Genomic DNA, 53,648 nt, shown 5'->3' with positions numbered 1-53,648 from the left:
ATCTGGGCAACCAGATCGCCCTGCCGGTTCCCGCAACCCCGGCCCGCGCGCCTCCTGTCAGCGTTTGAAAACCACCCTTTTCAAACCTTTATACAGGAGAGGCACGATGTCCCTCAAAACCACTCTGCTTGCAACTCTGGCCGCCGTGTCGCTGGCCATCCCCGCCTTTGCCGAAGGCCCCATCAAGGTTGACGACGCCTATGCCCGGTCCTCGGGCAAGACCGCCATCGCCGGTGCCGCGTTCATGATGATCCACAATCAGGGCGACGCCGATGACCGGCTGATCGGTGCAACCTCGGACGCGGCAGCGCGTGTGGAATTGCACACCCACAAGGTCGATGAAAACGGCGTGGCCAAGATGGTGCATGTCGAAGAAGGCTTTGCAATTCCGGCCGGTGAAACCCACATGCTGAAACGCGGCGGCGACCATGTGATGTTCATGGGTCTGACGGCCCCGTTCGAACAGGACGCCATGGTGCCGGTCACGCTGATCTTTGAAAAGGCAGGCGAGGTCGAGATCGAGATCCCCGTCGATCTGGAGCGTCAGGACAAAGGCGGCCACGGATCACATTCGAACTAGGGCAGCGCCTGTCTTCGGGCCGCGCTGCGGCCCTCATCCATGCGTCAGGCCGGGCTCTGCCCGGCCTGTTTTCCACGCGGCTGCGGACAGTGCTATTTGTTGATGGTTTTCATACCGACGCGGTCGCCCGCCTGCCGGAATCGCGAAGCCAGCCAGAACATCACAGCGGCCATGGCCAGCGCCGAGAATGCGATACCCCATCCCAGCGCAACCAGCGCCACCGCCGGCCAGATCATCAGGACAAGCCCGACGACAAGCGCGACAAATCCCGAGACGCGCATGGAACCGCGTTGCGGGTCACTTGGATGCATCTGCCCGGCAGCCGCCAGGGATCCGATCCCGATGATCAGCGCCCATGCGCCCAACAGGAAAAACGCCAGTTTCACCGTGCCTTCCGGCCAGATCAGCAAGATAAGCCCGATCAGAAGCGCGCCGATCGCGGCACCACCCAGCACCCCGCGACGGCCAACACCCAAAAGCGTCAGCCCACCGTCGAGGATCAGCAAAACACCGACCAGCCGCAGCAGCAGCGCGATGCTGCCCGATGGCCAGAACAGCGCCGCGATGCCCACAAGCCCGGCCAGCACCCCGCGCAGCAGAAAAGTCCACCACAGGCTGGAAAGCTGTTCCCCCAGCATGTCGCGCCCGGCCATGCTGCCGTCATCCAGGATTTCACCGGTGCGGGGGTCTTGATCAGTCATGGCGCATCCTCCAGTCGCTATCGCAGATAGTGTACACAAATTAAGCCAGCGTTGTCTGTAGCTTAAGAATTTTCCGCAAGAAGCTGACCGACCCATCGCGGAACCGTTTCGGATGCCCTGCCGACAATGCGCTCATCAAAGCCCGAGGGCCCGGTCGTCGGTTCCAGATTGATCTCGACCGTCCGCGCACCCGCCGCCTGCGCCTCGTGGACAAAGGCCGCCGCCGGATAGACCTGACCCGAGGTGCCGATGGCGGCAAAGATCGATGCGCTGGCAAGGTGGTCGTAGATGTCGTCCATGTAATAAGGCATCTCACCGAACCAGACCACATCGGGCCGGGCGGTGGGCTGGCCGCAGGCGGGGCAGGGCTCGGCAACGGCCATCTCGGGCGGTGCCGGCCAGCGATGATCACACCCGGAACACAAGGCACCCGCCAATGTGCCATGCATGTGGATGACACCCGTCGCACCGCCCGCTTCATGCAGGCTGTCGACGTTCTGGGTCACGATCACGACCTCTGCGGGCCAGCCCTGCTGCAATCGGGCCAGCGCCATGTGGGCCGCGTTGGGCTGCACAGCGGCGGCCTGAACGCGGCGCGCATTGTAAAACCCCTGCACCAAGGCGGGATCGCGGGCAAAGCCCTCGGGCGTGGCCACATCCTCGATCCGGTGCTGCGCCCACAGCCCGCCTTCGTCGCGGAAGGTGCTCAGCCCGCTTTCAGCCGAAATCCCGGCCCCGGTCAGAATGACGATCTTTCCCATATCCCCTCCGCGCGTTACACCTTGGCCATGACACACCGTATCCTCTTTGTCTGCCTGGGCAATATCTGCCGCTCTCCCGCGGCCGAAGGCGTCTTTCGCGCCCGCGCGCCGCATCATGCAACCGACAGTGCCGGAACCATGGGCTGGCACGCGGGCAATCCGCCCTATGGCCCGATGCAGAAGGCCGCAAACCGCAGAGGCATCGACCTCGGCGACCTGCGCGCGCGCCAGTTCACCGTCGCGGATTTCAACCGGTTCGACCTGATCATCGGCATGGATGCCCAAAACATCGCTGATATCGAAGACCTGCGCCCACCGGGCAACAGCACACCGGTTCGCCTGTTAACGGATTTCGCCCCTCAGACCGGTGCCGATCACGTACCCGATCCGTATTACACGCGGGATTTCGACGGCGCGCTGGACCTGATCGAAGCCGCAGTTGACGGGCTTGCCGCCCATCTGGACACCTAGCCGCCGGTCACCCGCAACTGGCCGCTCAGCCAGGGCAGCTTGGCAACCGCCGGGTCCACGATCTGGTTCTGCATCAGACGCCGGGTCATGCCCGCAACCTCCTGCGGGACCTGATCGGACCACTCGGTACGCGCCAGCAGCGATATGTTGCGCGAGAACTCTCCGAACGGGGCAGGGTGCGCCTCCAGCCCCTCATGGAACCGCGCCGCGCGCATGAAGCCCAGCGGCGTGGTGATCGCCCAGCCCAGACCCCGCGCCACCATGGCCATCAGCGCCATGTGCGAGCCGATCTCGAACCGTTCCTCGAACACCTGCGAGCGGCGCGCCAGATGCGCCTCGATCTGGCGGCTGATCAGCTGCTCGCGGGCATAGCGCAGAAACGGCAGCCGCTCCTGCACAGCTTCGACCCCGCCCGATCCCTGTGGGGCCACCAGAATGAACGGATCGTGGACCAGCGGGTATTCGACCACCCCCTCCAGCACTTCGCCGCTATGGGCGGTGACCGCCATGTGCAGGCGCTGCTCGGCCAGCGCCTCGAACAGATCAAGGCTCGACAGGGTGATCAGCTTGAATTTCGACCGGGTCAGGCTGTCGGCCAGCAGGGTGGCCAGCCGTGGCGTCAGATCATTGTCGAAATCGTCGATCAGCCCGATCGACAGCGTGGTCAGATGCCCCAGATCCATGACCGACAGCTCGCTCTGGGCCATGTGCAGCTCGGCCAGAACCGCCTCGGCCCGCGCAAGGAAACTGCGCCCCGCTTGCGTCAGCCGCATCGGCCGCCGCCCGTGATCGACCAATTCGGTCCCCAGCGCGTTTTCCAGATTGCGCAATTGCTGCGAAACGGATGGCTGGCTGAGCCCCGTGATCTCGGCAGCCTGCGCCACCGATCCCGTCCGCGCCAATGCCTCGAACACTTCAAGGCCCCGCAGGGTCAGCCCTTTCATTACCATGCAATACACCTTTCGCTGCGCCTTTCTGGGACGCAGCGTGGATCAGGTCAAGCATTCTGAACGGGTTAGCTGCAGATCGCCTGCGCCATCTGGCCAAAGTTCTGGTACCGGTCCCACAGCGCATCATCGCGCGCGGTTTTCGACATCTTCAGCACCTGCGCCTGATGGGGGTCCTTGAACCATTTCGCCACGGTTTTCTGATCGCTGCGCGTCAACGCCTGATCCGCCACGCGCTGAATGCAGCTGCACCGGTCCCGCGTCGCCGCCGAGCGGTCCGACGCCATGCACGCCTGCCTGATCTGCGCCGCATCCGCGACCTGAGCCACCGCCGTCAGCGATGCCGCACAAATTGCGATAATGAGGAACTGTTTCATACTCGAGCCTCGTTTTTGCCTGCCCGGACGGGTCTTGCGCCCCTCTCGGTCTGCGGCGGAGTATGAATCAAACGGGCCCGCGGATCAATTGTTTTGACAGGCAAATCAAACGGTGTTGATTTGACGAGGACAAAAGCCGCGCATCGGGAAATGCCGGAAGCGAATTTGAGCGGCGAATACAAGGGGTAGGGCAGTGATTTCGATAAAAAAGCTGATTCTGTCAGCCGCAGTTTGGTTTTATCCAATGGTGGCTTTGTCGGAAGTGCCCTCTTTGCAAGGTCAAGACGCGCCGGAATTCAGAGAAGCGGTTCTAGCTTGGTTGGGTGGCGAAGATCTGGCTGCATTGCAAAGCCTTTCTGCTCAGGCCCAAAATGGAAACGCTGCAGCTCAAATATTGCTGGCGAACATCGCAAGTCGAAGTAGTTTTCATGCGCATGTGACGTCCGAAATGGATCGCAAGGATCGCATAGCTCTACTGCGAAAACCTGGTGGTCTGTCGGGCAAATCATGGCTAACGGAAGTGCAAAACTCCGAGCCTCTGGCCCTTGCCCTGCTACAAGTTGCCAAATTCGAGAATAAAGCTCCTGCGATTGCAGTGTTGGTCGAACTTGGTGAACCAATTACCGCGATGCTTGCAGCGCAATCTATGCTCTACGATGGTGAAGGGGCTGATTTGGTTGAGGTTTTGCAAGGCCTCGACCACAAACTACCCCAAGACGCCAGTGTCTTTTTGTTCTGGGCATTGTACCTGCAGAAACATAATTCGGAGGGTTCCAATCTGGGAGGTTCGGCATCGCTCGCTTGGCTGAATACTGGAGATGATCGCTTCTTATCTTCCGAACTAGCTTGGGGCCTATTTACTCCAAGAGAATTGATTAGTGACGCCGGCATCAGGGAAAAAGCAACGAAACTTAGCTCAGAGATAGTGGCCTGGACCCCCATTCGTAACTTTTGTAGCATTTACTGTGCGGATGAGGTCGCCGATTGTACGGTAACTGCTGCTGCGTTGCTCGCCTCACCTTATTCTCCAAGAAGCCCGCTACAGAGCTTGATCGCCAATGAAGACTATTGGTCGAGTGATCGCATTGAAGGCGACGTTGCGCGTTCAATTCTTGACATCCGGGATGTGGAGTTTGCTTCAGAGTATACGTACAATCAGTGCTTTACATCCAACATGCAGGCCCTTCAGCGAGCGCATTGGCCTTGAAACGGTGTTTCGCCGCAATGCAAGTTTATCTCCTGCATCAAGTTTGGTGCTAAGTACATTCCTTGAAGCGATTTGTATGCGATTGGCAATGAAGTTGTATTGGTCGCGGCAGATCATCTTGAACCATTGACCACAGCCCATTTCCGACGCATATCCCCACTCCATGACAGACCTCGCTCATATCCGCAATTTCTCCATCGTCGCGCATATCGACCATGGCAAATCCACCCTTGCTGACCGGCTCATCCAGGAGACCGGGACAGTGCAGGATCGTGACATGAAGGAACAGCTGCTCGACAGCATGGATATCGAGCGCGAGCGTGGCATTACCATCAAGGCCAACACCGTTCGCATCGACTATACCGCCGAGAATGGCGAGACATATGTGCTGAACCTGATCGACACCCCCGGCCACGTGGATTTCGCCTATGAGGTCAGCCGGTCGATGCGCGCCGTCGAAGGCTCGCTGCTGGTCGTGGACAGCACCCAGGGGGTCGAGGCGCAGACGCTGGCGAACGTGTATCAGGCCATCGACGCCGATCATGAGATCGTGCCGGTCCTCAACAAGATCGACTTGCCCGCGTCCGATTGTGACCGCGTGGCCGAACAGATCGAGGACGTGATCGGCATCGACGCAAGCGACGCCATCCGGGTCAGCGCCAAGACCGGGCAGGGCATCCACGAAACGCTGGAAGCGATCGTGCACAAACTGCCCGCGCCACAGGGCACTCTGGACGCGCCGCTCAAGGCGATGCTGGTGGATTCGTGGTACGACGCCTATCTGGGCGTCATCGTTCTGGTCCGCATCATGGACGGCACGCTGAAAAAGGGGATGCGGGTCAAGTTCATGTCGAACGGCACCCTGCACCATGTCGACCGCGTCGGCGTCTTCCGCCCGGAAATGCAGATGATCGACAGCCTCGGCCCGGGTGAGATCGGGTTTCTCACCGCCTCGATCAAGCAGGTCCGCGACACCCGCGTCGGCGACACCATCACCATTGACCGCAACGGCACCGAAGTCGCGCTGCCGGGCTTCAAACCCGCACAGCCGGTGGTGTTCTGTGGCCTCTTCCCGGTGGATTCCGCCGAATTCGAAGACCTGCGCGACGCGATCGAGAAGCTGGCGCTGAACGACGCCTCATTCTCGTATGAGATGGAAACCTCGGCCGCGCTTGGCTTTGGCTTCCGCTGCGGCTTCCTTGGCCTGCTGCACCTCGAGGTCATCCGCGACCGGATCGAGCGTGAATACGATATCGACCTCATCACCACCGCGCCCAGCGTGATCTATCACGTCTATATGAAAGACGGTGAGATGATCGAGCTGCACAACCCCGCCGACATGCCCGACCTGTCCAAGGTCGACCACCTTGAGGAACCGCGCATCAAGGCGACCATCCTTGTGCCCGACGAATATCTCGGCGACGTGCTGAAACTCTGCCAGGACCGCCGCGGCATCCAGATGGACCTGACCTATGCGGGCCAGCGCGCCATGGTCGTCTATGACCTGCCCCTGAACGAGGTCGTCTTTGACTTCTACGACCGCCTGAAATCGGTGACCAAGGGCTATGCCAGCTTCGACTACCAGATGACCGGCTACCGTCAGGACGCGCTGGTCAAGATGTCGATCCTTGTGAATGACGAACCGGTTGATGCGCTGTCGACCATGGTTCACCGCGACCGGGCCGAGATGCGGGGCCGCGCGATGTGCGAAAAGCTCAAGGACCTGATCCCGCGCCACATGTTCAAAATCCCGATCCAGGCCGCCATCGGAGGCAAGGTCATCGCCCGCGAGACCCTGTCCGCCCTGCGCAAGGACGTGACCGCCAAATGCTACGGCGGCGACGCCACCCGGAAACGCAAACTGCTGGACAAGCAGAAGGCGGGGAAAAAGAAGATGCGTCAGTTCGGGAAGGTCGATATCCCGCAGGAGGCGTTTATTTCAGCGTTGAAGATGGATTCTTAACTTGGTGATTTCGGGTGTAGGAGGGAACATCACTCAGTTTGCACCACATGCTCGTCCGGAAAATTATGTTTTTTGACTACAATCGGTGAAGGAGTTAACTCGACTATGTGAAGGTCCACGCGGGTTGAATTCGCGCTTATTATCTGTGAGATTTCTACCTTTGTTGGGAGGTAGATTATTGTGTTAAAATTAAACGAAGTTTCACGCTGGTCCAATATTTCACAGTTTGCAAGTACGCCGCTCGCCAAAACGACTATCGCCGCGCCATTCATCGCTTTTTTAGTTCTATTCAATGAAGGCATTCGTAACTACTTTTCATTAGAACAACCTGAATCAGCCTCCGGGATGTGGGGGCATATTCTTGATAGCCGACTTGAAATATTTTACATCGGCCTCGTTGCACTAGGTGCATCGATCGCACTCTTCAGCGTATTTGCTCCACAGAGTGCGACTAGGCAAAAAAATTACTCGGACTTCATCGCTTTTAAACTGGAGACCAAGACGCCGAATGCTGTGTCAGCCAGCTTGGTGCAATCTCTGAGGTATGTTGTTGAGCACACTGATTTTCCTAATGCGAGTATTTATGATGTCGTGTGCGAAGCAATTCCGCGGAAAACGATAGACGCAATTCATAGGCTTCTAGAAGCCGAGTTTGACAAAGAAATTTTCCAGGACGGCGAGATAACCGGTCAACGCCCTGATCTGAGCCGCTTCTACACAGCGATTGGCAGTCTCGACATCGATGCAGTATTAGATGTTGTAGTTAGCCAACGTCGCGCCGAATGGGTGCTTTGGAAGCCAATACTGGATGGGTCGCGCCTCACTGATATCGATGTTTTCCGCTTAGAATACCATGTGAATGACTATTCCAAACCAACAATACGTAAGATTGTTCTTGTGACCTTTGGTATCAGTATTTTTGTCGTTTTAATTCCAACGATCCTTACAGTTGTCACGGCCTTCGGACGCGTATTGGGTCTTGGGTGAGCTAAAATTCGAGGCAAAGGCCAATTGATTTTCTTGCTTGACCTGCCCGGCGGCACCGCCGGGCCGCGCCGACCCGCCCCCGTCAAACCAAAGGTTTGCCTCCGGCAAAACGGGCGGCGCGTTGCGCCACCCCTCGGGTCGGTCGCGTCCCTCTGTTCTGGTGATCAGCCGTCTGGCCAACACTGGGTTGCCGAGTTAGGTTCTCAAGATGAATTTTTCTTATCGAAATGTGCTGGAACGCAGACCCATCGTAACCATAGCACTGACATTTCTTTCGTTCTTCGTCGTTGGAAGTTTTTTGAACTCATACCATGTCGCGCGGTCTGATTGGGGTTTTAACCCCGTATGGTTGGCTGAGGCAGGTTTGGGTGTATGGATGATTTACACTGTCCTTCAGATCGGTGCCTATTTAGTCAGGACGTTTCGATAGGGTCGTAGGGCGGGCTTCAGCCCGCCAATCCGCCACTCCCCCATTTCCCCGACCCCAAACCAACGCACATGGATCAGCTGTGTCCGGTGGCGGGCTGAAGCCCGCCCTACGGGGTGGGGTTGGTTTGGCGGTTGTATCTGCGCTTGCGTCCTTGGGGCTTTGGCCATTTGGGGCCCTCGGGTCTGCGGGTCAACCGTCTGACCCGCACCTCACCCGCGCGGCACCAAATGCAACCATTGCATCGGAAAACCGCGCCCTTCGGACAGGATCGGCCATTTGAAATCATCCCCCAACCGGATAATCTCATCCATCTCGGACGTGTCGCGCACGCTTCCGTCCACATGGGCGATATCAAAATACCCGGCGCAGAACGCTTCGATCGCTTTCAGTTTCGCATCGCCATCCTCCACCATCTGGGGGTGCAGTTCGATCAGGAATTCCGATCTGCGGTAATGCGTCAGAAAATCTTCGGTCAACAGGCTGAATTCGACGCCCTCGATATCGATCAGAAAGAAGATGTCCGCCGGGTCGGGGGCCACGCTTGCGATGTTTTCAACCGTGTCCGTCAGCGCATCCCCAAACACCGTCACGCGGTCGCCCACGCCGTTATGTTCCGCCGTTTCGCGGATGACATCCCGGCCTTTTGCCGAAACCTCAAAGCACACGCTTTTTTCAAACTGCCCGGCGGCCACCAGCCCGACGCCCCAAAAGCCGTCCGCCGCGCCGATATCCACCAGCACCGGCTTGTCCGAGTTGCTCAGCACCTTCAGGTTCTGCTGCTCATACAGGCCAAAGATTTTCGTGGCCGTATCCGAGTGCCCACCCCAGAATGCGTTTTCGACAAAGCGAAACCCCTTCATCGGCCCGCACAGCACCTGTCCGCGGCTTTGTTCCAGCACGAACAGCGAAAACTCGTTGCGGAACCTGCGCACAATGCTCTTGAACTCTCGATGTTGTCGTTTTGGAAATCGCATGTTCTGTCTGGGGCTTTTCATGTTGGGTAGGACGCCCCCGGATGAGGGCAGTTGCCTGAAATCCCTGTTTAAGTTGAGGCGCGCGGTGTTGGAAGGAAAAACACAGTGCGCAATACCGGGCAGGGTGGGGTTTTCTTCTTGTCCACCTTTCCCGCGCATGAACCCTTGATGAAGTTTCCTTCAGACAAGTTGTAACCGCCGCGCACGTATCCAATCTCAGTCACAGGCCAGCACGGCCCGCATCCCAAAGGAGGGTGCCGATCATCAGATCAGAGATTTCCGTAGCCTGCGCACCGGGACTGTTTTCGACCCCGTTCCGGCCCGTCAGGTGAACCGAAGCGTTTCCGGCCCGGTCGGGTTGTTAAGGGGTATGAGCCGCCATTGCTCACGGATTGCGGCGGAGGGGGTGTTGGTAACACCGCCGGGCCGGAACGCTTCTCAGAAACGGAACCAGCGTCTCCATCGTGCGGAGGCAGGCCGGGCGGCCAGTTCACCGCCTGCGACAGGATCCAGACCGCCCCGCGCCAGAATGCGGCGTTCCTCGGCGCGGGTCATCTGGATCTCGCGGACCTTCAGCGCGGCCTCGCGCGCGGTGACATAGCGGCCGTCCGGTCCCGGTTCCATGCCGGGGATGTTGCGCCCCTTCGACCACATCCCGCGCAGCCCCGACAGCGGGTGCTTCCATCCGATCTCGTCGTCATCCTGCAACTGCCAGATCCGGTTGGCCTCGGTCATCGAGACCAGCGCGGCCAGCGGCTTGCCGTGTCGGGTCAGGATGATCACCTCACGCGGGTCCAGGGCGCGGGTGATCAGCGGCCCCAGATGGGCGCGGGCATAGGAAATGGTGCAGCGCATCGGCGAATCTCCGTCTGTACGATTCGTAAGATTGGGGGTCCGAGCGTTGTACAAATCGGACAATTTCGGCCTAACGGGCCGCGCGGAGCGTTTTGCACCTGCAGCATCGCAGGAATTTCGGGCGCCGGGGTCATGTCCGGTTTTTTCCGCCCTCAACCCTTCGCGGGATCGGGGATTCTCGGGTTATCCACAAAACTCTCCCGCCGGATATCAACATCTTATCCCCGTCTAATTTTCATGCTGCAGTGCTATTTGCTTGTCGGATGCAGGGCGTGGTGCAACAGTCATCTCACCGCACAGGGTCTTCGGAACCGGGGCGGGACGCAAAGGCCAAGGGGGTCTGAGCAGAGGAAGGCGGATCTTAGGATTTGCATTTAACTGCAAAGGCTTACCGGTTGGTGATCAGCCAGATATGGGTCTCGGACCCAAGTCGGGTGGCCATCTTCTCAAACGGCCAATGCATGTCGCGATGGACCTTAGGGGACAAAGCGGCGGCTACAGTCTCTCAGGGGGCTGGGGCGACTGGATCGGAGTGCTCCTCGGGGTGCGTCGACCCGGTAAGGCGTCAGGGCGTATCCGTAAGGGTACATGCAAAGACCGCGTCTGCGCACCTGACGCCTTTTCTTATGCCGAAATTCGGTTTCATACAGGCTACCACTCACCCCTGCCGAACGGGAACGGGGCTCTTCTGCGTGCGCGAAAGAGCCCCGATTTAGTGTCAGATATGCAATGCCGCGTCTATGCACCTGTAGGGCTAGACTACTGCGTGTGGGCGCAATCTTCAACCATATATTGCGTTAATGTCCGGCTCGCCCGCAAGATAAGCGCGCTTACAGGCTTTCCTGCACGTCCGAAGCTGCGTTCTGGATTGCATCCCCGGCCTTTTCGATATCTTTGCCCGCGCCTTTGGCGGTTTCGCAGGCGGTCAGTGCAAACAGGCTCAGGCCAATCAGAATTACGCGGATCATGTGTGTCTCCTCAGTGCTCGATACGGATTCGGTAGCACCTTTCTCGACACCAAGCCAGAGCTAGCCTTTGTCCTCACCGCAGAACAGCTCGTACACCACTTCAAGCATCCGGCGCGGGCGGTCATCGGCCAACCGGTAGAAGATGGTTTTGCCCTCTCTGCGCGGTATCACAAGCCCCTCCAGACGCAGGCGGGAAAGCTGTTGCGAAACAGCGGCTTGTCTGGCGGACAACAGCTCTTCCAACTCGGTAACAGATTTCTCACCGGACACCAGGTGACACAGGATCATCAGTCGGCCTTCGTGACTGATTGCCTTGAGGAAGTTGGACGCGCGTGTCGCATTATCGACCATACGATCCAGGTCGTGTTGCGACATGTCCTGAGACAGCTGTGGAAGTGCCATCGAATGTGTTCCTTGTGAACCCGTTGACCGGGCGTAGTTTCCGTAACGTAAAGCTCGTCGCCTGCGAGCCACTTCAGTACATGTTTCGATCAATTATTGCTATATGTATGAATCAAAAAACCGTGATGAAAAAAGGGGAACCCGCAGCCGTTTTCCCCGCAGCCCCTTTAGCGGGGCGCAATCATGGATAGGGTGCTGCTGCGGGACAGCGGCAGGTGTGACAATCTTATTGACGGCGATCCACATTCATTCCGCGTTCTCACCGACACCCCCTTGCAGCCCCCCGGAGCCAACACTAAGACTCAGGTAACACTTGTTGGGATAATGTCCCGATCCACAGCAAAACAGGCAGGTTACGAATGTTCGATCCCGTAGATACCTACATGAATACGCTTGTTCCCATGGTCGTTGAACAGACCAGCCGGGGCGAGCGCGCGTATGATATTTTCTCCCGCCTGCTGAAAGAGCGGATCATCTTCATCAACGGCCCGATTCACGATGGCATGAGCCATCTGATTGTGGCGCAGCTGCTGCACCTTGAGGCGGAAAACCCCAACAAGGAAATCTCGATCTACATCAACTCGCCCGGTGGCGTGGTGACCAGCGGTTTGTCGATTTACGATACAATGCAGTATATCAAGCCGAAATGTTCCACGTTGGTGATCGGTCAGGCGGCCTCGATGGGATCGGTTCTGCTGGCCGGCGGCGAGAAAGGGATGCGCTTTTCGCTGCCCAACAGCCGGATCATGGTGCACCAGCCCAGCGGCGGATATCAGGGTCAGGCCAGCGATATCATGATCCACGCAGCCGAGACGCAAAAGCTCAAGGATCGCCTTTATGACATCTATGTGCGTCATACCGGGCAGACAAAAAAGGCGGTTGAAAAAGCGCTGGACCGTGACAATTTCATGAGTCCGGAAGAGGCCAAGGAATGGGGCCACATCGACGAGATCGTGGAAAATCGCGCAAAAATGGACGCGGATGAGGTCTGAGTTTCGGAGCCTGTGCCTCCGGTGCAGGAACCATTTTGAGATTGTAGCGGCCAAAGCGCTGGCCTAAGCTGCACGAACAGGCGAAACGCATCCCCGCCGGGGGTGCTGGGATGAGGCCCGAAAGGTAGATCATGGCGACGAATTCAGGCGGTGACGGGAAAAACACGCTCTACTGCAGCTTCTGCGGCAAAAGCCAGCATGAGGTGCGCAAGCTGATCGCAGGCCCGACCGTTTTCATCTGTGATGAATGTGTCGAACTTTGCATGGACATCATCCGCGAAGAGACCAAGGCCAGCGGGCTGAAGTCTTCGGACGGTGTTCCGACGCCCAAGGATATCTGCGAAGTGCTGGACGATTACGTGATCGGTCAAGCCACCGCAAAACGCGTCCTGTCGGTTGCGGTCCACAACCACTACAAACGTCTGAACCACGCCCAGAAGGCGGGCAATGATATCGAACTGGCAAAGTCCAATATTCTGCTGATCGGCCCCACCGGCTGTGGCAAGACATTGCTTGCGCAAACGCTGGCCCGGATACTGGATGTTCCCTTTACCATGGCCGATGCCACCACGCTGACCGAAGCCGGTTACGTGGGCGAGGATGTTGAAAACATCATTCTCAAGCTGTTGCAGGCCAGCGAATACAATGTCGAACGCGCGCAGCGCGGCATCGTCTATATCGACGAGGTCGACAAGATCACCCGCAAATCCGAGAATCCGTCGATCACGCGCGACGTGTCCGGTGAAGGTGTACAGCAGGCGCTGCTGAAACTGATGGAAGGCACCGTGGCCAGCGTTCCGCCGCAGGGCGGCCGCAAACACCCGCAGCAGGAATTCCTGCAGGTGGACACCACGAACATCCTGTTCATCTGTGGCGGCGCTTTTGCGGGTCTGGACCGGATCATTGCACAACGCGGCAAGGGCTCGGCCATGGGCTTTGGCGCCGATGTGCGTGACAATGACGAGCGCGGCGTGGGCGAGATCTTCAAGGATCTGGAGCCCGAAGATCTGCTGAAATTTGGCCTGATCCCCGAATTCGTCGGTCGTCTGCCGGTTCTGGCAACGCTGGAGGATTTGGACGAGGAAGCACTGGTCACCATCCTGACCAAGCCGAAGAACGCCCTGGTCAAGCAATACCAGCGCCTGTTCGAGCTGGAAGATGTTGAACTGGGCTTCACCGATGACGCGCTGAAGGCGATTGCCAAGAAAGCCATCGAGCGCAAAACCGGTGCGCGCGGCCTGCGGTCAATTCTCGAGGATATCCTGCTGGACACCATGTTCGAACTGCCGGGCATGAAAAATGTCAGCGAAGTTGTGGTGAACGAAGAGGCGGTGATGTCCGACGCGCAGCCGCTGTTCATCTATGCCGATGCGGCCAAGGAATCGGCCTCGGCGGGTTGAGGCCGGTCATTTCGCGGCGGCGGGACTTCAGTTGAACAGGTTAAGGGGGCTCTGCCCCCGCTGCCCTTCGGGCATCTCCCCCGGGATATTTATAGCCAGATGAAGCTGGGGATCCGTCGCTCGCACGCGAAGGCATGCGCAATCAGGCGGCGGGAGCTTAAGCAAGTTTTCGAACAACAAAGGTGACGGGTTATGACAGTGAAGCGCATTTCTTCGGGCGGTGAGTTTGAGGCGAAAGTCGGCTATTGCCGTGCAGTGGTTGCGGGCGGCTGGGTTCATGTCGCCGGGACCGTCGGGCAGGGCGAGGGCGTGGTGGCGCAATGCCGGTCTGCGCTGGATGTCATCGGCAAGGCACTGGCTGAGGCGGGCGCGGGTTTTGAAGATGTGGTTCGGGTCACCTACATGTTGCCGGACCGCAATGAGTTCGCGCAGTGCTGGCCGGTTCTGGCCGAGACGTTTGGCGCCAATCCACCGGCTGCGACGATGATCGAATGCGGTTTGATTGATCCGAAGTACCGGATCGAGATCGAAGTGACCGCCATCCTGCCGCAGTAACACTGGAAGCCCAAGGGGCACTGGACCTTGGCGAGCCTTTGGTCCATACCTTCTCTCGACCGAAATGCCGGAGGCAGCCGATGGGAATCCTGAACAGTCTTTTACGAGCCGTGACCTGGTGGAACGGGTCAACACTGAACACGCAGCTTTATACGGCGCGCAAGGGTGTGAAAGTGGGCGAAGACAATGAAGGCAATGTGTTTTATCGCACCGCCGACGACAGCAGGCGCTGGGTGATTTTCAATGGCGAGGCCGAAGCCAGCCGGGTTGACCCCGAATGGCACGGCTGGTTGCACCGCACCTGGGACGAACCCCCGACCGACAAACCACTGCCGCACAAAGCCTGGGAAAAACCGCATCAGGAGAACCTGACAGGTACGGCGCTGGCCTATGCGCCTGCCGGGTCGCTGCGGCGGGCCAAGCCGGTTGAGCGCAGGGATTACGAGGCCTGGAGCCCGGAATAAACGAGGCGAAGATGTCGACCCATAACTGGACCGAAGTTCTTGTCGGAGGCGTCGTTTTGGCCGGTGCCATCGCGTTTGGCGTTTATGCCAGCCAATCAACCGGCCTGTCGCAAGGTGCTGCGGGCTATGAGCTGGGCGCCTCGTTCCGGTCGCTGGAAGGGGTCGGCGTTGGCACGGATGTCCGTCTTGCCGGGGTGAAAATCGGCACCGTTACCGGGGTCAAGCTGAACCCGGATACCTATCGTGCCGACACGACTTTCTCTGTTGCCGAAGGCGTGCTTGTGCCCGATGACAGCGCCATCGTGATCTCGTCCGAAGGGCTGTTGGGTGGAAACTTTGTCGAAGTTATGCCAGGCGGTTCACCCTTCTTTTTTGAACCTGGCGATGAGATTCAGGATACCCAGGGTGCGGTCAGCCTGATCTCGCTGCTGGTCAAGTTCGTAGCCGGAGATGGCAGCGAATGATGCGCGCCGCCCTGTTTGCCCTGTTGCTGGCTGCAACCGGTGCCGCCGCGCAGCAGAAAGTCAACTCTGGCCCCGGCGCCATGCTGCGGGGGCTCGACAAAGTCAGTGGCCAGACGGTTGATATCGAATTGCAGACAGGTCAGACCGAAGCTGTTTTCGGGCTGGATGTGGCGCTGGGGGATTGCCGGTATCCGGTGGATAACCCGACAGGCGATGCCTTTGCCTATCTGACCATTTGGGAAACGGGCAAAGCGGATCAGCTGTTTGACGGCTGGATGATCGCGACCTCTCCGGCGCTGAATGCGCTGGATCACGCGCGGTATGACGTCTGGGTCATCCGCTGTATCACGCCTTCTGCGGACTGAGTGATCGGCGCAGCAAAGTCGGCGCTCTGGTTCAGGGCTTCTTCCAGTTCTTTCTTGTAAGCCCCACGCGGGATTTCGATCGCCCCAAGGGATGCCAGATGCGCGGTCAAGAACTGCGTGTCAAACAGGTGAAAGCAGGTTTGCCGCAGCCGGTCCACAAGATAGGCGAGCGCGATCTTCGAGGCATCCGTGCGGCGCGAAAACATGCTTTCGCCAAAGAACGCGGCCCCCAGCGTCACGCCATAAACGCCGCCCACCAGTGCCGCTCCGTCCCAGACTTCCAGAGAATGCGCATGACCGGATTGGTGCAGCTGGCGATAAAGGGCGTGCAGTTCCGCGTTGATCCAGGTATCGGACCGGTCGGCGCACCCATCAACAACGCCGGAAAAATCCCGGTTGATTGAAATCCCGAACCCGCAGTTCCGGATGCGGCGGGCCAGACTGCGCGAGATGTGGAACCCGTCCAGCGGAAATATCCCGCGAAACTTGGGATCAACCCAGAACAGTTCAGGATCGTCGCGGTGTTCGGCCATCGGGAAGATACCGATGGAATATCCGTGCAGCAGCAGTTCGGGGGTCAGGCTCATGCCGGTGATAGGGCGACCAGAGGGCGCGGGCCCTCTGGCACATGGCCCTTATTTTTCCATGTTCTCCGCAAGCCAGCGCTCCAGCCAGTGGATGTTGTACTCGCCGCTGTGCAGATCGGGCTCCTGCAACAGGGCGTGGAAAAGGGGTACGGTGGTGTCGATACCGTCGACGATCAACTCTCCCAGCGCGCGTTGCAGACGCGCCAGCGCCTCGGCTCGGTCGCGGCCCTGCACGATCAGCTTGCCAATCAGCGAGTCGTAATAGGGCGGGATCGAATAGCCGTCATAAAGTGCCGAGTCCATCCGCACGCCCAGGCCGCCCGGCGCGTGATAGGCCGTGATCTTGCCGGGGCAGGGCGAAAAGTTCGGCAGCTTCTCCGCGTTGATCCGAACCTCAATAGCGTGGCCGTTGATCTTCAGATCGTCCTGACCGAATGACATTGGTTCACCTGCAGCGACCAAAATTTGCTCGCGCACCAGATCGACGCCAAAGATCCCTTCGGTGACAGGGTGTTCCACCTGCAGGCGAGTGTTCATCTCGATGAAATAGAACTCGCCCTTTTCATACAGGAACTCGATGGTGCCTGCGCCGATATAGTTGATCTTGGCGACCGCGTCGGCGCAGATCTTGCCGATCCGGGCGCGCTCTTCGGCGGTGATGCAGGGGCCGGGGGCCTCTTCAAAGACCTTCTGGTGACGGCGCTGCAACGAACAATCGCGCTCGCCCAGATGCACCGCATTGCCCTTGCCGTCGCCAAAGACCTGAATCTCGATATGGCGCGGCGTGGTCAGATATTTCTCGATATAGACCTCGTCATTGCCAAAGGCGGCCTTGCCTTCGGCGCGTGCGGTCATGAAGGCGCTTTCCATCTCGTTCGCGTTCATCGCGACTTTCATGCCGCGCCCACCGCCGCCAGCCGTGGCCTTGATGATGACGGGATAGCCGAATTCCTCACCGATGCGCTTGGCGTGGGCCAGCGTGGGAACGCCACCGTCCGAACCGGGAACGCAAGGCACACCCAGCGCCTTCATCGTGTCCTTGGCGGTGATCTTGTCGCCCATGACGCGGATATGTTCCGCGGTGGGGCCGATGAACGTGATGCCATGATCTTCGACGATCTGCACGAACTCGGCGTTTTCGGACAAAAAGCCATAGCCGGGATGGATCGCCTGCGCGCCGGTGATCTCACAGGCCGAAATGATCGCGGGCACCGACAGATAGCTTTGCGGGCTGGGCGGGGGGCCGATGCAGACCGATTCGTCCGCCATGCGCACATGCATCGCGTCGCTGTCGGCGGTGGAATGGACGGCAACCGTCTTTATCCCCATCTCGCGCGCGGCGCGGATGACGCGCAGGGCGATCTCGCCTCGGTTGGCAATCAGGATCTTGTCGAACATGGGCCCGCCTTACTCGATGATGACCAGAGGAGTGCCGAACTCAACAGCGTCTCCATCGCCCACCAGCACGCGCTTGACGGTGCCCGATTTGGGGGCGTGGATGTGGTTCATGGTCTTCATCGCTTCGACGATCAGCAGCGTGTCGCCTTCAGACACTGTCGCGCCGACGGAAATGAACGCGGGCGCGCCGGGTTCCGGCTGCATATAGACCGTGCCCACCATGGGCGAGGTGACAGCGCCCGGATGGCTGGCCGGATCTTCGGCAGCAGCAGGGGCCGCCGCGGGGGCCGCAGCCGGTGCCGCAGCAGGGGCGGGCGCTGCCGCAGGAACAGCCATCTGAACCGGAGCGGCCACGGTCTGTGTCATACGGCTGACGCGCACGTTCAGGCTGTCTTCTTCGCCATATTCGCGTTTGACCTGCAACTCGGTCAGATCGTTTTCGCGCAGCAACTCGGCCAGAGCCTTGATGAATGCCACATCCGCTTCGTGTTTGGTGTCTGTCATGAGTATCCTCGACGGTTCCCCTTTGGCCCGTCTGTTTCTTGCGGGCTCTGATCAAATTACGCAGGGTTATAGGCTAAGCGGCGGTGCATGAAAAGCGCCGACTCGCACCATCTGGCATGCGTTTCACGCGTAATTTAAGGGGTCGAACGCGTCACAGGGGCATCCCCGATAATTTGGCGACCAGTTCAGACAGCTTTCGTGCGCCGAATTTTTCAAGCAAACGGGCGCGGTAAGCCTCGATTGTGCGGTAACTCAGGCCCAGCTCTGCTCCGATTTCCTTGGCCGACAGGCCGCGGCAGGACAGGATGGCCACTTCGCGTTCACGGATGGTCAGCTCAACCAGCGGTCGTTCCTCGGATATGTCGGAAAAGCTCCAGATACCGTGGCGGAACGGGTCGTCGGGCGTCAGCGACCGGCCCCGGGCGCGGCACCAGAACAGATCCCCGCTACGGCGGCGCATGACGCGCTCATCCGTGTAATATCCGGTGCCGCGCATCACTTGCAGGCTGCGTTCGCCGATCCTCTCCCAATCGGCGACCGAAGGGTAAAGGTGCAACAGCGGCATGTTGCGATAGTCGTTTTCTTCTCCGCCAAAGGTGCGGGCAAATTGCAGGTTACAGCGCCGGATGATCCTGTTTTCCAGCTCAACAAGCCCGATCGGCGCATATTCAAAGGCGGGGTCGCTCATGCGTGTATGGTGCCGGGAAAGCGCGCGGAAATGAAGGGGGATGCGGTGTCTTGCGCCAGATTGACGCCCGAAACGGATGCTTTGGTTTGCGTCAGATTGTGAAAGTTGTAAATGCCAGCTGAAAAGAAATGATTAACCTATAGAAACAGATACTATAATCAGAAAACGATCGTGAAATTCGACGGGTCTGAATTCAGGGAAAGTAAACATGCGCGACACGTTGACAGGCAGCCGCATTCGCGAAAGACGGCAAATTGCCGGGCTGCGGCAGGCGGAACTGGCGCGGCAGGCCGGAATATCGGCGTCTTATCTGAACCTGATCGAACACAATCGCCGCAGGATCGGGGGCAAATTGCTGGTCGATATCGCGGCGGCGCTGGGCGTTGAACCTTCGGTTCTGACACAGGGGATCGAGGCAACTCTGGTTTCCGCCCTGCGCGAGGCGGCCGAGGATGCGGTCGGACAGAAAGCCGAGGTTGACGGGCTCGAGGAATTCGCCGGGCGTTTTCCCGGCTGGGCCGGTGTTCTGGCGCAAATGCATCGCCGTGTCGTGTCTTTGGAGCGGAACGTCGAAACCCTGTCCGACCGCCTTACGCACGACCCGCAACTGGCCGCGTCGATGCACGAGGTTCTGTCAACCGCCGCCGCGATACGCTCGACCGCCGCGATCCTTGCGGATACCCAAGATATCGAGGCCGAATGGCGCGAGCGTTTTCACAAGAACCTGCATCAGGATGCCGAACGGCTGGCGGGCAGCTCCAAGGCACTGGTGACCTTCCTCGACGAAAGCGACTCGGCGGTTGATCCACGTGCCGTTCCCCTGGAAGAGGTCGAAGCCTTCTTTGAAGCCCGCGCCTACACGATTTCCGAACTGGAAGACGGTGGCGATGTGGATGCGGTTGACCTGAGCGGGCTCAATACCTCGGCGGCGCGCACCGTTGCGCGCGAAGTTCTCAGAATCTATCGCTCAGACGCGCAGGCCCTGCCACCGGATGCTGTCAAAGCGGTTGTTCAGAAGGGTGAACCGGACCCAATTGAATTGGCGCAGCGGCTGTCTGTCGACATTGCGACTGTCCTCCGGCGGCTGGCTTTTCTGCCGGATGGCATCCTGTCACAACCGGTTGGCATGGTGCTGTGCGACGCGTCCGGAAGCATCCTGTTTCTCAAGCCGATTCAGGGGTTTACTTTGCCCCGACACGGGGATGTCTGCCCGCTCTGGCCGCTGTTCACGGCCCTCAGTCGTCCGCTTGTGCCGGTGCGCAAGCAGGTCGTCCTGACCGGCAGGTCCTCGGCCGTGTTCGAATGCGTCGCTTATGCCTGGCCGCATGCGGTGTCGGGATACGATCAGGACCCGGCCTATCGCTCGGTCATGGTGGTGCGCCCGGTCAGGGACCCGTCAGACGAGGTGCCGGTCACTCAGGTCGGGCCAAATTGCCGTGTCTGCCCAAACCGCGATTGCAAAGCCCGGCGCGAGCCGTCGATTTTGAGCGAAGGTTTTTGACACGTTCATGACAGACCGCTTAATCTGGCGGGAACCGGTCTCGGGATGGAAGACCGGTTATGGGAGGAACTGAACATATGAGCCGAAAGGTTCTGCTGATTGAGGACGAACCGAACATCGCCGAGGCTATCCGGTTCCTGCTGTCGCGCGAGGGATGGCAGGTCGAAACGCATGGCGACGGAACGGATGCGGTTCAGGTGATCCAGGGGGCGCAGCCCGATCTGGTCATTCTGGATGTCATGCTGCCGGGCAAGAACGGTATGGATATCCTTCGGGAACTCAGAAAAATGGAGGAACTGGCAGGCTTGCCGGTTCTGATGCTGACTGCACGGGGGCAGTCGCGCGACCGGGAAATGGCTGAAAACGCAGGCGTCAGCCGCTTCATGACCAAACCGTTTTCCAATGCTGAAGTTCTGACAGCCGTGCGTGACCTTCACGCGCAGGCGACGCGTTTATGATGTCCGGCGAGGGCAACAAGACCAAACCACCGGGCACACGCCCCTCGCTTTTTCTGGAACGACAAAGCTATCGTCGTCACAGGTTGACGGATGCCGCCCGGATTTTGCCCTTTCTGGGTGCGGCGCTGCTGGCCCTTCCGTTGCTGTGGCCAGACCCGTCCGGCGGGGATGCGGCGGTGCCCTTGTCCTCGGCGATGTATTACATATTCCTCTGCTGGGGCGCGCTGATCCTGGCCGGGTTTGTCTTTGGGCTGGCCGCCCGCCGCATGGCCGCGCGCGAGGGATCGGACACGGGCGCTGAGTGATGGCCACCATAAACGTTCTGATTCTGGTTTGCCTTGCCTATGTCGTGTTCCTGTTCGCAGTGGCCTTCGCCGCGGATCGCATGGCTGCGGCCGGGCGCGGCAAATGGTTGCGTTCACCCGTGATCTACACGCTGTCCCTGTCGATCTATTGCACCGCCTGGACATTTTATGGCGCGGTGGGCAACGCCGCGCGGTCGGGGCTGGAATTTGTCACCATCTACCTCGGTCCGACGCTGGTGATGGTCGGCTGGTGGTGGGGGCTGCGCAAGCTGGTGCGCGTCGGGCGCAGCCAGCGGGTCACCTCGATCGCCGACCTGCTGTCGTCCCGGTATGGCAAGTCGAACACGCTGGCGGTCTGCGTGACCATTCTGGCGGTGCTGGGCGGCACGCCCTATATCGCGCTGCAATTGCAGTCGATTACGCTGTCATTCTCGATCTTTGCCGAGGCTGACCCGTCAGGCCTCTACCGCGAAGGGTCCAGCGTGTTCTGGGTCGCGGCTGGACTGGCCGTTTTTGCCATCCTGTTCGGCACCCGCAATCTGGACGTGAACGAACGTCATCACGGTGTGGTCACGGCCATCGCGGTCGAGGCCGTTGTCAAACTGTTTGCTCTGATCGCCGTGGGCGTTTTCGTGGTGTGGGGGATCGCGGGCGGCATCGGCCCGATGATGGACCGGATCGATGCCTCGGAAATCGGCCAGTGGAACGTCGATGCCGGGCGCTGGACGACGTTCATCTTTCTGTCGGCCGCCGCCTTCATCTGCCTGCCCCGGATGTTTCAGGTGATGGTGGTGGAAAACGATGACGAAGGCCATCTCAGAACCGCTGCCTGGGCTTTCCCGCTCTACCTGCTGTTCATGAGCCTGTTTGTCGTGCCCATCGCCGTGGTCGGACTGGACCTGCTGCCCCAGGGCGCCAACCCCGACCTGTTCGTGCTGACCGTGCCGCTGTCCCAAGGCAATGACTGGCTGGCAATGCTGTCCTTCATCGGCGGGTTTTCCTCGGCAACCTCGATGGTCATCGTCAGTGCGATGGCCCTGTCGACAATGGTGTCGAACCATGTGGTCATGCCCATCTGGCTGAACACGCAGGAAGGCACCGGCTCGGTATCGGGCGATGTGCGCAACATTGTCCTGATGGCACGCCGTGTTTCCATTGCCGCCATCATCGCGTTGGGCTTTTTCTACTACCGGCTGTCCGGGGGCGGTGCCGCTCTGGCCTCGATCGGGTTGATCGCCTTTGCCGGTATCTCGCAGATTCTGCCAGCGCTGGTTGGGGGGCTGTTCTGGCGCAGGGCGACCCGGACCGGGGCGCTGGTCGGGTTGACCGTGGGCTTTGTGCTGTGGATATACACCCTGCTGCTGCCGGGAATGGGCGGCGCGTGGATGCCCGAAACCGTGCTGCAAAACGGCTTGTTCGGCCTTGGCTGGCTGCGCCCTCATGCCCTGTTCGGGATCGAGGGGATCGATCCGATGGTGCATACGGTGATGTGGTCCTTGTCCCTGAACACGCTTGCCTTCTGCGTCGCGTCCCTGCTCAGCTTTCCCAGCCCGTTGGAACGGTTGCAAGGGGCGCAGTTCGTCAACGTCTTTGATCACTCGGTCGCGCCGCGCGGGTGGTCCGGGTCGGTGGCGCAAAGCGAAGACCTGATGATCATGACGCAGCGCATTCTGGGCACCGGCCCCACGCAGGAGTTCTTTCAGGCCGAGGCGCAAAAACAGGGTGGCCGTTCGCACCTGCCAGAGCCGACGCCGGGCTTTCTCAACCGTCTGGAACGCGAGCTCAGCGGCTCGGTCGGTGCGGCCATGGCCCATGCGATGATCGGCCAGATCGTGGGCGGATCGTCGGTCTCAGTCGAGGATCTGCTGGCCGTGGCAGACGAATCCGCGCAACTGCTGGAATACTCCGGCCAGCTCGAGGAAAAGTCCTCCGAACTCAGCCGAACCGCTCGGCAATTGCGCGAGGCTAACGCCAAGCTCACCCAGATTTCCGAACAGAAGGACAGCTTCCTGAGCCAGGTCAGTCACGAATTGCGCACGCCGATGACCTCGATCCGGGCGTTTTCGGAAATCATGCGTGACACCGATGGCCTCAGCCGCCAGGAGCAGACCCGCTATGCCGCGATCATTCATGACGAAGCCCTGCGCCTGACCCGGCTGCTCGATGATCTGCTGGATCTGAGCGTGCTTGAAAACGGGCAGGTCAGCCTCAATCTCAGCGATGACAGCCTGCGCTCGGTTCTGGACCGCGCCGTGCCCAGCGCTCTGGCCGGGGCGGACCGAAAGATCACCGTCCGCCGGACCCGCACGGCCGAGCGGATTTTCCTGCATACGGATCTGGATCGGTTGGGACAGGTGTTCATCAACCTGATCTCGAATGCGCAGAAATACTGCGACGCGGACGATCCGGTGCTGGTCATCTCTGCCCATGATGTCGGCGGGCGGGTCATCGTCGATTTCATCGACAATGGCAGTGGCATCCCACCTGGCGCGCGCTCGATGGTGTTTGAGAAATTTGCCCGCGTGGGCGGCGACAAGGCTGGCGGAGCGGGGCTTGGTCTGGCCATCTGCCGCGAAATCATGCAGCGGCTGGGGGGTGAGATCACCTATCTGCCGGGGCAGGGCGGCGCGGCCTTCCGGATCAGCCTGCCACAGGCCTACCAGCAGGCGGCGCAGTGACGCGGCCATAAAGAACTTGGTAACGCCCGAGGGTGTAAACCGGTTGCCAGGTTCTGGAACAATTGGTGATCGGGCGTCATGTCACAAGATGTCAATGCCGCGTTGGCGCGCAAACTGTCCGTCGGGCAAAAGGATCTGGGGGATCGCCCACGCTCGGTTCTGCGGGCGCTGCGCCTTGGGTTCGCGCGGGCTGCGGGCGACCGGCTGAACCTGCCGCTGGCGGTTATCGGGGCAAAACAATCCAGCCAGTCGCAAGACGTGCCGGGGGACGCGGCGGGGCAGGATTGGCTGCTGCTGGTGTTTGACGGCCCCGAAGGCCGCGCCGCGGCCTGTCTCAACCCGAATGTGGTCTCGGCCATTGTTCAGGCCCAGACCATTGGTCAGGTCCTGTCCGGTGATCCCGGCACACGCACGTTCACGGATACCGACGCCGCCATCGTGGCCCCCTTGATCGAAGCCGCGTTGACCGGTTCCGCCGCTTTGTTCGACGCCTCAAGCGATCAGATTTGCCTTGCAGGGCTGGAATTTACCTCGCGCGCCAAGGATTTGCGCACCCTGTCACTGGCGATGACGGAAGAGGCGTACCGCATTTTCGAACTGACCGTCGATCTGGCGAACGGAGAGCAGCAGGGTCGCATCTCGGTCTTTCTGCCGGAACTTCCTGCCGTCCCGGATGTGGCAGAAGATACCGGGGAAAAGGCTGACCTGCGTATGGATCAGTGTTCAGGCGTGATGCGGGCGGAACTGACCGCCGCGCTGTGCCGCATGTCGCTGCCGCTGTCCGACCTGTCCGGAATGCGGATCGGGGACATTCTGCCGTTGCGCGGGGCGCGTCTGGACCGGACCGAGGTTCTGACGATTGACCGGACACGCGCCGGTATCGGTCGCCTTGGGCAATGCGGTGGTCTCCGGGCCGTGCGGCTGAATGAAGCCGCTGCATTGCCGGCCCTGACCGGCGCTGACGCGCAGGACTTCATCGCCAGCAAAAGTGGAACACCACCGCAGGATCATCCGGTCGAACCAGCTGTGCATGATGCGCACGCCCAGCCCGTCCCGGCCGGGGTGTCAGATCTGACAGATAGCGATCTGATCGTGAACGATTCCGAACGGATGGTCGCTGAAATCACGCAACTGGCGGGGTTGGCACCCCCGGAGTCCACCAGCTAGGTTGAGGGGCACTCAGCCGCCAGTGCCGCGGATCTGGTCCAGCATGGGGCGCAAATTGTCCAGCTGATACCCGGCTTTGCCGGTCGCACTCAGGATGTCGTCCGTGCTCATGTGGTCGCACTGGCCCAGGGCCCAGACAACCGAACACCGCGTGCCCGAGGCGCAATAGGCCAGAACAGGGCCACTGCCGTTTTCCGCCATGTCGCGCTGCCGCTTCACGTTCTCAGGTGTCATCGTCTGGTGGGTCAGCTCCAGCACCTCATATTCCATACCGGCGGCCCGCACCGCTTCGCCGATCGCGTCGGATTGCATGGCCGGGGGAACTTCGGCATTGGGCCGGTTGCAGATCACTTTGGCAAAGCCAGCCTCGGCGATGGCCGGAACATCCTCGACCGTGATCTGCGGCGAGACAGCATAGCGGGGGGTAATCTGACGAATCTCCATGCCAATTCCTTAGGCCGCGTTTGCCGCCCTGTCCAGTTGCGCGCCCAGCGGTGGTGCCACGAACATCCCAGCCGCCATTGCAACCAGAAAGACCAGCCCGCCCAGCCCGCCATAGCTCAGCGAGGCCATTGCCGGTCCGGGGCACAGCCCGGCCAGTCCCCAGCCCATCCCGAACAGAACCGAACCCACGATCAGCCTGCGATCAACCTCGGGCTTTGCAGGGGGTGGAAAGGCTCCGCCGGTCAGGGCGTTTTGCCGTCCGGTTGTCATCCGCCACGCCACAAGCATCGGCAGGATGGCACCGGCCATCACAAAGGCCAGCGTCGGATCCCAGTTGCCAAACACATCCAGCCAGCCCTGAACTTTTGTGGTGTCCGTCATGCCCGAAATCAGCAACCCGGCACCGAACAGTGATCCGGCGATCAACGCAATGATAAGACGCATCAGATCACTCCCATCACATGACGCAGCAGCACAAGGGTCACGCCCCCGGCAAGGATATAGAAAACGGTGGCCACGATGCCGCGCAGCGAGAACCGAGAGATACCGCACACCCCGTGCCCCGAGGTACAGCCATTGGCGATCCGTGTACCGATACCGACCAGCAGCCCGGCCAGAATGACAACGCCCAGATTGCTGGTAAGATGCGTCTGGGCCTCGGGCGCGATCAACGGGTGCAGAAGAACGGGCATTCCGACAAGTCCCGCAATAAAGGCCAGCTTTTCGGCCATGCTCCCCTTGGCACTGCCATCGACAAGGCCGCCCAGAATGCCGCTTGCGCCCATGATCCGGCCATTGCCCAGCAGGTAGACCGCCCCGGCCAGACCGATCACCAGACCGCCGCACAGCCCCCAGATCCACTCAATATTCATGTGGGAATTCCCTTTGTGATTTGTTGTGCCCGCGTCACAGCTTGTTGACCGGCAGTTTCAGGAAAACATCGCCCTGTTCATCCGCCGGGGGCATCTGACCGGCCCGCATGTTGACCTGCAAAGACGGCAGGATCAGGCGCGGCATAGCCAGCGTGGCGTCCCGCGCGTCGCGCATTTCCACGAAGTCTTCGATGCTGCGCCCCTGTCCGATATGGACGTTCAGCGCCTTCTGCTCACCCACCGTTGTCTCCCACGCGTATTCGTCGCGGCCCGGTGCCTTGTAATCATGCCCGACATAGATGCGGGTATTGTCCGGCAGCGACAGAATCTTCTGGATCGACTGGAACAGTGTGGCCGACGATCCTCCGGGAAAATCGCAGCGCGCCGTGCCGAAATCGGGCATGAACAGAGTGTCACCCACAAATGCGGCATCGCCAATCACGTAGGTCATGCAGGCCGGTGTATGGCCGGGGGTGTGCAGCACGTCGCCCCGCATCTGGCCGATGTGAAAGCTGTCGCCTTCCTTGAACAGCGCGTCAAACTGGCTGCCATCGCGCTGAAACTCGGTTCCTTCGTTGAAAACCTTGCCAAACGTGTCCTGCACGGTGACGATCTGGTCGCCAATCCCGATCTTTCCGCCCAGCTCCTGTTGCAGATAGGGGGCCGCCGACAGGTGGTCGGCATGGACATGGCTTTCCAGAATCCACTCGACCTTAAGGTCCTGCGCGCGCACAAAATCGATGATCTTGTCCGCCGAGGTTGTCGACGTCCGCCCCGAGGCATGATCGAAATCCAGTACGCTGTCGATGATGGCACAGGCCCGTCCCTGAGGTTCATGAACCACGTAGGAAACCGTAAAGGTCTGCTCGTCAAAAAACGCTTTCACTTTCGGTGTCATGATCTTCTCCGTTTCGGTCTCGCATATCATATATGTGAATTGGAATGTGATGCAATATCGAACCTGAATTTGATGCCGGTCAAAGCAACCGCTGTAATTCTGGCTTAATCTTTAACCTATCCGCGTCAGATTGCCGAAACTTCGACCATGGCAGGCAATTTCCCGCACAAGGCTACGATATTATCTGCGGGTCGTAATCCCGTTACGTATATTGGGGATACTGGCGCCACTTGGGAGGATAGTTATGACACCGACTGGTCTTTATTCCGAAGCCGAGCAGCTTGAACGTAAGCTTGTGAACGCGGGTCTGGAAACGCGTTTGGCGCTTCAGCCGAGTGTGAGTAAGATTGTTGACCGGATGCGGCAGCAGGGGATGGAGGTGCCTTCGCGCCTGCGTCGTCTGGATGCGGCCTTGTGCGAAGATGCGATTGAAGCGCAGTTTGATAACTTGCCGGTGTGAACCGGATGGTCATCCAAGGGAAATCCCGAGGATGACCAGCATCAATCCAAGCACCGACAGAAACAGCGAGGCCAGGTTCCAGGGCAGAACCCCCTGAACCACCGCGCGCAGCTCGTCATCCGACAGACCGGCCTTGCGCGCCCGCATCACGCGAAGAATGCACCAGACCAGACCGGCAAGCCCGGCCACAGACAGGGCCGCACCGCCCCAGGTGATGATTTCGAACATGGTTCCCCGCATATCCTCGTGACCTGATCACGCGCTTAACGGATCGGTTGGGGTCATACAAGTGCGCCAGCCCATTGGGTGCTTGCGACCCGGGCGGCAGCACTGTATCCGGCATTCCACACCAGGGTTTCAGCCTCTGGGACAGGCGTGTTTCGAAGGTGCCCCCGATGATCGGGCCACCGCCGTTCACCGCCAGCCGCAGGCTGACCTCTTCTGGTTGCAGGTCCATAACCGGGAACAAAAAAGATGAGCATGTCTGAAGAAGCAGAAGTAAATTACAAGGTCACCGCGGGCGAGCTGCGCCAGTTTGTGGAACGTATCGAGCGCCTGGAGATGGAAAAGAAAGACATCGCCGACCAGATCAAAGAGGTCTACGCCGAAAGCAAGTCGCGCGGCTATGACGTAAAGGCCCTTCGCAGCATCATTTCCCTCAGAAAAAGGGACAAGGATGACATCGCCGAGCAAGAGGCCGTCATCGAAATGTACAAAGAAGCGCTGGGCATGAACTAAGCCCGACCGCCGCGAAACGATCTATGGCTCTGGAATGGGTTCAAAGCCCGGAAAGAGCCACCGGCCGGGGGGATGCAACGGGCGCGCAGCGGCTCCCCTTGCCAAGCGCATGGTACTACCACGCGCAGCGCTCGACGCCTCCGGGCTGTATCGAACCGCCCATAAACCAAACGCGCACCACAAAAGTCTCTGACACGCCAATAGCCAAAGACGCCGGAACACCCAAACCCTTCCGGATAAAAGCGCGCTTTTTCGCAGGAATATGAAGGATGGTGCTGCTGGAGAGAATTGAACTCTCGACCTCTCCCTTACCAAGGGAGTGCTCTACCTCTGAGCTACAGCAGCGCTGTGGGCGGGTGATTAGACTCAAACGAAACGCGGCGCAAGGGTGTCTGGACGGTTTTTTTCGCCTCCTGTAGAGAAAGATCATGACGGATAAAAATTCACCCAAAAAACAAGGTAAACCCGGCGATGCGCGCGAGGCGCGGCTGAAGGCGGCGCTGAAGGCTAACATGGCGCGTCGCAAGGCGCAGGCCAAGGCGCGTGCGGCAGCAGGGGACAAGCCTGACAAGGACGAGGGATAAGAGCAGATGGATTCGATTCTGGTAACGGGCAATGGCCCGCTGAACGGTCAGATACCGATTGCGGGGGCCAAGAATGCGTGCCTGACACTGATGCCCGCAACATTGCTGAGCGAAGAACCGCTGACGCTGACCAATGCGCCGCGGCTGAGCGACATCAAGACCATGACCGCGCTGCTGCAATCGCTGGGGGCCGAGGTGTCGTCGCTGCAAGACGGTCAGGTGATTGCAATGTCCAGCCACAGCCTGACCAGTCAGACCGCCGATTATGACATCGTGCGCAAGATGCGCGCCTCGAACCTTGTGCTGGGCCCCTTGCTGGCGCGGTTCGGGCAGGCGGTCGTGTCACTGCCAGGCGGTTGTGCGATTGGCGCGCGGCCAATGGACCTGCATGTCGAAGGGCTCGAGGCGCTGGGCGCCGAGATCGAGCTGAAGGACGGCTATCTGCACGCCAAAGCTCCGGGTGGTCTGAAAGGCGCCGTGCACCAGATGCGCTTTGCCTCGGTCGGGGCCACCGAAAACATCGTCATGGCGGCCACGCTGGCCAAGGGCACCACGGTGCTCAAGAACGCCGCGCGCGAGCCCGAGATCGTCGATCTGGTTGAATGCCTGCGCAAGATGGGTGCCCAGATTTCCGGCGAAGGTACCCCGACCATCGAAATTCAGGGCGTCGACCGGCTACACGGGGCCACACATCAGGTTGTCACCGACCGGATCGAGCTGGGCACCTATATGCTGGCCCCGGCGATTTGTGGGGGCGAGGTCGAACTGCTGGGCGGTCGCATGTCACTGGTCGAATCCTTTGCGGCCAAGCTGGATGCGGCAGGCGTCAGCGTTTCAGAAACCGAGGGCGGTCTGAAAGTGGCCCGCAAAAACGGGCGTGTGCGCGCGGTGGATGTGGTGACCGAACCTTTCCCCGGCTTCCCGACCGACTTGCAGGCGCAGATGATGGCGCTGATGTGCACGGCTGAGGGCACCTCGGTTCTCGAAGAACGCATCTTCGAAAACCGCTTCATGCACGCCCCCGAACTGGTGCGCATGGGCGCGCATATCGAGGTGCATGGCGGCACCGCCACGGTGACCGGGGTCGAGCGCCTGAAAGGCGCACCGGTGATGGCGACCGACCTGCGGGCCTCGGTCTCGCTGATCCTTGCCGGATTGGCGGCAGAAGGGGAAACAACGGTCAGCCGGGTCTATCATCTGGACCGCGGATATGAACATGTGGTGCGCAAGCTGGAAGGCGTGGGTGCAAAGATTGAACGGATCAAGGGCCAATGACAGACGCAAGCTTTGAAGACGGGCGCGAGGCGCCGCTTAATCTGGGGGCCGAGGATGCAGATGACCTTCAGGTGATCTCGACCCTCGCGCAGGATGCCGTGTTTCCGGTGACCGAGATGAAGTGGCAACCGGCGCAGCGCCGCTTTGGCTTGCTGCTGAACCGCTTCCGCTGGGAAGACAAGGATGCCGCCGCCCGCCGCGACCGCCCGTTTGAACGGGTGCAGTCGGTGCTGGTCTTCGGTTCGGTTCTCTCGGTGTCCAGTCAGGGCATTGATCGCGGTGACACTGACATGATCATGTCGCTGCTGTCGGTTGTTTTCGAACCCGGCGAGGATGGCGCGGGCCATGTCCTGCTGACGCTGGCCGGTGACGGCGCGATCCGCCTGACGGTCGAGGCGCTGGATGCCACCCTCAAGGACGTCACGCGCCCTTATCAGGCCCCCTCCGGTCAGGCCCCGCATCACCCCGAATAGATGCAGAACAAGCGCGGCATATCTCAGGCGTTTTCGAAGGTGCCCGAAGGTGTCACTCTGCGTCGCGCCACCGTTTTCGACGTTTTCGACATCAGTCGGGTTCTGATCCGTTCGATCACGCAGCTCTGCGGGGCCGATCATCAGGGTGACCCGCAGGCCATCGCGCAATGGACCGATAACAAGGACCCGGCCTCGATCCGGGGCTGGATCAAACCTGGATCGCAGATCTGGCTGGCTGAACGGGCCGGGCAGGTGGCCGCCGTAGGCGGTTTGTTGGAAACCGGAGAGATCACTCTGCTTTACATCGACCCGGATCATAAGGGCTGTGGTCTGGGGGCGGCGGTTTTGAATCGGCTGGAACGGGAACTGCTCGCGGCGGGATGTTCCTCAGCCTCGCTTGAGGCAACAAAAACCGCGCAGGATTTCTATCTGCGCCACGGCTGGCAGGCTACCGGCCGGTGCTGCGGCCACGGGGATCTGTCCTGCTTTGCCATGCACAAATCGCTGCACCCCGTGGGCTGAGGGTTGAGGCCGCGCGCTCCGGGCGATATGTCCCAATGCGCAACGCCCGGAGTGCCAGATCATGCCCGTTTTCCTTGATACCACATCGCCCGATTTCGAACCCGCCTTCCGGACCCTGCTCTCGGCCAAGCGCGAGGACAGCCCGGATGTGGATGCGGTCGTGGCGCAGATCATCGACGATGTGCGCAACCGGGGCGATGCGGCGGTGATCGAACTGACGGCCAAATTCGACCGGCTGACGCTGACGCCCGAAACGCTGGCCTTCAGCGCACAGGACATCGCGGATGCGGTGGCGCAGGTCTCGGACGAAGATCGCACGGCGTTGGAACTGGCGGCTTCCCGCATCCGGGCCTATCACGAAAGGCAGATGCCCGAGGATCAGGAATGGACCGATGCAACGGGCGCAACACTCGGCTGGCGCTGGTCTGCCGTCTCGGCCGCAGGGCTTTACGTGCCGGGTGGATTGGCCTCGTACCCGTCATCGGTGCTGATGAACGCCATCCCGGCCAAGGTGGCCGGTGTGGAACGGCTGGCCATCGTGGTGCCCACGCCCGACGGGCAAGTGAACCCGCTGGTGCTGCTGGCGGCACAGCTGTCGGGTGTGGACGAGGTTTATCGCATCGGCGGCGCGCAGGCCGTGGCGGCGCTGGCCTATGGTACCGACACCATCGCGCCGGTCGACAAGATCACCGGGCCAGGCAACGCCTTTGTCGCCGCCGCCAAGCGGCGCGTCTTTGGCAAGGTCGGTATCGACATGATCGCGGGCCCCTCGGAAATTCTGGTCATCGCCGACAAGGACAATGAGCCTGACTGGATTGCGCTGGACCTGCTCAGCCAGGCCGAACATGACGAAAGCGCGCAGTCGATCCTGATCACTGACGACGCGGCATTCGGCCAGTCCGTCGCGCAGGCGGTCGAAAAACGGCTGGAAACCCTGCAACGCCGCGCCATCGCCGGGGCCAGCTGGCGCGACTACGGCGCGGTGATCACTGTGCGCAACCTGGACGAGGCCGCAGCCCTGTCCAACCGCATTGCCCCGGAACATCTGGAGCTTTGCGTGGCCGACCCGCGCGCGCTGAGCGAAAAAACCATCCACGCCGGAGCCATCTTTCTGGGTCAGTACACCCCCGAAGCCATCGGCGATTATGTGGGCGGCCCCAACCACGTGTTGCCCACCGCGCGTTCGGCGCGGTTTTCGTCGGGCCTCAGCGTGATGGATTTCCTCAAACGCACCACGCTCAGCCAGATGACCCCCGAAGCCCTGCGTGCCATCGGCCCTGCTGCCGAACAGCTGGCGCAATCGGAAAGCCTCGAGGCGCATGGCCTCTCGGTCACCGCGCGCCTGAACCGCCTGAATGGCTGAAATGACGCAAAGACCGGGCGCATATGGCGTTTCTGTGCGTTGCCCGTTGAATATCATTGCTATAGGTCTGTGCTGACGCAAGGAATGTGACTGTAAAGATGACCCGCATCTCGCATATCGAACTGGATGATAGAAATCTGCCGCCGCCCACGCCCGAGATCGAGCAGGAGCGCAAGGTCGCCATCTATGATCTGCTGGAAGAAAACAGCTTCTCGCTGCCCAAACGCGACGACCGCGTTGTGCCCGAGGGCCCCTATCGCCTCCAGCTTTCGATCCGCGACAAACGGCTTGTCTTCGACATTGAAACCGAGGCCAACGAAAAAGCGGCCGAGTTTCACCTGTCGCTCGGTCCCTTCCGGCAGGTGGTCAAGGATTACTTCCAGATCTGCGAAAGCTATTTTGACGCGGTGAAATCGCTGCCGCCCAGCCAGATCGAAACCATCGACATGGCCCGCCGGGGTATCCACAACGAAGGCAGCCGCGTGTTGCAGGAACGGCTGGAAGGCAAGGCAGATGTCGACACCGACACCGCCCGCCGCCTGTTCACGCTGATCTGCGTTCTGCATTTTGGGGGCTGACGCGTGAAGCCTCTGCCGCAGTCGGTCCTGTTCTGTTGCGACCACAACGCGGTTCGGTCCCCAATGGCCGAGGGGCTGATGAAGAAATTCTATGGCACCGGCACCTATGTCCAGTCCGCCGGTGTGCATAACGATCTGGAAATCGACGGCTTCAGCATCGCGGTCTGCCACGAGGTCGGCGTGGAACTGTCCCGCCACCGGTCGCGCTCCTTCGACGAGATGCAGGAATGGGGCGATGACCTCAGCTCGTTCGATCTGGTTGTGGCGCTTTCACCCGCCAGCCAGCGTCAGGCGCTGGAACTGACCCGTGTTTTTCACCTCGATGTCGATTATTGGCCAATAATGGACCCTACCGGGATGGGCGAGACCCGCGAACAAAAGCTACACCACTACCGACAGACCCGCGACCAGATCATTCAGCATCTGAAAGACCGCTGGGGCGAACCAACGGAGGGGACATGAACCAGACCGTCAAAACCTATTTCGATGCCTTCAACGCCGGTGACGTCGATGGCATGCTGGCCTGCCTGTCCGATGACGTGGCCCATCACGTGAACGAAGGTCAGATTCGCGTCGGCAAGGACAAGTTCGCCGCCTTTTGCGCCCATATGAACCGCTGCTACCGCGAAAACCTGACCGACATCGTTGTGTTCGAGGCTCAGGGCGGCACCCGCGCCGCGGCCGAGTTCATCGTCAACGGCACCTATCTGGAAACGGACGAGGGTCTGCCCGACGCCCACGGCCAGACCTATCGCCTGCCTGCCGGATCGTTCTTTGATCTCAGGGACGGCAAGATCACCCGCGTCACCACCTTCTACAACCTTGCAGACTGGACCAAACAGGTCTCGAATGGCTGACGTCACCGACGTCCGCCCCCTGACCGGAGCGGCACTCGGGGCCGCTCTGGACGATGTCGCCCGCCTGCGGATCAGGGTGTTTCACGCCTGGCCCTACCTCTATGACGGCGATCTGGAATACGAACGCAAATACCTCCAATCCTACCGCGACAGCGACAAGGCCATCGTGGTCGGCGCCTTCGACGGCGACCGCCTGATCGGCGCCTCGACGGGCGCGCCGCTGACCGACCACGCCGACGATTTCGCCGCGGCCTTTGCAGACACCGGGCTCGATCTGTCGCAGATCTTCTATTGCGCCGAATCCGTCCTGCTGCCGGACTATCGCGGGCAGGGGGTTGGCCACAAATTCTTCGACACGCGAGAGGGGCATGCCCGCGAACTGGGCTTTGCCAAATGCGCCTTTTGCAGCGTGCAACGCCCCACCGACCACCCCCTGCGCCCCGACCACTACCGCCCGCTGGATACCTTCTGGCGCGCCCGCGGATACGAGCCCCTACCCGGCGCAATCGCCCAATTCTCGTGGAAGGATATCGGGGAAGAGGGAGAAACGCTGAAGCCGTTGCAGTTCTGGATCAGGGATTTGTAGGGTTCGGGTTGAGAGCGGTGGAGCAGGGTTTTTCTGTGTGTTGCCGGAAGTGAGGTCACAGAGCTGCCATTCGTCGCGAATGCGAGGCAAGTGATGCGACCGGACGCTTATGGAAAAAACAAGTGAAGGCTTTGGTTAGGAAGGAGTTTTTCATCCTGAGAAAATGGATCTCTTCATTGCGTTTCTCCGCAACCTAACACCTCTCCTCATTTGCCAGCCGATTTGCAATATAACAGTAAGTTTTGCTGAATCAGCAGTACGGTCTGTGTCGTCAAAATTTCCACCCGTGGCCGCACGGTACAGTTCTTTCCACTCTTCCTTGGTATTTGCTAGAGCATCTTCTTGACCAAAGAAAAGTTGGTTCTGCATCCCGTTGACATTGTGAAGTTTTGCACGAATTTGCGCCATTAACTTCGGATGATCGGCTCCCAAAGATACCGCAGATTCCCCCCAGAATCGCGTACAGTCATCCAAAAGGCTGTCGATGATGCTACAAATATAATCAACGTCGGAATCTCGAGTGACCTCCTTACGGAGTGCAGATCCAAACCAAGTATCTAATACTCTTTTTATTATCGGGCCAACAATCGTACCGATGAGCGCCGAAAAGAAAATTGACCAAGTCAGGCCGCATGCTCCCGGTTTGCTTCGTCTTCAACATACTGCCATGCTTCATCCTTATAGACTTCACTGTCAGCGTCTTCGACCTCAATTGTTAAAAGCTCTTTTACCTTCGAAAAGCTCACGCCTGCGCGGATCAATCCGCCAAACGCTTCCTCCAAAAAAGATGCAGGAAAGCCAGCGGCATCATCAAAAACTACAACGACCTTCTCACCTTTATTTAGATGAGGGAGCAGGAATTTTTCCCTGAAATCTTGACCGTTACCTTCTCCGTGTCGCGGATAGCGGCCTCCTGGGAACTTGTTGAAGTCTTTGGCGACAGCTATTCTAACCATTGCTAGCTCCTGTTCCTTTCAACGCGTCGAGGGGAATACTCCACTCGACCAATGTACCACCTATATGTAGATGGTGGTCTATTTTTTCCAACGTTTTATCATGACTAAGCGATAAATCACCTTTTCCACTAATGATACGTAAGTATCCTTGCCCCGCCAGTCGGATAGCGTTTCGCATCTTGTCGAGCCCTTTTCCACGTTCTGCTTTGTGAGTTCGAGTGCGACCTACTTCAAACGCGCTCTCAATTATGTTGGCTTCTGGCGCTCCCCCCACAATACCCGCCAAGAAAGTCTTAACAGAAGGCCAAAAATCCTCGTTTGTTGGCACGCAAGCCGGAATCCCGACACCTTGATCATACACAAAAAACCTTAATGAGTCGTTGTTTGGATCATAACAGCTAGTTGCCCACCAGCGGTGACCGGCGTAAGGAAACTTAGGTTTTTCCCCTAAATCAACATACCCGTGATCCAAGCAATTCAATACAGCCTCGTCCAAGGCACCAAAAACATACTTTTTGCTACTAAAGACAACGCCTAGATCCTGAAGCCACGTTTGCAATCTTGAAATGCTGACTCCGTCTCGCCTCGTGTCCGACTGCAAAGTAAACAAAACCAATTTATCGGGATCCGCATCCTGGCCTCGCTTAGCCCGCACGCCTAGTAGGTCAAAGACGCCCAGATCGTAGAGAAGAGTCCGAACGCGTGGAGACCAGTTCCTAATTCCTCGTGTTCGCAGGCCAGCGTCTCGGTTCAAAGACCAGCGATGCAACTCTGCTGCGAGAACCACGGCGGCTGGAACTGAAATTCGGTTAACAGCGCAAAGATCAATTGCAAATGGCTGAGGTTCAATAACACCGTTTCGCTTTGAGACTTTGTTGGTGAAAATCGCAGACTTCAGTTCAACGAAAAACTCAATCGTGGCCTCGCTATTTTGCGAAAAGCTGAGCACTCTGGGCGCCTTAAGAACAAGTGGTTTGTACTTTTCAGCCCCTCGCCAAAATCGCCTTCTGAGTCGGGAATGCCATTGTTTTCGTGCTAGAATCGAGCGCCTCAGCTGCTCGCGCCGTGATAAGTACTTCATAACAATTTTCTTTTTTGGTCTGTCGGGCAAACACTTCCGTGACACCTTCGATCAATGCAAGGATAAAATGCAAAAATTAGGTCATGAGTATACGCCTTGATTAACGTCACGCTGCAAATGCGTAATCGAGGAACTACCTGGATGTCTCATCAAAGCCATCCACCCCCCTTCACCCGCCCCCTGCACCAGATTGATCTGTACACGCGGCGACTCTCACGGTTTAGTGCCTCGACACATCGGCTCAGGGGTTCCCATCAATGAAAGTCGCAACCGCAGCGTATAATCTCGACTGGCTCGACAGCTGGGCGCAGTACGAGGACAAGCTGGACCGCTGGGTTGCCGAGGCTGCCGGGCAGGGGGCCGGGCTGCTGGTGTTCCCCGAATACGGCGCGATGGAGGTGTCGACGCTTGATGGTGCCGACGTGGCGGGTGATCTCGAACGCTCGATCCGCGCGGTTTCGGACCGGTTCGAGGATGTACAAAATTTGCACTCGCGCCTCGCAAGCGCGTACAAAACGTACATTCTGGGTGCATCGGCCCCGGTTGTGGATGGGTCCGGCCGCCCGGTGAACCGCGCCGCGTTCTACGCCCCGGACGGTGGCCGCGACCATCAGGACAAGCAGATCATGACCCGCTTTGAACGCGAGGACTGGGACATTGCGCCGGGTGGTCCACTCAAGCTGTTCGACACCGCGCTGGGCAAAATCGGTGTTCTGATCTGCTATGACAGCGAGTTTCCCCTGCTGGGCCGCGCACTTAGCCACGCGGATATGATCCTCGTACCGTCCTGCACCGAAGCGCTGTCAGGGTATTGGCGTGTTCGCATCGGGGCAATGTCAAGAGCATTGGAAAATCAATGTGTTACAGTTATGTCGTCACTGGTCGGAGCCAACGACTGGTCCGTAGCTGTGGACATGAACACCGGCATGGGCGGCGTTTTCGGCCCGCCGGACAAGGGGTTTCCGGCCACCGGAGTGCTGGCCGAGGGCGCTCTGAACCAGCCCGGCTGGACCTATGCGGATGTCGACCTGTCCGCCATCGCCGAGGTCCGCGCCGATGGCCATGTGCTGAACCGGACCCATTGGCCAGAGCAGGACGCCCGAGTCGAAACGGTCACATTATCCGCCCTTTAGATGAATCCGCCCTTGAAATAAGGGAAAAATAGGCTCATCTAAGCGCACATCCCCGCAGATTCTGCGGGCGCAACCTAATGATGGAGACAACATGGCCAAGGAAGATACGCTCGAATTTCCCGGTGTCGTGAAGGAACTCCTGCCTAATGCGACGTTTCGGGTCGAGCTGGAAAACGGCCATGAAATCATCGCACATACGGCAGGAAAGATGCGCAAGAACCGCATCCGTGTTCTGGCCGGCGACAAGGTTCAGGTCGAGATGACCCCCTATGATCTGACCAAGGGTCGGATCAACTACCGCTTCAAATAACGCCTGCCGAGATGGCGTTTATCCTGGGATCGGGCAGCCCAAGGCGGCTGGACCTGCTGGCGCAGCTTGGCGTGCAGCCCGACTCCATCCGCCCCCCTGACATCGACGAAACACCGCTGAAGGGTGAGCTGCCGGTTCCGTATTGCAGCCGCATTACGCGTGAAAAAGTAAAGGCAGTTCAATCGGATAGCGGTGACATCACGCTTTGCGCGGACACGACAGTTGCACTGGGGCGGCGTATTCTGGGCAAGCCCGAAGATGAGGGTCAGGCCGCAGAGTTCCTGTACGCTCTGTCCGGTCGCCGCCACCGGGTGATCACCTCGGTCGCGGTTCGGCGCGGGGATCGCATCCTGCAACGCGATGTCGTCTCGCAGGTCAAGGTCAAACGCCTGTCTGACGTTGAAATCAACGCTTATCTGGCGACCGGTGATTGGCAAGGTAAAGCCGGGGCCTACGCGATCCAGGGCCCTGCTGGCGCATTCATCCCATGGATTTCGGGCTCGTTCACTGGCATCGTGGGGCTGCCCCTGTCCGAGACCGCCGCCTTGCTGCAAGGGATCGGCTACCCACTATATCGCGAGGCATCATGAAAGGTCGCACCATCGTTCTGGACCATATCCAAGGCCGCGAGGCCGCGGCATTGATGGTCGACGGAAAGCTTGATGATCTCCTGATTGCCGCCGACGCGCCGGCACCCGGCACCATCTATCGTGCCCGCGCCGATCGACCGGTCAAGGGGCAGGGCGGCATGTTCCTGACGACACCCGACGGCCCGGCTTTTCTTCGACAGGTCAAAGGGTTAGCGCCGGGTGCCACGCTTCTGGTGCAGGTGGGCGGATATGCCGAGCCCGGCAAGGCCATCCCTGTAACCAACCGCATCCTGTTCAAAAGCCGCTTTGCCATTGTCACACCCGACGCGCCGGGCCTGAACATCTCGCGCAGCATCAAGGATGAAGACAAGCGCGATCAACTGCTTGAAATCGCGCATGAACAAATGGGCGACAGCCCCTACGGGTTGATCCTCCGCTCCTGCTGCATGGATGCGGATGCCGGTGACATTGCTGACGACATTTCGGCCATGCTTGCGCAAGCTGAACAAGTGATGACGGACGAGGGCTCCGACGTCGAACTGCTCAGCGAAGGTGACAGCCCGCATATCCTCGCATGGCGCGACTGGACCGATCCTGCCGAGGTTGTGACGAAAACCGGCAGTTTTGAAACCCATAGTGTGCTGGACGCGCTGGATGTCGCCCTTGGTGTTTCCGAGCCTCTCCCCGGAGGCGGATACCTCTATATCGAACCGACCCGCGCGTTGGTGGCCGTTGACGTGAACACAGGCGCGGATACGTCGCTGGCGGCAGGAACAAAAGCCAACTTCGCTTGTGCCAAAGCCTTGCCACGTGCATTGCGTGTGCGCGGGCTGGCGGGGCAGATCACACTGGATCTGGCTCCGATGCCCAAGAAAGACCGCCGAGGGTTCGAATCCGCCCTGCGTGCGGCCTTTAAGTCGGACCCGGACGAGACGATACTGGCGGGATGGACACCTCTGGGGCATTTCGAGTTGCAGCGCAAACGCAGCCGGTTACCTGTCGCAGAGATCCTGAAATGAGCTGTCCGATCTGCGGAGAAGAAACGCAAAAGAAGTTCCGCCCGTTCTGTTCGAAACGCTGCGCAGACATTGATCTGGCCAAGTGGCTGAACGGCTCTTACGCGGTCCCGTCTCAGCGCGAAGACGACCCTGAGACCGAGGCCGATGCGGACGAACGCAATACAATGCGACCGCACTGAAAAAATGTAAAAAAGCCTCTGGACACTGCCGGTAGCAAGTCATAGAACGCCTCCACCCAACGACAAACGTCGTTCCCGTGCCCGGGTAGCTCAGGGGTAGAGCAGTGGATTGAAAATCCTCGTGTCGGTGGTTCGATTCCGCCCCCGGGCACCATTTACGCCAGAGAAATGAGTGATGGATATCAAACGCTTAGCGTTCAATGTCTGGGCCTTTGGCTCGTCTGCAAGATGCTCGACCGAAAGTGTCCTGAATTGCGTGAAGATGCCATATGACCCGGAGCATTCGACAGTAGTTGCCGTCTCAGGCCGAGCGCTCCGTCGCCTTTTCCGGTTCCGGAATCGTGGAATTGAAATGCAGGGCGCTTTTTTGGGCAGGCTCTGAACAGAAGGTTCGGTGGGAAGAGTGGAGCGGAGTGCCCGCGATAGATCGATTTGCGCCGGGCGAACCGCCAAGGTGTGCAAGGTCAGGTCACACGTGCGCGTTGATCCTCGATCCCCATTGAGATCAGCGAAGGTTCTTCGCGTTGGCTGGTCTGAAAGCTTGCTTTGTCCTGCATCTTATCCCAATTGCTCAGGATCAGGCACTGCGCGACGGCTCCGCCCAGTGTGGTTCCCGGTCCAGTGACGATGAACATATCGGGTGCAAACTCTTTCGCGGCTTGTGATACGGCCTTTGTGAAATCATAGGTTTCGGTCACCTGATGACCCAAGGTGTAGTCCCAAAGCGCGTCCAGATCACAGGCGCCGGGCCACCAGATCTGACCGCGGCCATCTATCATGGGCAGATTGGGTTGTCGGAACAGATCTGCGGCAAGGCGGGTGCGACCGACTTCGGCAACTGGGCGTTGCAGGTGTGAATGAAACCCTGCGTGATTGGCCAGCCGCATCGGAAAGCGTTCCTGCACCACAGGCACCTTGTTTTCAAAGGCAGATAACCCAGCTTCATCCCCGGCCAGAACCAACATCCCGCCCAGATCAATTGACAGGGTGAGGGTCGCGCCAGTGCCGTCAATCTCAGCGACCAGAGCCAGCAGTTCGGCCTTGCGTGCCGGGTTCGGCTGCCAGTCGGCATCCAAGAAGGGGTAGATCAACTGGCCGCCAATCAGGCTCTGCTGCATGAGTGTTCCCATGGTGTTGACCACCTCGAACCCTGCCTCGGCGGTCAAGGCACCCCCGCAGGCCAGGGCCGAATACCAGCCCATCGAGTTTCCGGTCACAGCCACCACGTCGATCTTCTCTGGATCAATGGCACGAAAATCGCCCAGCGTCGCGGCAAAGATCAGGGCCGAGGCATTGTCGCCGCGCGTGTGCTTTGCCACGGAATACCGCGTTGCGCCGTCCAGTTCGCTTAGGGTTTCCTGACCCTGCGCGCGTCGCATGTCGTCGAAATGTGCCAGCAGGGCCTTGTCGGTAAAATGCCGACCCAGAACCCCCAATTCAGGTTTGTTGTAGGTGCCGCGCCCCGGACAGATGACAACAGCGGTTTGTTTTGCTGACCTCATTTGCCCGTCTCCATCAGGGATCTTGCTGCGGCCTCGATGCTGTCTTTCGATGGCATGGTTGCGGCATAGGCCGGGCCGGTGGCGATAAAGCTGTCTTCGGCGGTAATACGTGCCATCGGCACATCTGTGGCTTCGTGGAAATGGGCCATCAGGGCTTCGGCCACGCCACCGTGATGCCGGGTTTCATCGACGATCAATATCCGCTTGGCACCGCTTACGGCCCGGGTCAGCGCGTCTTTGGGCAGCGGTGACAACCAGCGCATGTCAATGATCCGGGTTTTTATCCCGTCGGCCTCCAGCGGTTTGCGCGCCTGATGGCTGAGGTAGACGCCATTGCCAAAGGTAACAATCGCCAGATCGTCGCCGTCGCCATCCACGCCGACCTCGCCGAAACCGATCCTTTCGGATGGGTCGGGGTAGGTGTGCATCCAGCCTGCGTCCCCAGCTTCGTGCAAGTCCCGCATCGGGTAGAGCGCGATGGGTTCCAGAAACACGACCAGCCGCTGTTCTTCCCGGGCCAGCCGCACGCATTCACGCAGCATTCGTGCAGCGTCGGCGCCGTTCGATGGGCAGGCCAGGATCAGCCCCGGAATATCGCGCAGAACCGCGACCGAGTTGTCATTGTGGAAATGCCCGCCAAAACCTTTTTGATACCCCAACCCGGCGATGCGCACGACCATCGGGTTGGTGTACTGACCGTTCGAGAAGAAGGGCAGGGTGGCCGCTTCGCCGCGCAACTGGTCTTCGGCGTTATGAAGATAGGCCAGGAACTGGATTTCCGGCATGGGCGTAAACCCGTTCTGAGCCATCCCGATGGCTAGGCCCAGAATCGACTGTTCGTCCAGCAGCGTGTCGATCATCCGGTCAGGGCCGAAACGGGCCTGAAGCTTTTGCGTCACGCCATAGACACCGCCCTTGCGCCCGACATCTTCGCCCATCATCACGATCTCGCCGTGTTCAAGCATCAGGTCGCTCAGAGCCCAGTTGATCAGGCGTGACATGATCTGGGGTTCAGCATGTGCTTTGAGGTCGCCGCCGAATACCTCAGCTCGATGTTCAGCTGACGGGCCATTGGTAGGGGCACAGGGGCGTGCGGGCGGGATCAGGCTGGCCATCACATCACCTGCGGTTTTCAGGCGAGGGCGGGTGATCGCCTTGTCGGCGACGCGGGTGACGCGGTCGCAGGTGTCGGTGTATACCTTCAGCGCGTCATCCGGTTGCATCGCACCGGATTGTTCCAGCAGACGGACGGAGTGCAGCAGGGGGTCGTTCGCCTCTTCGGCTTCGACCTCGGATTTTGGCATATAGGTGGTGGGCATATCTGCCCCGGCGTGGCCATACAGGCGCACCGTGCGGATGTGCAGAAATGCGGGCTTCTTGCGGCTGCGGACATAGGCGGCGGCTTCTTGTGCGACACGGTAGGTTTCGAAAATGTCGAGCCCGTCACACGTGAAATACTTCAGTCCCGGTCGATGAGAGAATGTTGCGGCAATCCAGCCTTGTGGTGTCTTGGTCGAAATTCCGATCCCGTTGTCCTCGCAGCAGAACAGCAGTGGCAGGGGAACCGACTGGTAAGACGTCCACTGCGCGGTGTTGAACGCGCCTTGCGCTGTGGAATGGTTGGCCGAAGCATCACCAAAGGAACAGTAGACGATGGCGTCGTCCGGCATTTCTGCATGTTCGGGTTTGTGACGGCGGGCTGCCCCGATTGCATAAGCCGCGCCGACAGCTTTGGGCAGGTGGCTGGCAATGGTCGAGGTCTGCGGCGGGATGCAAAGTGCTTTTGACCCCAACACCTTGTGCCGCCCACCGCTGATCGGATCATCAGAGGATGAAGCGAAGGACAACAGAATATCCCATGTCGGGCTCTGCCCCTGCACCTGATCGGACCGGGCGATCTGAAACGCGGCGTCGCGGTAGTGTAGAAAAGCGGGGTCTGTCGGGCGCAGGGCTGCCGCCACGGCGGCCATCCCCTCGTGACCAGAGGAGCCGATGGTATAGAACCCCTGACCCGCTTTCTGCATTGCCCGGCTTTGGCGGTCCAATGCACGGCTGAGACATTGCGCGCGATATAGCCCGACCGCTTCGGACGCTGTCAGTGGGCCAGACGGCGTCGCGCCAGCGGGGAAATCCCGTGCCGCAACCCGGCGCAGGAAGTTGTCATGCACAATGGTTGCGCGATCCATCTTTGTCGTCCTCAGGCGAAGGCTTGCAGGCCCGTTTGCGCGCGACCCAAGATCAAGGCATGAACATCATGCGTGCCTTCATAGGTGTTCACGGTTTCCAGATTCACCATGTGGCGGATCACGTGGAAATCCTGGCTGATGCCATTGCCGCCGTGCATGTCACGTGCGTGGCGGGCGACCTCAAGTGCCTTGCCGCAATTGTTGCGCTTGATCAGACTGATCATCTCGGGTGCTGCGCGGGCTTCGTCCATCAGACGACCCACGCGCAGAGCGGCCTGAAGGCCCAAGGCGATTTCGGTCTGCATGTTCGCAAGCTTCAGCTGGAACAGCTGCGTTTGCGCCAAAGGGCGACCGAACTGTTTTCGGTCCAGACCGTATTGCCGCGCGGCGTGCCAGCAGGCCTCGGCTGCACCCATCGATCCCCAGGCGATACCGTATCGTGCGCGGTTCAGGCAGCCAAACGGCCCTTTCAGACCTTCGACACCCGGCAACAGAGCATCTTCCCCGACCTCGACATTGTTCATCACGATCTCACCCGTGATCGAGGCGCGCAGCGACAGTTTGCCTTCGATCTTCGGAGCTGAAAGACCGGGTGTACCTTTTTCAAGAACGAAACCCTTGATCTTGCCGTCATGCGCGTCTGATTTGGCCCAGACAACAAACACGTCAGCAATGGGCGCGTTCGAAATCCACATCTTTGACCCGTTGAGGACATAGCCCCCATCAGTCTTTTTCGCGACGGTTTTCATGCCGCCGGGGTCCGAACCTGCATCGGGCTCGGTCAGGCCAAAGCAGCCAATAGACTCCCCGCTGGCCAGTTTCGGAAGGTATTTCCGGCGCTGTTCATCCGTTCCGTAGGCATAGATCGGATACATGACGAGGCTGGACTGCACCGACATCATCGAGCGGTAACCGCTGTCGACCCGTTCCACTTCGCGTGCGACCAGACCGTAAGTGACATAGCTGGCACCGATGCCGCCGAATTCTTCGGGGATAGTCGTGCCCAGAAGGCCCATTTGACCCATCTCGCGAAAGATTTCGGGGTCTGTTTCTTCATTGGCGAAAGCCTGGGTCACACGGGGCAGCAGTTTGTCCTGCGCGTAGGCGTTGGCCGCATCGCGCACCATGCGTTCGTCTTCGGCCAACTGGTCTTCCAGCAGAAAAGGGTCATCCCAAGTGAAAGGGCCAAGCTGGGGGCGGGATTGTGGTTTCATGAGAGTTTCCTTTCTACAGCGGCTTTGAGACGTGCAAGCCCCGCTGCAATTGTATCTTGGGCATAAGCAAAGCTCAGGCGAAAATGTCCGGGCAACCCGAAGGCGCGACCGGGAACCAGAGCGACACCGGCATCTTCCAACATCCAGGTGCAGAAGTCAGCGTCATTTTTGAACGGTCCACCCTGATCCTCAAGCAGTCCGGCGCAGGAAGGAAAGGCGTAGAACGCCCCGTCGGGAGCCGCGCAGCGCAACCCCGGAACCGTGTTCAACCCTGCAACCACCAGATCACGGCGTTCGGAAAAAATGACCCGGCGTTCTTCCAACAGGTCCGGGCTGCCGGTCAGCGCCGCAAGCGAGGCCCATTGTGCAATCGAACAGGCGCCCGATGTAACCTGCCCCTGAACGGCCACCATTGCCTTGATCAACTCGACCGGCCCGATCCCCCAGCCGATGCGCCATCCGGTCATGGACCATGCTTTGGCGACACCGTCGACGATCAACAGACGGTCGGCAAGGTCAGGGGCTGCCTCGGCCACTGAAACAAATGGAGTAAAGCTGAGATGGCGATAAATCTCATCCGCAAGAACCCAGACCTGTGGATGCCGGGACAAAACAGATGCGAGGGCGGCGATCTCATCCTGTGTATAGATTGCCCCCGACGGGTTCGACGGCGTGTTGAGCATCAGCCAGCGCGTGCGCGGTGTGATAGCGGCCTCTAACTGTTCCGGCAGAAGCTTGAATCCCTGATCCATCGGGCAAGGCAGAATGACGGGCGTTCCACCCGCCATCCGCACTATGTCAGAATAGCTGGTCCAGTAGGGCGCGGGCATGATGACCTCGTCGCCGGGGTTCAAGCTGGCCAGCATGGCATTGGCTATCACCTGCTTGGCACCGGTGGACACAATGACCTGAGCCACTTCGGCTTTGGCCTGCCGGGCAACTTCGGCGCGCAGGTCGGGCACCCCGGCCGTCGGCGGGTATTTCGTCTTGCCGTCCAGCGCTGCCGCGTAGGCAGCTTCGACCACATGGGGCGGGGTGGGCAGGTCAGGCTCACCGGTCGACAATGCCACAACATCGCGCCCTTCCGAACGCAAGCGTGCGGCGGCCTCGGAAATCTGCACGATTTCGGACAATTCGATACCGTTTAGTCGGTTTGCGCGGTGAAACACTGTCAATCTTCCTCTGGAGGTGACTGAGGTTCTATCTGCAAAGTAACTTGATAAAAATACGCTGTTTTGTATCGTTTCTGTGACTAAAACTCATAAGTGATATGCCCAGAATCAGCTCCCTTCCGTCTTTTGCCCTCATGCGCAGCTTCGAGGCTGCCGCACGCCACGAAAGCTATACCATGGCAGCAGAGGAACTTGGTGTGACGCAGGGCGCGGTTAGCCGCCAAGTGCGTGAACTTGAGGCTGCGCTGGGGGTGACGCTGTTTCGCCGGGTCGGGCGTGCCGTTCGCTTGTCGAAAGCGGGTCGCGCTTTGTTTGAAGAACTTGCCGGAGACCTTGAGCGGCTGAACAGTACGATCAATCGTGCGATCGCGGCCGGTGACGGTGCGTCGTTGCTGTCCTTGGCGGTCCTGCCCACCTTTGCGACACGGTGGCTGGTGCCAAGACTGCCGGATTTCAAGCACCTGCATCCGGGGATCGAACTGGATTTGCATTCCTACACGACACCGTTCAGCCTGGAAGAGCGGCGCGTGGACCTTGCCATTCACTTCGGGCACGAAGATTGGCCTGGTGCGCGGCTACGCAAGCTATTCCCGGAAAAACTTGTCGTGGCAGCTGCGCCCGTGTTGTTGGGCGCCCAACGGCCTTTCGAGGAACAGCATGTGTTCGATCTGCCGCTGTTGCATCTGACCTCACGGCCCGGGCTATGGTCCGAGTATCATGCAAGCCTTGGGCTTGACTCCAGGGCGGTTTTTCCAGGGATGCGCTTTGATCAGTTCTCGATGCTGATCGAAGGCGCAGTTGCCGGAATTGGGGCTGCGATTTTGCCGTCCTACCTGATCGAGGCCGAGTTGGCGTCTGGCGCGCTGGTCCAGACCGGGCAATTGGTGAATGCCTCGGGCAGCGCATATTTCATTGCAACGCCGACCGGGCAGAGGAACGAAGCCGTACAAGCGTTTGCGGACTGGATCATCCGGCAAACGAAAGGGCATTTGTAAGGGTGCGGACGCGACAGATGGGTTACAGCATCCGGATGCCCTGCATGGTCTGGATGATTGCCAGATCCTGCTCGTAAAGCTCTGTAAATGCGTCAACGATGTCTGCGTTCCAGCCGGGCAGATCGAGTTCTTCTTCGACCTCATCGGGCCTGGCATAGTCTTCCAAAACCCGCGCAAGGTCTTCGCGTTGAGTGTCCTTGTCGAGGCCGACACCGCCCCGCACGATGTCCAGAACATGCTGTTGACCGGTTTCAGTCAGAAGCGACGACAGCAACGCATATTCATCCACCAGAGGAGCGTCACCGGGCAGGCCCGCCATTGCGCGCGTGATATCCCCCAGAATCAGTGGCAGATGTTCGTTCTTCCACAAAGTGAGCTGCACCTGAGGTGCAAGATCGCGCAGATCTTCGATCATGCTCAACCAGCTCAGGCAACTCAGATCGGTGCTGGTCAGAATCTCCTGTCGGTGATCTTCATGGATCGACATCAGGACCTTGGGTATGAAAAAACCGGGGTTCACCAGACCGACAAATATTTCGACCTGAGCATCGTCCAGCAAGGTCTGCACATAGGCTGTCCGCTGCCCGGCAAAAGGGTAAATCTGTCCATGTTGCAGGGCAGAGCGTGTTGGGCCAAAGAACTTGTCGTTCGAGAGGATGACACGATCAACATTTGGATCATCCGGAAGAAGGGCGTGCAGCCCGTCCTGTGTTTCTGCATCAGACAAATCCTGAGCAAGGGCATCAGACAGAACCTTGACAAACTGACGTCCGCCGCGCGGTCCCAAGATCGCAGCACGGCTATCCGCCAAGGCCTGCTTGTTTGCCGAAAGCGAGGACAGCACTTGCCCTTCATCGGCGAAAGCGGCCCCGGCATGGATTACTACCTGCATCTTTTGTCCTTTTACCCTCAGGGGCTGTGTCCATCCCATTCCATGTCTTTGCGTCGCGTGAAAATCTGCAACGAACCAACCGTGCGGTTTCTGCACTTTCTCAGGAAATCGGGCAATCCCCAAGTTTGAGTTAAAAATGAGGGTTGCAGTCCTCTGTCGGACGAAGTAATCGACTGCCAGTGCCCCTATAGCTCAGCTGGTAGAGCAACTGATTTGTAATCAGTAGGTCCGCGGTTCGAGTCCGTGTGGGGGCACCATTTTTACAATAAAAAACAATGCGTTGCGCGACATCTGGACGCGCGAGTTTACTGCTCATTGCGCAGTCAGACATATGGCAGACATTCTGCGATTCAGGCCCCGCGTGCCTTGCGCCACATCAGTCTGACATGTTCAATACGTTCTAGTAGACTGGGATACAGTTCTCGTACCTGATTTTTGTGTTTATTTTCAGTGTTTTGATACGTTTTGATATGATAATACGTTGTTTTCTGAGAATTCAAATTTCAACGTAGGAAGTGGGTGCAATAAATGGCGAACGAAGTCATGTAAGAAGCTCTGCATTCCCGTAATTTGATATCAAGCCTTTGATAATAAATGATTTAGGGGATCGACACTTTCGTGTGGTCGGAGTGCCTACAATCGAACTTAGTCAGAGTGAAGTATGCTGTCTGATAAGCATTCAAAGATGTGTAGCTAAATACTAAGCCCACTCCACTTGTATTGGTGATTCACACAGCCAAAGTGCAGCGCAGAATTTGTGAATCCGTTTCAAGTAGGTGGAAGGTCGTGTCTGTCCCCCAACCCTGACATGTGCCAAAGTTGAATTGGCTGACTGAATTGATCTTTCAGCTGGAACTTGCAGTGCTGGCTCGAAGCATTTCAACAAAAACTGTGCGCACGGCCAAACAGGGTATAGTTCGGTCGCCACCATTCGGCCCCCTTACAATTACCCCGACGACCTTGCCTTCATGCAGCACAGGTCCTCCGCTCATTCCTTCGTATGTGCCGGACAACAACTCGAGCACATTATCCGTGGCAGGAGGTGTTCCATCAAAAGATTGGCGGGAAAAACCTGTCACCTCGGTCGAGCGAATAGTCAACGAGGAAGGATGAAGATTGGAAGGATAGCCTGCCGTTTGCACGGCCGACCGGATGCCAACGCTCGCTTCCTCTGTTGGGTTGGCCAATTGCAACAACGCAGCCGGTTGATAGGCAGCTATTGGAGCGCGAATTTGGATCAAGGCGAGATCGTTGTGGTCATCCTGCAAAACTACATCAGCATCCATCGGAAACGTTGGATTTTGCCTAGGAAAAACTCGGAGGTTTGGTCCAAGGCAATGTGCACAAGTCACATACAGGTTGTCTTCGATTGCGAAGCACGTACCGACGGCACCACTGCCCGTGTCATTTTCCAAGTAACAAACCGCTGCATTCAACACATCATGATCTTCGACCAGAGGGATATGGAAGTCTTGCCCTGAGCATAGATCATTGTAACGGGCGGCCAGTGCGCGAAACACTTGGTCCGTTGAACCTTTGACCTGACGAATAAATTCGATTTTGCCCCGCACCACCCATTCGAAGTTGCTCGCTTCTTGTTCAGGTAGGCGACCACGATCCGGGCGTTTTTCGTCGAAGTGTTTCGCACTTGCTGCTGCAAGCCCATTATATTCCCAATCGTGTAACATTGCTCGAACTTCACGAACAAATTTTCGTTTTACGTTGACTTTTTCATTGACGACCAACCCAGTAACATCTTGCTGAAACGCTCGCCCAAGAAGGCGAGTTTTCTCGTGATTGATCCGAAAACCATTGTCTTCCACGATCTGTTGGAAGCTATCGGACAAGGTGAACTCTATGAAGCTTTCTGGGTCCGCAAAACGCCCTATCGGCGCGGGAAAGGTTCGGCGATTTGATGATATTGTAATGTCGTCGGCATAACGAGTGTACGTGCACCCCAATTGTCTGCAAAACCTAGCTAGTTCGGCATCCAGTTTGTCGGTCACTATATTGGCTAATAGGGGTGACAACGCTCCACCCGGCATCAGAACACTTGTCGTGCGCCGTGACCCGTTAACCTCTTTTTCTGTTTCGAAGCACGCAATGTGGGCGACGAATTGGGCGATTTCTTCGGGGTAGTTGTAAGGTGGAGCAATCAGCCGACCTCGGACGCGTCCAAAGTGAATTGTCTCGAAATAATCTGCAAGGTCGATATTCAAGACCCAACGTTTGCCGACGTGTTGTCTTGCGTTACTCACTATGCTGCGCTGACGTCCTGACACAAAGCCATGAACATGGGCACGAGGTTGATAGTCTACTTCGATCAACCTCAAGATGTCGCGTTGTAGGTCAAGCAGGGCTTTGCGCGGAGCACAGATGCGTCGAGTGCCCCCACTTCGCTTTGGGATTGTAAACTCCTTGTACCGTGCACCTGCAGGCAACCCATGTGCGATATAGAACATTCGCCGCCTGTAATCACGGCGCAGGTGGAATGCGACTTGGCGTAGATTGGTAAATCGTTTCAATGACATGGGTGCACCAACGACCTGCAATCTCGCATTTCCAACGTAACGTGATCATCAAGTATCATCATGTAAGGCGAATTGCAGGTCGAGTTGAAAGTAACCTTCTCGAAGGTGTCGCAGGTAACACAACACTTGGTTGATTGCGGGCCGCTGGTGCCATCATGAGGTAGCTTGGAATCATACCGAGATACAAGGGGCGTTCGATTATAGTTCAACCAATCAAGTGGCCATCTTGGACAGCAATGTCATTTCACCGTCGCTCAAGTTCAGCAATACTGTGCAAGTTTTTCAAATTGACTAGCTTCGAGCACGGAAATCTTTGTGGCGACTTGCGGAATGTGTTCTACGCCACGAATCCGTCTGATGCTGTCTAGAGGTACAGGGGAGATAGGCTCGATGCCTTTCAGTTGGATTGCACATCCCAAATCACATCCGCCAAAGTATTCGAAAAACTGGTTCTTAGTGATCGCGGCTTCAGATTTGTACCGTGGCCACAGCTTGTCTGGCGAGTCGTAGTCGATCGCAACGACAGTGGCTTTGGCGACAAGTGCACCGACAGGTAATGTTGAATATATCCAAAGTTGAGAGCCAAGCGGCAACGACATGAACCGCCGGCGCAATTCAACTGTCTTCACGCCCCTGACAATGTTCTCTGCGTGGTTTGAATGAACTGAAATCATCGCATGACAGTCAACGTCCATTGGCCCAACCCCGATCAAAGATTTCTTGAGCAGCGGCGGTAGCAATTACCGTTGCAGTTTGCAGATTTTGACTGCCAGCAGCGTTTAGTTGCTGAAGCTCCATTAGGCTGACCGGGCGAGGAAATCGCAGCAGTGAGCTGAAACTGGTCAAAGTGACCATATTGCTAGATGAAAATCGATCCACGCTGTCGAGAACTGTCCTTTTCATATCGGATTGGCCTGTTTCTTCTTTTTGTTGTGTAACCACGTCATCGACGCGTGCCGCCGCGACTACTGCTCCGCGACCTCCGGTACGGGTTGATTCATAGAACAAAATCACTTGATTTGTCTTGAACAAATTCTTGCTTCGACCGCTACTGACGTAGGTTTTCCGAGATCGGAAAGCGCCTTCGAACTGATCCAAAAGGCTGGTCTGGTCTGATGTACCAAGTAATTCATCAGCATAAGATCGCCTGATAGGCTGAATGCTAACGCGCCTGTTGTTGGTGACAATCAGAGTTGGGGAGAGTAAGTCTTCGATACGCAGAAATTCAGTTACATCAGCGGAGTAGAGGGCATCAAATCCGTCAAAAACATTCGGAAATATCTGGGAAAATTCATTGCCGAACGCTACCCTTGCACGATCTGATAGACCTGAGAAATTTGAGGGAGTGATGGGTGTGCCCAAAGCTGCTTTGCTTAATACCTGATTGGAGTCACTATCGACAAAGCCGGTCTGCAATGCTGCTTTCCGCACCGCGATTTGCCCAGGTACATCGTCGAGACTTAGCAAGTTCAACCCCGCGCGTCCGATGGCGTCGACTTCATTGCTGAGCAGTGTATCAGCGATGAGTTCTGCGTTCGGGCGTTCGTGATCCACCAGTAGAAGTACTCGATGTGCGTCCCCAATCATTGCGGGAGGACGGGAAGCAAGTATTCCTGTGGCTGTCATAGCGTCGTCAAAGGCAGCCACGAAACGTCCGGGCGAGCGTGTTTCATGCCTCACAAAATAGCTGTCATCGAGGCCGCCTGCCGATTGCAGCTTCTCTGCAATGTCGCGCGCGACCTCAGGGCTTACCGTGCGCAGTTGGAATCCTTTGCCTCGGGTCGGTTTAAATTCGTCATTCAATTCCGTCGAGGCGAGCGCATCGTGGAAATCTTCAAGTGCTACAACTTCGAGGCCCCAAGTCTCACGGATCTGACGGCGATTTCTTAGCATTACGCCATCACTTGTTACGAACGCAGTAGCGTTTCCTGCTATGCATTCAGCGAGGTGCCTGCAGTCACTACGCGCTTGGGGTGTTCCCGCCTGCGAGGGTTTTCTCATTTCAAAAATGGACTTGTGGATGCTCGCAGCTAGGTCTTTGACGCTAGCATCGATTTTACTGCGCATTCTCGGAAGTGCATTTGCCAGCTTAAGCAGTGGGTCATCTTTTTGGGCTGATGATGTCCGGCTAAGTTCGTTTGAGAACTCTGAAGTCACAGCAATTCTCACACGACCATCAAGCGCAGCTGTGAAGACTCCAGTTGCCATTTCGTATTGATCACGCCCCTGTTTTATCAAGTCAAAAAGAACGTTGATGTCGATAACCCAGAGGTTTGATCGAGTGTCTGGCCTTGGCAAAACTGGAGCGGGCTGGTGTGTCAGCATTGCAGTAAGCAAGTTTGGGCTTTTTAAAGTTCGCTCGCGAACTACGATTTCGCGTTTTCGCGCTTTGCCACCACTCTGTGTCCTAACTGTGTGGAAGAGGTTTTTTTGATAAAACAGCTGGGCTATGCGCAAGTCTTTGGCAGGCTTTGCCGTGATCGCCAGATAACCTTCTGCCTCCAACTTGGCTACTACGTTGTCCAGCAGAAACTGGGCGATTCCCTGACGGGGGTATGCTGGGTCAACAGCAACGGCTTGAATTCGCCCATTGGGAAAGACGCCACCAAACACAATAAAACCGATGACTGTGTCATGACCTTCAATGCTTCCAAGAGCAGCGATTAGACGTCCGCGCCAAATCGCATCTTCAAGGCTGCTCCGAGGCCAGAACCCGATTTCAGTTTTGTAGTTGTCCGCAATAGCCACCAAACGGTCTAGATGCTTTATCAGTTCGGACGAATTTTCAGCTAATATCATACGCAAATCGCTTTTCCCCAACAATGGGAAAACGACGACACCTATGCAACCTTCAGGTGCCAAGGGGGGAGTTGTTACCACTCATACTTTCTCGGTGTGTAGGAGCTAAGACACACATCGACCACGTCAGTGCCGCGCATGCTGTTTTAGCGCGGTTTGAGAGCGGAAAGCTTCGGCTTCCCAGTCTGTCGTTGATATGACTGGACGTGTCGCGGTTTGCTGCCGCTCCTTTGATAGCATTTATTGCAGCAAAGGAGACGAACTATGGGACTGAAACGGACGGACGAATT

General features: G+C 58.5%; 62 protein-coding genes and 3 tRNA genes (1 of these 65 running past the window's edge). 36 read left to right on the top strand and 29 right to left on the bottom strand.

Going from position 1 to position 53,648, the window contains the following annotated elements; all coding sequences use genetic code 11:
- Positions 1-68: the final stretch of a hypothetical protein gene (locus ACR0M9_RS14110; protein WP_480539525.1), read on the top strand. 283 nt of this gene lie to the left of the window's left edge; only the last 68 of its 351 coding nucleotides appear in the window; its start codon lies off the left edge, out of view; it ends in the stop codon at positions 66-68.
- A gap of 38 nt (positions 69-106) precedes the next feature.
- Positions 107-580, top strand: coding sequence for a copper chaperone PCu(A)C (locus ACR0M9_RS14105; RefSeq protein ID WP_209505710.1), 474 nt, complete (start codon positions 107-109; stop codon positions 578-580).
- Between the two features lie 92 nt (positions 581-672).
- On the opposite strand, the gene ACR0M9_RS14100 is transcribed toward ACR0M9_RS14105, so the two are convergent.
- Together ACR0M9_RS14100 and ACR0M9_RS14095 are read right to left on the bottom strand one after the other, a co-directional pair.
- Complete coding sequence (locus ACR0M9_RS14100; protein WP_209505712.1) at positions 673-1,281, bottom strand: HdeD family acid-resistance protein; 609 nt, start codon at positions 1,279-1,281, stop codon at positions 673-675.
- Positions 1,282-1,343: 62 nt separating this feature from the next.
- Positions 1,344-2,042, bottom strand: a complete 699-nt coding sequence (locus tag ACR0M9_RS14095) for an NAD-dependent deacylase (RefSeq protein ID WP_209505714.1) — start codon at positions 2,040-2,042, stop codon at positions 1,344-1,346.
- Positions 2,043-2,069: 27 nt separating this feature from the next.
- Between ACR0M9_RS14095 and ACR0M9_RS14090 the strand changes: the two genes are divergently transcribed.
- Positions 2,070-2,513 carry a low molecular weight protein-tyrosine-phosphatase gene (locus tag ACR0M9_RS14090; RefSeq protein WP_480773898.1) on the top strand — a complete coding sequence of 148 codons (444 nt, stop codon included), beginning with the start codon at positions 2,070-2,072 and terminating at the stop codon, positions 2,511-2,513.
- Here the strand turns inward: ACR0M9_RS14090 and ACR0M9_RS14085 are convergent.
- On the bottom strand, positions 2,510-3,463 hold the full coding sequence (locus ACR0M9_RS14085; RefSeq protein WP_480473633.1) for a LysR family transcriptional regulator: 954 nt from the start codon (positions 3,461-3,463) through the stop codon (positions 2,510-2,512). The two genes, ACR0M9_RS14090 and ACR0M9_RS14085, sit on opposite strands and share 4 nt — an antisense overlap.
- A gap of 65 nt (positions 3,464-3,528) precedes the next feature.
- Entirely contained in the window at positions 3,529-3,837 is a 309-nt protein-coding gene (locus ACR0M9_RS14080; protein ID WP_480773897.1) for a hypothetical protein, read from the bottom strand.
- A gap of 193 nt (positions 3,838-4,030) precedes the next feature.
- On the opposite strand from ACR0M9_RS14080, the gene ACR0M9_RS14075 reads away from it, so the two are divergent.
- The 3 genes from ACR0M9_RS14075 (at position 4,031) to ACR0M9_RS14065 (ending at position 7,994) form a co-directional block, all read left to right on the top strand.
- Positions 4,031-5,044, top strand: coding sequence for a hypothetical protein (locus ACR0M9_RS14075; RefSeq protein WP_480484519.1), 1,014 nt, complete (start codon positions 4,031-4,033; stop codon positions 5,042-5,044).
- A 163-nt stretch (positions 5,045-5,207) separates the two neighbouring features.
- Positions 5,208-7,007 carry a translation elongation factor 4 gene (gene lepA, locus ACR0M9_RS14070; protein ID WP_480773896.1) on the top strand — a complete coding sequence of 600 codons (1,800 nt, stop codon included), beginning with the start codon at positions 5,208-5,210 and terminating at the stop codon, positions 7,005-7,007.
- A 180-nt stretch (positions 7,008-7,187) separates the two neighbouring features.
- A complete protein-coding gene (locus ACR0M9_RS14065; protein ID WP_480773895.1) occupies positions 7,188-7,994 on the top strand; it encodes a hypothetical protein in 807 nt (268 codons plus the stop codon).
- Positions 7,995-8,633: 639 nt separating this feature from the next.
- Here the strand turns inward: ACR0M9_RS14065 and ACR0M9_RS14060 are convergent.
- The 4 genes from ACR0M9_RS14060 to ACR0M9_RS14045 form a co-directional block, all read right to left on the bottom strand.
- Positions 8,634-9,356, bottom strand: a complete 723-nt coding sequence (locus ACR0M9_RS14060) for a hypothetical protein (RefSeq protein ID WP_480773894.1) — start codon at positions 9,354-9,356, stop codon at positions 8,634-8,636.
- A gap of 480 nt (positions 9,357-9,836) precedes the next feature.
- Positions 9,837-10,253, bottom strand: coding sequence for a type II toxin-antitoxin system Phd/YefM family antitoxin (locus ACR0M9_RS14055; protein WP_480773893.1), 417 nt, complete (start codon positions 10,251-10,253; stop codon positions 9,837-9,839).
- A gap of 830 nt (positions 10,254-11,083) precedes the next feature.
- Complete coding sequence (locus tag ACR0M9_RS14050; RefSeq protein ID WP_209505735.1) at positions 11,084-11,221, bottom strand: entericidin A/B family lipoprotein; 138 nt, start codon at positions 11,219-11,221, stop codon at positions 11,084-11,086.
- A 60-nt stretch (positions 11,222-11,281) separates the two neighbouring features.
- Positions 11,282-11,623: an ArsR/SmtB family transcription factor gene (locus ACR0M9_RS14045; protein ID WP_480473625.1), complete on the bottom strand. Its 342-nt coding sequence runs from the start codon at positions 11,621-11,623 to the stop codon at positions 11,282-11,284.
- 359 nt (positions 11,624-11,982) lie between these two features.
- Here ACR0M9_RS14045 and ACR0M9_RS14040 point away from each other — a divergent pair, with 359 nt between their 5' ends.
- The 6 genes from ACR0M9_RS14040 to ACR0M9_RS14015 all read left to right on the top strand — a co-directional run bounded on the left by ACR0M9_RS14040 (position 11,983) and on the right by ACR0M9_RS14015 (position 15,863).
- Positions 11,983-12,615 (top strand): ATP-dependent Clp protease proteolytic subunit, encoded by a 633-nt coding sequence (locus ACR0M9_RS14040; RefSeq protein WP_480484514.1) that lies wholly within the window; start codon positions 11,983-11,985, stop codon positions 12,613-12,615.
- A 131-nt stretch (positions 12,616-12,746) separates the two neighbouring features.
- Entirely contained in the window at positions 12,747-14,015 is a 1,269-nt protein-coding gene (gene clpX, locus ACR0M9_RS14035) for an ATP-dependent Clp protease ATP-binding subunit ClpX (RefSeq protein ID WP_209505741.1), read from the top strand.
- Positions 14,016-14,207: 192 nt separating this feature from the next.
- Positions 14,208-14,570 (top strand): RidA family protein, encoded by a 363-nt coding sequence (locus ACR0M9_RS14030; RefSeq protein WP_480773892.1) that lies wholly within the window; start codon positions 14,208-14,210, stop codon positions 14,568-14,570.
- A gap of 80 nt (positions 14,571-14,650) precedes the next feature.
- On the top strand, positions 14,651-15,034 hold the full coding sequence (locus ACR0M9_RS14025; protein WP_267364687.1) for an NADH:ubiquinone oxidoreductase subunit NDUFA12: 384 nt from the start codon (positions 14,651-14,653) through the stop codon (positions 15,032-15,034).
- An 11-nt stretch (positions 15,035-15,045) separates the two neighbouring features.
- Positions 15,046-15,498, top strand: a complete 453-nt coding sequence (mlaD, locus tag ACR0M9_RS14020; protein ID WP_267364689.1) for an outer membrane lipid asymmetry maintenance protein MlaD — start codon at positions 15,046-15,048, stop codon at positions 15,496-15,498.
- Entirely contained in the window at positions 15,495-15,863 is a 369-nt protein-coding gene (locus ACR0M9_RS14015) for a DUF2155 domain-containing protein (RefSeq protein WP_480546371.1), read from the top strand. Before mlaD ends, ACR0M9_RS14015 begins: the two co-directional genes overlap by 4 nt.
- Here the strand turns inward: ACR0M9_RS14015 and aat are convergent.
- The 4 genes from aat to ACR0M9_RS13995 form a co-directional block, all read right to left on the bottom strand.
- Complete coding sequence (gene aat, locus ACR0M9_RS14010) at positions 15,809-16,450, bottom strand: leucyl/phenylalanyl-tRNA--protein transferase (protein ID WP_480773891.1); 642 nt, start codon at positions 16,448-16,450, stop codon at positions 15,809-15,811. The two genes, ACR0M9_RS14015 and aat, sit on opposite strands and share 55 nt — an antisense overlap.
- 48 nt (positions 16,451-16,498) lie before the next feature.
- Positions 16,499-17,848 carry an acetyl-CoA carboxylase biotin carboxylase subunit gene (gene accC, locus ACR0M9_RS14005; protein WP_480773890.1) on the bottom strand — a complete coding sequence of 450 codons (1,350 nt, stop codon included), beginning with the start codon at positions 17,846-17,848 and terminating at the stop codon, positions 16,499-16,501.
- Between the two features lie 9 nt (positions 17,849-17,857).
- Complete coding sequence (accB, locus tag ACR0M9_RS14000; RefSeq protein WP_267364694.1) at positions 17,858-18,352, bottom strand: acetyl-CoA carboxylase biotin carboxyl carrier protein; 495 nt, start codon at positions 18,350-18,352, stop codon at positions 17,858-17,860.
- Between the two features lie 151 nt (positions 18,353-18,503).
- On the bottom strand, positions 18,504-19,040 hold the full coding sequence (locus tag ACR0M9_RS13995; RefSeq protein WP_209505755.1) for a LuxR C-terminal-related transcriptional regulator: 537 nt from the start codon (positions 19,038-19,040) through the stop codon (positions 18,504-18,506).
- A 208-nt stretch (positions 19,041-19,248) separates the two neighbouring features.
- Here ACR0M9_RS13995 and ACR0M9_RS13990 point away from each other — a divergent pair, with 208 nt between their 5' ends.
- The 5 genes from ACR0M9_RS13990 (at position 19,249) to ACR0M9_RS13970 (ending at position 25,149) form a co-directional block, all read left to right on the top strand.
- A complete protein-coding gene (locus tag ACR0M9_RS13990) occupies positions 19,249-20,541 on the top strand; it encodes a helix-turn-helix domain-containing protein (protein WP_480773889.1) in 1,293 nt (430 codons plus the stop codon).
- 77 nt (positions 20,542-20,618) lie between these two features.
- On the top strand, positions 20,619-20,999 hold the full coding sequence (locus tag ACR0M9_RS13985) for a response regulator transcription factor (RefSeq protein WP_480484506.1): 381 nt from the start codon (positions 20,619-20,621) through the stop codon (positions 20,997-20,999).
- A complete protein-coding gene (locus ACR0M9_RS13980; RefSeq protein ID WP_209505761.1) occupies positions 20,996-21,304 on the top strand; it encodes a hypothetical protein in 309 nt (102 codons plus the stop codon). The genes ACR0M9_RS13985 and ACR0M9_RS13980 overlap by 4 nt, the downstream gene beginning before the upstream one ends.
- Positions 21,304-23,982 carry a sensor histidine kinase gene (locus ACR0M9_RS13975; protein ID WP_267364699.1) on the top strand — a complete coding sequence of 893 codons (2,679 nt, stop codon included), beginning with the start codon at positions 21,304-21,306 and terminating at the stop codon, positions 23,980-23,982. Before ACR0M9_RS13980 ends, ACR0M9_RS13975 begins: the two co-directional genes overlap by 1 nt.
- Positions 23,983-24,060: 78 nt before the next feature.
- The gene (locus ACR0M9_RS13970; protein WP_480546365.1) at positions 24,061-25,149 is read left to right on the top strand and encodes a FliM/FliN family flagellar motor C-terminal domain-containing protein; all 1,089 of its coding nucleotides are present in this window, start codon (positions 24,061-24,063) and stop codon (positions 25,147-25,149) included.
- 12 nt (positions 25,150-25,161) lie between these two features.
- On the opposite strand, the gene ACR0M9_RS13965 is transcribed toward ACR0M9_RS13970, so the two are convergent.
- Genes ACR0M9_RS13965 through ACR0M9_RS13950 form a run of 4 tightly spaced genes read right to left on the bottom strand, consistent with a single transcriptional unit; the run spans position 25,162 to position 27,363 of the window.
- Entirely contained in the window at positions 25,162-25,593 is a 432-nt protein-coding gene (locus ACR0M9_RS13965; RefSeq protein WP_267366616.1) for a protein tyrosine phosphatase family protein, read from the bottom strand.
- 9 nt (positions 25,594-25,602) lie between these two features.
- Entirely contained in the window at positions 25,603-26,037 is a 435-nt protein-coding gene (locus tag ACR0M9_RS13960; protein ID WP_480518974.1) for a DUF6691 family protein, read from the bottom strand.
- Positions 26,037-26,465 (bottom strand): YeeE/YedE family protein, encoded by a 429-nt coding sequence (locus tag ACR0M9_RS13955; protein WP_209505772.1) that lies wholly within the window; start codon positions 26,463-26,465, stop codon positions 26,037-26,039. The genes ACR0M9_RS13960 and ACR0M9_RS13955 overlap by 1 nt, the downstream gene beginning before the upstream one ends.
- 34 nt (positions 26,466-26,499) lie before the next feature.
- Entirely contained in the window at positions 26,500-27,363 is an 864-nt protein-coding gene (locus ACR0M9_RS13950; protein ID WP_209505774.1) for an MBL fold metallo-hydrolase, read from the bottom strand.
- Positions 27,364-27,607: 244 nt separating this feature from the next.
- On the opposite strand from ACR0M9_RS13950, the gene ACR0M9_RS13945 reads away from it, so the two are divergent.
- Positions 27,608-27,823, top strand: coding sequence for a hypothetical protein (locus tag ACR0M9_RS13945; RefSeq protein WP_209505776.1), 216 nt, complete (start codon positions 27,608-27,610; stop codon positions 27,821-27,823).
- A 9-nt stretch (positions 27,824-27,832) separates the two neighbouring features.
- Here the strand turns inward: ACR0M9_RS13945 and ACR0M9_RS13940 are convergent, their stop codons facing one another.
- On the bottom strand, positions 27,833-28,051 hold the full coding sequence (locus ACR0M9_RS13940) for a hypothetical protein (protein ID WP_267366623.1): 219 nt from the start codon (positions 28,049-28,051) through the stop codon (positions 27,833-27,835).
- 246 nt (positions 28,052-28,297) lie between these two features.
- On the opposite strand from ACR0M9_RS13940, the gene ACR0M9_RS13935 reads away from it, so the two are divergent.
- Positions 28,298-28,561 (top strand): DUF2312 domain-containing protein, encoded by a 264-nt coding sequence (locus ACR0M9_RS13935; RefSeq protein ID WP_480773888.1) that lies wholly within the window; start codon positions 28,298-28,300, stop codon positions 28,559-28,561.
- Between the two features lie 270 nt (positions 28,562-28,831).
- On the opposite strand, the gene ACR0M9_RS13930 is transcribed toward ACR0M9_RS13935, so the two are convergent.
- A tRNA-Thr gene (locus ACR0M9_RS13930) sits at positions 28,832-28,906 on the bottom strand.
- Between the two features lie 83 nt (positions 28,907-28,989).
- On the opposite strand from ACR0M9_RS13930, the gene ACR0M9_RS13925 reads away from it, so the two are divergent.
- From ACR0M9_RS13925 to ACR0M9_RS13885, 9 genes are all read left to right on the top strand, one after another.
- Positions 28,990-29,145, top strand: a complete 156-nt coding sequence (locus tag ACR0M9_RS13925; protein WP_209505784.1) for a hypothetical protein — start codon at positions 28,990-28,992, stop codon at positions 29,143-29,145.
- Positions 29,146-29,151: 6 nt separating this feature from the next.
- On the top strand, positions 29,152-30,420 hold the full coding sequence (gene murA / locus ACR0M9_RS13920; RefSeq protein ID WP_480773887.1) for a UDP-N-acetylglucosamine 1-carboxyvinyltransferase: 1,269 nt from the start codon (positions 29,152-29,154) through the stop codon (positions 30,418-30,420).
- A complete protein-coding gene (locus ACR0M9_RS13915) occupies positions 30,417-30,893 on the top strand; it encodes a DUF2948 family protein (RefSeq protein WP_480507465.1) in 477 nt (158 codons plus the stop codon). Before murA ends, ACR0M9_RS13915 begins: the two co-directional genes overlap by 4 nt.
- Positions 30,894-31,415: a GNAT family N-acetyltransferase gene (locus ACR0M9_RS13910; RefSeq protein WP_480495062.1), complete on the top strand. Its 522-nt coding sequence runs from the start codon at positions 30,894-30,896 to the stop codon at positions 31,413-31,415.
- A 61-nt stretch (positions 31,416-31,476) separates the two neighbouring features.
- On the top strand, positions 31,477-32,778 hold the full coding sequence (hisD, locus tag ACR0M9_RS13905) for a histidinol dehydrogenase (RefSeq protein WP_480773886.1): 1,302 nt from the start codon (positions 31,477-31,479) through the stop codon (positions 32,776-32,778).
- 98 nt (positions 32,779-32,876) lie between these two features.
- Positions 32,877-33,356 carry a UPF0262 family protein gene (locus tag ACR0M9_RS13900; RefSeq protein ID WP_171722821.1) on the top strand — a complete coding sequence of 160 codons (480 nt, stop codon included), beginning with the start codon at positions 32,877-32,879 and terminating at the stop codon, positions 33,354-33,356.
- 3 nt (positions 33,357-33,359) lie between these two features.
- Positions 33,360-33,818 (top strand): arsenate-mycothiol transferase ArsC, encoded by a 459-nt coding sequence (locus ACR0M9_RS13895; protein ID WP_209505795.1) that lies wholly within the window; start codon positions 33,360-33,362, stop codon positions 33,816-33,818.
- The gene (locus ACR0M9_RS13890) at positions 33,815-34,213 is read left to right on the top strand and encodes a ketosteroid isomerase-related protein (protein ID WP_480488382.1); all 399 of its coding nucleotides are present in this window, start codon (positions 33,815-33,817) and stop codon (positions 34,211-34,213) included. The genes ACR0M9_RS13895 and ACR0M9_RS13890 overlap by 4 nt, the downstream gene beginning before the upstream one ends.
- Positions 34,206-34,799 carry a GNAT family N-acetyltransferase gene (locus ACR0M9_RS13885; RefSeq protein WP_480773885.1) on the top strand — a complete coding sequence of 198 codons (594 nt, stop codon included), beginning with the start codon at positions 34,206-34,208 and terminating at the stop codon, positions 34,797-34,799. The genes ACR0M9_RS13890 and ACR0M9_RS13885 overlap by 8 nt, the downstream gene beginning before the upstream one ends.
- Positions 34,800-34,949: 150 nt before the next feature.
- Here ACR0M9_RS13885 and ACR0M9_RS13880 read toward each other — a convergent pair whose 3' ends face one another.
- From ACR0M9_RS13880 to ACR0M9_RS13870, 3 genes are all read right to left on the bottom strand, one after another.
- Complete coding sequence (locus ACR0M9_RS13880) at positions 34,950-35,207, bottom strand: hypothetical protein (RefSeq protein ID WP_480773884.1); 258 nt, start codon at positions 35,205-35,207, stop codon at positions 34,950-34,952.
- A 215-nt stretch (positions 35,208-35,422) separates the two neighbouring features.
- Positions 35,423-35,755 (bottom strand): STAS-like domain-containing protein, encoded by a 333-nt coding sequence (locus ACR0M9_RS13875; protein WP_480773883.1) that lies wholly within the window; start codon positions 35,753-35,755, stop codon positions 35,423-35,425.
- Entirely contained in the window at positions 35,748-36,704 is a 957-nt protein-coding gene (locus ACR0M9_RS13870) for a hypothetical protein (RefSeq protein WP_480773882.1), read from the bottom strand. The genes ACR0M9_RS13875 and ACR0M9_RS13870 overlap by 8 nt, the downstream gene beginning before the upstream one ends.
- Positions 36,705-37,093: 389 nt before the next feature.
- Between ACR0M9_RS13870 and ACR0M9_RS13865 the strand changes: the two genes are divergently transcribed.
- The 6 genes from ACR0M9_RS13865 to ACR0M9_RS13840 all read left to right on the top strand — a co-directional run bounded on the left by ACR0M9_RS13865 (position 37,094) and on the right by ACR0M9_RS13840 (position 40,221).
- Positions 37,094-37,969: a carbon-nitrogen hydrolase family protein gene (locus ACR0M9_RS13865; protein ID WP_480773881.1), complete on the top strand. Its 876-nt coding sequence runs from the start codon at positions 37,094-37,096 to the stop codon at positions 37,967-37,969.
- Positions 37,970-38,060: 91 nt separating this feature from the next.
- On the top strand, positions 38,061-38,279 hold the full coding sequence (gene infA, locus ACR0M9_RS13860; protein WP_005978431.1) for a translation initiation factor IF-1: 219 nt from the start codon (positions 38,061-38,063) through the stop codon (positions 38,277-38,279).
- A gap of 11 nt (positions 38,280-38,290) precedes the next feature.
- Positions 38,291-38,869, top strand: coding sequence for a Maf family protein (locus tag ACR0M9_RS13855; RefSeq protein ID WP_480773880.1), 579 nt, complete (start codon positions 38,291-38,293; stop codon positions 38,867-38,869).
- Entirely contained in the window at positions 38,866-39,888 is a 1,023-nt protein-coding gene (locus ACR0M9_RS13850; RefSeq protein ID WP_480507481.1) for a ribonuclease E/G, read from the top strand. The genes ACR0M9_RS13855 and ACR0M9_RS13850 overlap by 4 nt, the downstream gene beginning before the upstream one ends.
- On the top strand, positions 39,885-40,067 hold the full coding sequence (locus tag ACR0M9_RS13845) for a DNA gyrase inhibitor YacG (protein ID WP_480473599.1): 183 nt from the start codon (positions 39,885-39,887) through the stop codon (positions 40,065-40,067). The genes ACR0M9_RS13850 and ACR0M9_RS13845 overlap by 4 nt, the downstream gene beginning before the upstream one ends.
- 79 nt (positions 40,068-40,146) lie before the next feature.
- A tRNA-Phe gene (locus ACR0M9_RS13840) sits at positions 40,147-40,221 on the top strand.
- A gap of 310 nt (positions 40,222-40,531) precedes the next feature.
- Here ACR0M9_RS13840 and ACR0M9_RS13835 read toward each other — a convergent pair.
- The 4 genes from ACR0M9_RS13835 to ACR0M9_RS13820 are packed head-to-tail and all read right to left on the bottom strand — an operon-like array spanning position 40,532 to position 46,138.
- Positions 40,532-41,569, bottom strand: coding sequence for an ACP S-malonyltransferase (locus ACR0M9_RS13835; RefSeq protein ID WP_480773879.1), 1,038 nt, complete (start codon positions 41,567-41,569; stop codon positions 40,532-40,534).
- Positions 41,566-43,755 carry a dehydrogenase E1 component subunit alpha/beta gene (locus ACR0M9_RS13830; RefSeq protein WP_480773878.1) on the bottom strand — a complete coding sequence of 730 codons (2,190 nt, stop codon included), beginning with the start codon at positions 43,753-43,755 and terminating at the stop codon, positions 41,566-41,568. Before ACR0M9_RS13830 ends, ACR0M9_RS13835 begins: the two co-directional genes overlap by 4 nt.
- Positions 43,756-43,766: 11 nt before the next feature.
- Entirely contained in the window at positions 43,767-44,969 is a 1,203-nt protein-coding gene (locus tag ACR0M9_RS13825; RefSeq protein WP_209508024.1) for an acyl-CoA dehydrogenase, read from the bottom strand.
- On the bottom strand, positions 44,966-46,138 hold the full coding sequence (locus ACR0M9_RS13820) for a pyridoxal phosphate-dependent aminotransferase (protein ID WP_480773877.1): 1,173 nt from the start codon (positions 46,136-46,138) through the stop codon (positions 44,966-44,968). The genes ACR0M9_RS13825 and ACR0M9_RS13820 overlap by 4 nt, the downstream gene beginning before the upstream one ends.
- 101 nt (positions 46,139-46,239) lie before the next feature.
- Here ACR0M9_RS13820 and ACR0M9_RS13815 point away from each other — a divergent pair, with 101 nt between their 5' ends.
- Entirely contained in the window at positions 46,240-47,136 is an 897-nt protein-coding gene (locus ACR0M9_RS13815; RefSeq protein WP_480773876.1) for a LysR substrate-binding domain-containing protein, read from the top strand.
- Between the two features lie 22 nt (positions 47,137-47,158).
- On the opposite strand, the gene ACR0M9_RS13810 is transcribed toward ACR0M9_RS13815, so the two are convergent.
- Positions 47,159-48,028, bottom strand: a complete 870-nt coding sequence (locus tag ACR0M9_RS13810; RefSeq protein ID WP_480773875.1) for a hypothetical protein — start codon at positions 48,026-48,028, stop codon at positions 47,159-47,161.
- 181 nt (positions 48,029-48,209) lie between these two features.
- Between ACR0M9_RS13810 and ACR0M9_RS13805 the strand changes: the two genes are divergently transcribed.
- Positions 48,210-48,285 (top strand) — tRNA-Thr (locus ACR0M9_RS13805).
- A 588-nt stretch (positions 48,286-48,873) separates the two neighbouring features.
- Here ACR0M9_RS13805 and ACR0M9_RS13800 read toward each other — a convergent pair.
- From ACR0M9_RS13800 to ACR0M9_RS13790, 3 genes are all read right to left on the bottom strand, one after another.
- The gene (locus ACR0M9_RS13800; protein WP_480773874.1) at positions 48,874-50,559 is read right to left on the bottom strand and encodes a reverse transcriptase domain-containing protein; all 1,686 of its coding nucleotides are present in this window, start codon (positions 50,557-50,559) and stop codon (positions 48,874-48,876) included.
- 260 nt (positions 50,560-50,819) lie between these two features.
- On the bottom strand, positions 50,820-51,254 hold the full coding sequence (locus ACR0M9_RS13795) for an ASCH domain-containing protein (RefSeq protein ID WP_480773873.1): 435 nt from the start codon (positions 51,252-51,254) through the stop codon (positions 50,820-50,822).
- Positions 51,244-53,358 carry a GNAT family N-acetyltransferase gene (locus ACR0M9_RS13790; protein ID WP_480773872.1) on the bottom strand — a complete coding sequence of 705 codons (2,115 nt, stop codon included), beginning with the start codon at positions 53,356-53,358 and terminating at the stop codon, positions 51,244-51,246. The genes ACR0M9_RS13795 and ACR0M9_RS13790 overlap by 11 nt, the downstream gene beginning before the upstream one ends.
- Positions 53,359-53,648: the final 290 nt, after the last annotated feature.

It is taken from the genome of Ruegeria sp. CH2 (assembly GCF_056537065.1).
This window is presented reverse-complemented; position numbering and strand designations above follow the sequence as displayed.

What these genes read in the sequence shown, in the direction of transcription:
- ACR0M9_RS14105 (WP_209505710.1), top strand. Translation starts at nt 107, where the DNA reads ATGTCCCTCAAAACCACTCTGCTTGCAACTCTGGCCGCCGTGTCGCTG.
- ACR0M9_RS14100 (WP_209505712.1), bottom strand. Translation starts at nt 1,281, where the DNA reads ATGACTGATCAAGACCCCCGCACCGGTGAAATCCTGGATGACGGCAGC.
- ACR0M9_RS14095 (WP_209505714.1), bottom strand. Translation starts at nt 2,042, where the DNA reads ATGGGAAAGATCGTCATTCTGACCGGGGCCGGGATTTCGGCTGAAAGC.
- ACR0M9_RS14090 (WP_480773898.1), top strand. Translation starts at nt 2,070, where the DNA reads ATGACACACCGTATCCTCTTTGTCTGCCTGGGCAATATCTGCCGCTCT.
- ACR0M9_RS14085 (WP_480473633.1), bottom strand. Translation starts at nt 3,463, where the DNA reads ATGGTAATGAAAGGGCTGACCCTGCGGGGCCTTGAAGTGTTCGAGGCA.
- ACR0M9_RS14080 (WP_480773897.1), bottom strand. Translation starts at nt 3,837, where the DNA reads ATGAAACAGTTCCTCATTATCGCAATTTGTGCGGCATCGCTGACGGCG.
- lepA (WP_480773896.1), top strand. Translation starts at nt 5,208, where the DNA reads ATGACAGACCTCGCTCATATCCGCAATTTCTCCATCGTCGCGCATATC.
- ACR0M9_RS14055 (WP_480773893.1), bottom strand. Translation starts at nt 10,253, where the DNA reads ATGCGCTGCACCATTTCCTATGCCCGCGCCCATCTGGGGCCGCTGATC.
- ACR0M9_RS14050 (WP_209505735.1), bottom strand. Translation starts at nt 11,221, where the DNA reads ATGATCCGCGTAATTCTGATTGGCCTGAGCCTGTTTGCACTGACCGCC.
- ACR0M9_RS14045 (WP_480473625.1), bottom strand. Translation starts at nt 11,623, where the DNA reads ATGGCACTTCCACAGCTGTCTCAGGACATGTCGCAACACGACCTGGAT.
- ACR0M9_RS14040 (WP_480484514.1), top strand. Translation starts at nt 11,983, where the DNA reads ATGTTCGATCCCGTAGATACCTACATGAATACGCTTGTTCCCATGGTC.
- clpX (WP_209505741.1), top strand. Translation starts at nt 12,747, where the DNA reads ATGGCGACGAATTCAGGCGGTGACGGGAAAAACACGCTCTACTGCAGC.
- ACR0M9_RS14030 (WP_480773892.1), top strand. Translation starts at nt 14,208, where the DNA reads ATGACAGTGAAGCGCATTTCTTCGGGCGGTGAGTTTGAGGCGAAAGTC.
- ACR0M9_RS14025 (WP_267364687.1), top strand. Translation starts at nt 14,651, where the DNA reads ATGGGAATCCTGAACAGTCTTTTACGAGCCGTGACCTGGTGGAACGGG.
- mlaD (WP_267364689.1), top strand. Translation starts at nt 15,046, where the DNA reads ATGTCGACCCATAACTGGACCGAAGTTCTTGTCGGAGGCGTCGTTTTG.
- ACR0M9_RS14015 (WP_480546371.1), top strand. Translation starts at nt 15,495, where the DNA reads ATGATGCGCGCCGCCCTGTTTGCCCTGTTGCTGGCTGCAACCGGTGCC.
- aat (WP_480773891.1), bottom strand. Translation starts at nt 16,450, where the DNA reads ATGAGCCTGACCCCCGAACTGCTGCTGCACGGATATTCCATCGGTATC.
- accC (WP_480773890.1), bottom strand. Translation starts at nt 17,848, where the DNA reads ATGTTCGACAAGATCCTGATTGCCAACCGAGGCGAGATCGCCCTGCGC.
- accB (WP_267364694.1), bottom strand. Translation starts at nt 18,352, where the DNA reads ATGACAGACACCAAACACGAAGCGGATGTGGCATTCATCAAGGCTCTG.
- ACR0M9_RS13995 (WP_209505755.1), bottom strand. Translation starts at nt 19,040, where the DNA reads ATGAGCGACCCCGCCTTTGAATATGCGCCGATCGGGCTTGTTGAGCTG.
- ACR0M9_RS13990 (WP_480773889.1), top strand. Translation starts at nt 19,249, where the DNA reads ATGCGCGACACGTTGACAGGCAGCCGCATTCGCGAAAGACGGCAAATT.
- ACR0M9_RS13985 (WP_480484506.1), top strand. Translation starts at nt 20,619, where the DNA reads ATGAGCCGAAAGGTTCTGCTGATTGAGGACGAACCGAACATCGCCGAG.
- ACR0M9_RS13980 (WP_209505761.1), top strand. Translation starts at nt 20,996, where the DNA reads ATGATGTCCGGCGAGGGCAACAAGACCAAACCACCGGGCACACGCCCC.
- ACR0M9_RS13975 (WP_267364699.1), top strand. Translation starts at nt 21,304, where the DNA reads ATGGCCACCATAAACGTTCTGATTCTGGTTTGCCTTGCCTATGTCGTG.
- ACR0M9_RS13970 (WP_480546365.1), top strand. Translation starts at nt 24,061, where the DNA reads ATGTCACAAGATGTCAATGCCGCGTTGGCGCGCAAACTGTCCGTCGGG.
- ACR0M9_RS13965 (WP_267366616.1), bottom strand. Translation starts at nt 25,593, where the DNA reads ATGGAGATTCGTCAGATTACCCCCCGCTATGCTGTCTCGCCGCAGATC.
- ACR0M9_RS13960 (WP_480518974.1), bottom strand. Translation starts at nt 26,037, where the DNA reads ATGCGTCTTATCATTGCGTTGATCGCCGGATCACTGTTCGGTGCCGGG.
- ACR0M9_RS13955 (WP_209505772.1), bottom strand. Translation starts at nt 26,465, where the DNA reads ATGAATATTGAGTGGATCTGGGGGCTGTGCGGCGGTCTGGTGATCGGT.
- ACR0M9_RS13950 (WP_209505774.1), bottom strand. Translation starts at nt 27,363, where the DNA reads ATGACACCGAAAGTGAAAGCGTTTTTTGACGAGCAGACCTTTACGGTT.
- ACR0M9_RS13945 (WP_209505776.1), top strand. Translation starts at nt 27,608, where the DNA reads ATGACACCGACTGGTCTTTATTCCGAAGCCGAGCAGCTTGAACGTAAG.
- ACR0M9_RS13940 (WP_267366623.1), bottom strand. Translation starts at nt 28,051, where the DNA reads ATGTTCGAAATCATCACCTGGGGCGGTGCGGCCCTGTCTGTGGCCGGG.
- ACR0M9_RS13935 (WP_480773888.1), top strand. Translation starts at nt 28,298, where the DNA reads ATGAGCATGTCTGAAGAAGCAGAAGTAAATTACAAGGTCACCGCGGGC.
- ACR0M9_RS13925 (WP_209505784.1), top strand. Translation starts at nt 28,990, where the DNA reads ATGACGGATAAAAATTCACCCAAAAAACAAGGTAAACCCGGCGATGCG.
- murA (WP_480773887.1), top strand. Translation starts at nt 29,152, where the DNA reads ATGGATTCGATTCTGGTAACGGGCAATGGCCCGCTGAACGGTCAGATA.
- ACR0M9_RS13915 (WP_480507465.1), top strand. Translation starts at nt 30,417, where the DNA reads ATGACAGACGCAAGCTTTGAAGACGGGCGCGAGGCGCCGCTTAATCTG.
- ACR0M9_RS13910 (WP_480495062.1), top strand. Translation starts at nt 30,894, where the DNA reads ATGCAGAACAAGCGCGGCATATCTCAGGCGTTTTCGAAGGTGCCCGAA.
- hisD (WP_480773886.1), top strand. Translation starts at nt 31,477, where the DNA reads ATGCCCGTTTTCCTTGATACCACATCGCCCGATTTCGAACCCGCCTTC.
- ACR0M9_RS13900 (WP_171722821.1), top strand. Translation starts at nt 32,877, where the DNA reads ATGACCCGCATCTCGCATATCGAACTGGATGATAGAAATCTGCCGCCG.
- ACR0M9_RS13890 (WP_480488382.1), top strand. Translation starts at nt 33,815, where the DNA reads ATGAACCAGACCGTCAAAACCTATTTCGATGCCTTCAACGCCGGTGAC.
- ACR0M9_RS13885 (WP_480773885.1), top strand. Translation starts at nt 34,206, where the DNA reads ATGGCTGACGTCACCGACGTCCGCCCCCTGACCGGAGCGGCACTCGGG.
- ACR0M9_RS13880 (WP_480773884.1), bottom strand. Translation starts at nt 35,207, where the DNA reads ATGGCGCAAATTCGTGCAAAACTTCACAATGTCAACGGGATGCAGAAC.
- ACR0M9_RS13875 (WP_480773883.1), bottom strand. Translation starts at nt 35,755, where the DNA reads ATGGTTAGAATAGCTGTCGCCAAAGACTTCAACAAGTTCCCAGGAGGC.
- ACR0M9_RS13865 (WP_480773881.1), top strand. Translation starts at nt 37,094, where the DNA reads ATGAAAGTCGCAACCGCAGCGTATAATCTCGACTGGCTCGACAGCTGG.
- infA (WP_005978431.1), top strand. Translation starts at nt 38,061, where the DNA reads ATGGCCAAGGAAGATACGCTCGAATTTCCCGGTGTCGTGAAGGAACTC.
- ACR0M9_RS13855 (WP_480773880.1), top strand. Translation starts at nt 38,291, where the DNA reads ATGGCGTTTATCCTGGGATCGGGCAGCCCAAGGCGGCTGGACCTGCTG.
- ACR0M9_RS13850 (WP_480507481.1), top strand. Translation starts at nt 38,866, where the DNA reads ATGAAAGGTCGCACCATCGTTCTGGACCATATCCAAGGCCGCGAGGCC.
- ACR0M9_RS13845 (WP_480473599.1), top strand. Translation starts at nt 39,885, where the DNA reads ATGAGCTGTCCGATCTGCGGAGAAGAAACGCAAAAGAAGTTCCGCCCG.
- ACR0M9_RS13835 (WP_480773879.1), bottom strand. Translation starts at nt 41,569, where the DNA reads ATGAGGTCAGCAAAACAAACCGCTGTTGTCATCTGTCCGGGGCGCGGC.
- ACR0M9_RS13830 (WP_480773878.1), bottom strand. Translation starts at nt 43,755, where the DNA reads ATGGATCGCGCAACCATTGTGCATGACAACTTCCTGCGCCGGGTTGCG.
- ACR0M9_RS13825 (WP_209508024.1), bottom strand. Translation starts at nt 44,969, where the DNA reads ATGAAACCACAATCCCGCCCCCAGCTTGGCCCTTTCACTTGGGATGAC.
- ACR0M9_RS13815 (WP_480773876.1), top strand. Translation starts at nt 46,240, where the DNA reads ATGCCCAGAATCAGCTCCCTTCCGTCTTTTGCCCTCATGCGCAGCTTC.
- ACR0M9_RS13810 (WP_480773875.1), bottom strand. Translation starts at nt 48,028, where the DNA reads ATGCAGGTAGTAATCCATGCCGGGGCCGCTTTCGCCGATGAAGGGCAA.
- ACR0M9_RS13800 (WP_480773874.1), bottom strand. Translation starts at nt 50,559, where the DNA reads ATGTCATTGAAACGATTTACCAATCTACGCCAAGTCGCATTCCACCTG.
- ACR0M9_RS13795 (WP_480773873.1), bottom strand. Translation starts at nt 51,254, where the DNA reads ATGGACGTTGACTGTCATGCGATGATTTCAGTTCATTCAAACCACGCA.
- ACR0M9_RS13790 (WP_480773872.1), bottom strand. Translation starts at nt 53,358, where the DNA reads ATGATATTAGCTGAAAATTCGTCCGAACTGATAAAGCATCTAGACCGT.